Annotated in this window: 51 protein-coding genes (2 of these 51 running past the window's edge); 22 read left to right on the top strand and 29 right to left on the bottom strand. The window is 56.7% G+C overall.

Going from position 1 to position 57,533, the window contains the following annotated elements:
* A protein-coding gene (ybiX, locus tag ABLV66_RS17450; RefSeq protein WP_047049122.1) for a PKHD-type hydroxylase YbiX crosses the window boundary here: on the bottom strand, positions 1–610 show its 5' portion. 68 nt of this gene lie to the left of the window's left edge; 610 of the gene's 678 nt are visible here — the first part of the coding sequence; its start codon is at positions 608–610; the stop codon falls past the left edge of the window.
* Positions 611–654: 44 nt separating this feature from the next.
* Entirely contained in the window at positions 655–2,943 is a 2,289-nt protein-coding gene (locus tag ABLV66_RS17445) for a catecholate siderophore receptor Fiu (RefSeq protein ID WP_348876938.1), read from the bottom strand.
* A gap of 67 nt (positions 2,944–3,010) precedes the next feature.
* Between ABLV66_RS17445 and ABLV66_RS17440 the strand changes: the two genes are divergently transcribed.
* Positions 3,011–3,184 carry a hypothetical protein gene (locus ABLV66_RS17440; protein ID WP_155958909.1) on the top strand — a complete coding sequence of 58 codons (174 nt, stop codon included), beginning with the start codon at positions 3,011–3,013 and terminating at the stop codon, positions 3,182–3,184.
* Positions 3,185–3,296: 112 nt separating this feature from the next.
* Here ABLV66_RS17440 and ABLV66_RS17435 read toward each other — a convergent pair whose 3' ends face one another.
* Both ABLV66_RS17435 and ABLV66_RS17430 read right to left on the bottom strand, forming a co-directional pair.
* Positions 3,297–3,560: a YdgH/BhsA/McbA family protein gene (locus tag ABLV66_RS17435; protein ID WP_072251435.1), complete on the bottom strand. Its 264-nt coding sequence runs from the start codon at positions 3,558–3,560 to the stop codon at positions 3,297–3,299.
* A gap of 158 nt (positions 3,561–3,718) precedes the next feature.
* Complete coding sequence (locus ABLV66_RS17430) at positions 3,719–4,333, bottom strand: flavin reductase family protein (RefSeq protein WP_047049116.1); 615 nt, start codon at positions 4,331–4,333, stop codon at positions 3,719–3,721.
* A gap of 97 nt (positions 4,334–4,430) precedes the next feature.
* Between ABLV66_RS17430 and rlmF the strand changes: the two genes are divergently transcribed.
* The gene (gene rlmF, locus ABLV66_RS17425; protein WP_015704819.1) at positions 4,431–5,345 is read left to right on the top strand and encodes a 23S rRNA (adenine(1618)-N(6))-methyltransferase RlmF; all 915 of its coding nucleotides are present in this window, start codon (positions 4,431–4,433) and stop codon (positions 5,343–5,345) included.
* Here the strand turns inward: rlmF and ybiO are convergent.
* The 6 genes from ybiO to rhtA all read right to left on the bottom strand — a co-directional run bounded on the left by ybiO (position 5,342) and on the right by rhtA (position 11,922).
* Positions 5,342–7,540, bottom strand: a complete 2,199-nt coding sequence (gene ybiO / locus ABLV66_RS17420; RefSeq protein ID WP_348876926.1) for a mechanosensitive channel protein — start codon at positions 7,538–7,540, stop codon at positions 5,342–5,344. The genes rlmF and ybiO overlap by 4 nt on opposite strands.
* A 111-nt stretch (positions 7,541–7,651) precedes the next feature.
* Positions 7,652–8,374, bottom strand: a complete 723-nt coding sequence (gene glnQ / locus ABLV66_RS17415; RefSeq protein WP_045395036.1) for a glutamine ABC transporter ATP-binding protein GlnQ — start codon at positions 8,372–8,374, stop codon at positions 7,652–7,654.
* Positions 8,371–9,030, bottom strand: coding sequence for a glutamine ABC transporter permease GlnP (glnP, locus tag ABLV66_RS17410; protein WP_045364618.1), 660 nt, complete (start codon positions 9,028–9,030; stop codon positions 8,371–8,373). The genes glnQ and glnP overlap by 4 nt, the downstream gene beginning before the upstream one ends.
* Before the next feature lie 125 nt (positions 9,031–9,155).
* A complete protein-coding gene (glnH, locus tag ABLV66_RS17405) occupies positions 9,156–9,902 on the bottom strand; it encodes a glutamine ABC transporter substrate-binding protein GlnH (protein ID WP_015367580.1) in 747 nt (248 codons plus the stop codon).
* A gap of 390 nt (positions 9,903–10,292) precedes the next feature.
* Complete coding sequence (dps, locus tag ABLV66_RS17400) at positions 10,293–10,796, bottom strand: DNA starvation/stationary phase protection protein Dps (protein ID WP_015367579.1); 504 nt, start codon at positions 10,794–10,796, stop codon at positions 10,293–10,295.
* Between the two features lie 238 nt (positions 10,797–11,034).
* Positions 11,035–11,922, bottom strand: coding sequence for a threonine/homoserine exporter RhtA (gene rhtA, locus ABLV66_RS17395; protein ID WP_045364611.1), 888 nt, complete (start codon positions 11,920–11,922; stop codon positions 11,035–11,037).
* 352 nt (positions 11,923–12,274) lie between these two features.
* Between rhtA and ompX the strand changes: the two genes are divergently transcribed.
* Complete coding sequence (gene ompX, locus ABLV66_RS17390) at positions 12,275–12,790, top strand: outer membrane protein OmpX (protein WP_015367577.1); 516 nt, start codon at positions 12,275–12,277, stop codon at positions 12,788–12,790.
* 69 nt (positions 12,791–12,859) lie between these two features.
* Here the strand turns inward: ompX and ABLV66_RS17385 are convergent, their stop codons facing one another.
* Entirely contained in the window at positions 12,860–14,437 is a 1,578-nt protein-coding gene (locus ABLV66_RS17385) for a phosphoethanolamine transferase (RefSeq protein ID WP_047050343.1), read from the bottom strand.
* A gap of 268 nt (positions 14,438–14,705) precedes the next feature.
* The gene (gene mntS, locus ABLV66_RS17380) at positions 14,706–14,831 is read right to left on the bottom strand and encodes a manganase accumulation protein MntS (protein WP_045395034.1); all 126 of its coding nucleotides are present in this window, start codon (positions 14,829–14,831) and stop codon (positions 14,706–14,708) included.
* Between the two features lie 186 nt (positions 14,832–15,017).
* Here mntS and mntR point away from each other — a divergent pair, with 186 nt between their 5' ends.
* The 5 genes from mntR to ABLV66_RS17355 all read left to right on the top strand — a co-directional run bounded on the left by mntR (position 15,018) and on the right by ABLV66_RS17355 (position 20,052).
* On the top strand, positions 15,018–15,485 hold the full coding sequence (gene mntR, locus ABLV66_RS17375; RefSeq protein WP_015367574.1) for a manganese-binding transcriptional regulator MntR: 468 nt from the start codon (positions 15,018–15,020) through the stop codon (positions 15,483–15,485).
* Positions 15,482–16,594: an anion transporter gene (locus tag ABLV66_RS17370; protein WP_020079302.1), complete on the top strand. Its 1,113-nt coding sequence runs from the start codon at positions 15,482–15,484 to the stop codon at positions 16,592–16,594. The genes mntR and ABLV66_RS17370 overlap by 4 nt, the downstream gene beginning before the upstream one ends.
* Before the next feature lie 107 nt (positions 16,595–16,701).
* On the top strand, positions 16,702–17,742 hold the full coding sequence (locus ABLV66_RS17365; RefSeq protein WP_063414774.1) for an aldo/keto reductase: 1,041 nt from the start codon (positions 16,702–16,704) through the stop codon (positions 17,740–17,742).
* Between the two features lie 156 nt (positions 17,743–17,898).
* The gene (locus ABLV66_RS17360) at positions 17,899–19,275 is read left to right on the top strand and encodes a glycoside hydrolase family 1 protein (protein ID WP_047049103.1); all 1,377 of its coding nucleotides are present in this window, start codon (positions 17,899–17,901) and stop codon (positions 19,273–19,275) included.
* Positions 19,276–19,335: 60 nt separating this feature from the next.
* Entirely contained in the window at positions 19,336–20,052 is a 717-nt protein-coding gene (locus tag ABLV66_RS17355; RefSeq protein WP_045395027.1) for a GntR family transcriptional regulator, read from the top strand.
* A gap of 83 nt (positions 20,053–20,135) precedes the next feature.
* Here the strand turns inward: ABLV66_RS17355 and ldtB are convergent, their stop codons facing one another.
* Together ldtB and ABLV66_RS17345 are read right to left on the bottom strand one after the other, a co-directional pair.
* Complete coding sequence (gene ldtB, locus ABLV66_RS17350) at positions 20,136–21,050, bottom strand: L,D-transpeptidase LdtB (protein ID WP_015367569.1); 915 nt, start codon at positions 21,048–21,050, stop codon at positions 20,136–20,138.
* Between the two features lie 198 nt (positions 21,051–21,248).
* Complete coding sequence (locus ABLV66_RS17345; protein ID WP_047049100.1) at positions 21,249–22,031, bottom strand: tyrosine-protein phosphatase; 783 nt, start codon at positions 22,029–22,031, stop codon at positions 21,249–21,251.
* A 179-nt stretch (positions 22,032–22,210) separates the two neighbouring features.
* Here ABLV66_RS17345 and ABLV66_RS17340 point away from each other — a divergent pair, with 179 nt between their 5' ends.
* Positions 22,211–23,803 (top strand): ABC-F family ATPase, encoded by a 1,593-nt coding sequence (locus tag ABLV66_RS17340; protein WP_015367567.1) that lies wholly within the window; start codon positions 22,211–22,213, stop codon positions 23,801–23,803.
* A gap of 846 nt (positions 23,804–24,649) precedes the next feature.
* On the opposite strand, the gene ABLV66_RS17335 is transcribed toward ABLV66_RS17340, so the two are convergent.
* Together ABLV66_RS17335 and ABLV66_RS17330 are read right to left on the bottom strand one after the other, a co-directional pair.
* Entirely contained in the window at positions 24,650–27,013 is a 2,364-nt protein-coding gene (locus ABLV66_RS17335; protein WP_047049098.1) for a glycoside hydrolase family 31 protein, read from the bottom strand.
* A 15-nt stretch (positions 27,014–27,028) separates the two neighbouring features.
* Positions 27,029–28,330, bottom strand: coding sequence for an MFS transporter (locus ABLV66_RS17330; protein ID WP_045374148.1), 1,302 nt, complete (start codon positions 28,328–28,330; stop codon positions 27,029–27,031).
* Positions 28,331–28,626: 296 nt separating this feature from the next.
* On the opposite strand from ABLV66_RS17330, the gene ABLV66_RS17325 reads away from it, so the two are divergent.
* Complete coding sequence (locus tag ABLV66_RS17325; protein WP_020079297.1) at positions 28,627–29,700, top strand: LacI family DNA-binding transcriptional regulator; 1,074 nt, start codon at positions 28,627–28,629, stop codon at positions 29,698–29,700.
* On the opposite strand, the gene ABLV66_RS17320 is transcribed toward ABLV66_RS17325, so the two are convergent.
* The 6 genes from ABLV66_RS17320 to moeA all read right to left on the bottom strand — a co-directional run bounded on the left by ABLV66_RS17320 (position 29,697) and on the right by moeA (position 37,568).
* Complete coding sequence (locus ABLV66_RS17320; protein WP_063415085.1) at positions 29,697–30,962, bottom strand: DUF1479 domain-containing protein; 1,266 nt, start codon at positions 30,960–30,962, stop codon at positions 29,697–29,699. The two genes, ABLV66_RS17325 and ABLV66_RS17320, sit on opposite strands and share 4 nt — an antisense overlap.
* Positions 30,963–31,101: 139 nt before the next feature.
* Positions 31,102–31,917, bottom strand: a complete 816-nt coding sequence (locus tag ABLV66_RS17315) for a Cof-type HAD-IIB family hydrolase (protein WP_063415082.1) — start codon at positions 31,915–31,917, stop codon at positions 31,102–31,104.
* A 170-nt stretch (positions 31,918–32,087) separates the two neighbouring features.
* Positions 32,088–34,520 (bottom strand): formate C-acetyltransferase/glycerol dehydratase family glycyl radical enzyme, encoded by a 2,433-nt coding sequence (locus ABLV66_RS17310; protein WP_047049089.1) that lies wholly within the window; start codon positions 34,518–34,520, stop codon positions 32,088–32,090.
* Between the two features lie 3 nt (positions 34,521–34,523).
* Complete coding sequence (locus ABLV66_RS17305) at positions 34,524–35,423, bottom strand: glycyl-radical enzyme activating protein (RefSeq protein WP_348876925.1); 900 nt, start codon at positions 35,421–35,423, stop codon at positions 34,524–34,526.
* A 154-nt stretch (positions 35,424–35,577) separates the two neighbouring features.
* On the bottom strand, positions 35,578–36,333 hold the full coding sequence (moeB, locus tag ABLV66_RS17300; protein ID WP_047049086.1) for a molybdopterin-synthase adenylyltransferase MoeB: 756 nt from the start codon (positions 36,331–36,333) through the stop codon (positions 35,578–35,580).
* Positions 36,333–37,568, bottom strand: a complete 1,236-nt coding sequence (gene moeA / locus ABLV66_RS17295; protein ID WP_348876924.1) for a molybdopterin molybdotransferase MoeA — start codon at positions 37,566–37,568, stop codon at positions 36,333–36,335. Before moeA ends, moeB begins: the two co-directional genes overlap by 1 nt.
* A 179-nt stretch (positions 37,569–37,747) precedes the next feature.
* Between moeA and iaaA the strand changes: the two genes are divergently transcribed.
* Genes iaaA through gsiD form a run of 5 tightly spaced genes read left to right on the top strand, consistent with a single transcriptional unit; the run spans position 37,748 to position 44,012 of the window.
* A complete protein-coding gene (iaaA, locus tag ABLV66_RS17290; protein WP_047049081.1) occupies positions 37,748–38,689 on the top strand; it encodes a beta-aspartyl-peptidase in 942 nt (313 codons plus the stop codon).
* 14 nt (positions 38,690–38,703) lie between these two features.
* Positions 38,704–40,557 (top strand): glutathione ABC transporter ATP-binding protein GsiA, encoded by a 1,854-nt coding sequence (gsiA, locus tag ABLV66_RS17285; protein ID WP_348876923.1) that lies wholly within the window; start codon positions 38,704–38,706, stop codon positions 40,555–40,557.
* A gap of 33 nt (positions 40,558–40,590) precedes the next feature.
* A complete protein-coding gene (gene gsiB / locus ABLV66_RS17280; protein ID WP_047078242.1) occupies positions 40,591–42,132 on the top strand; it encodes a glutathione ABC transporter substrate-binding protein GsiB in 1,542 nt (513 codons plus the stop codon).
* 46 nt (positions 42,133–42,178) lie between these two features.
* Positions 42,179–43,099 carry a glutathione ABC transporter permease GsiC gene (gene gsiC / locus ABLV66_RS17275; RefSeq protein WP_020079290.1) on the top strand — a complete coding sequence of 307 codons (921 nt, stop codon included), beginning with the start codon at positions 42,179–42,181 and terminating at the stop codon, positions 43,097–43,099.
* Position 43,100: 1 nt separating this feature from the next.
* A complete protein-coding gene (gene gsiD, locus ABLV66_RS17270) occupies positions 43,101–44,012 on the top strand; it encodes a glutathione ABC transporter permease GsiD (RefSeq protein ID WP_348876937.1) in 912 nt (303 codons plus the stop codon).
* A 425-nt stretch (positions 44,013–44,437) separates the two neighbouring features.
* Here the strand turns inward: gsiD and rimO are convergent, their stop codons facing one another.
* A complete protein-coding gene (gene rimO / locus ABLV66_RS17265) occupies positions 44,438–45,763 on the bottom strand; it encodes a 30S ribosomal protein S12 methylthiotransferase RimO (protein WP_047049075.1) in 1,326 nt (441 codons plus the stop codon).
* Positions 45,764–46,000: 237 nt separating this feature from the next.
* On the opposite strand from rimO, the gene kdoO reads away from it, so the two are divergent.
* The 3 genes from kdoO to ABLV66_RS17250 all read left to right on the top strand — a co-directional run bounded on the left by kdoO (position 46,001) and on the right by ABLV66_RS17250 (position 48,619).
* Complete coding sequence (gene kdoO, locus ABLV66_RS17260; protein WP_348876922.1) at positions 46,001–46,891, top strand: Kdo hydroxylase KdoO; 891 nt, start codon at positions 46,001–46,003, stop codon at positions 46,889–46,891.
* 136 nt (positions 46,892–47,027) lie between these two features.
* On the top strand, positions 47,028–47,411 hold the full coding sequence (bssR, locus tag ABLV66_RS17255) for a biofilm formation regulator BssR (RefSeq protein WP_315709742.1): 384 nt from the start codon (positions 47,028–47,030) through the stop codon (positions 47,409–47,411).
* Positions 47,412–47,515: 104 nt separating this feature from the next.
* The gene (locus ABLV66_RS17250) at positions 47,516–48,619 is read left to right on the top strand and encodes a PQQ-dependent sugar dehydrogenase (protein ID WP_047078244.1); all 1,104 of its coding nucleotides are present in this window, start codon (positions 47,516–47,518) and stop codon (positions 48,617–48,619) included.
* A gap of 4 nt (positions 48,620–48,623) precedes the next feature.
* Here the strand turns inward: ABLV66_RS17250 and ABLV66_RS17245 are convergent, their stop codons facing one another.
* Positions 48,624–49,250 carry a glutathione S-transferase family protein gene (locus ABLV66_RS17245; RefSeq protein WP_045396367.1) on the bottom strand — a complete coding sequence of 209 codons (627 nt, stop codon included), beginning with the start codon at positions 49,248–49,250 and terminating at the stop codon, positions 48,624–48,626.
* 256 nt (positions 49,251–49,506) lie between these two features.
* Here ABLV66_RS17245 and dacC point away from each other — a divergent pair, with 256 nt between their 5' ends.
* Positions 49,507–50,709, top strand: coding sequence for a serine-type D-Ala-D-Ala carboxypeptidase (dacC, locus tag ABLV66_RS17240; protein ID WP_045396363.1), 1,203 nt, complete (start codon positions 49,507–49,509; stop codon positions 50,707–50,709).
* 28 nt (positions 50,710–50,737) lie between these two features.
* Here dacC and deoR read toward each other — a convergent pair whose 3' ends face one another.
* Complete coding sequence (gene deoR / locus ABLV66_RS17235) at positions 50,738–51,496, bottom strand: DNA-binding transcriptional repressor DeoR (RefSeq protein ID WP_289577071.1); 759 nt, start codon at positions 51,494–51,496, stop codon at positions 50,738–50,740.
* Between the two features lie 86 nt (positions 51,497–51,582).
* Positions 51,583–52,176, bottom strand: coding sequence for an undecaprenyl-diphosphate phosphatase (gene ybjG, locus ABLV66_RS17230; protein ID WP_045396360.1), 594 nt, complete (start codon positions 52,174–52,176; stop codon positions 51,583–51,585).
* A 303-nt stretch (positions 52,177–52,479) separates the two neighbouring features.
* On the opposite strand from ybjG, the gene kdeA reads away from it, so the two are divergent.
* Positions 52,480–53,712 (top strand): multidrug efflux MFS transporter KdeA, encoded by a 1,233-nt coding sequence (kdeA, locus tag ABLV66_RS17225; protein WP_015367543.1) that lies wholly within the window; start codon positions 52,480–52,482, stop codon positions 53,710–53,712.
* Between the two features lie 41 nt (positions 53,713–53,753).
* Here the strand turns inward: kdeA and ABLV66_RS17220 are convergent, their stop codons facing one another.
* Both ABLV66_RS17220 and ABLV66_RS17215 read right to left on the bottom strand, forming a co-directional pair.
* Positions 53,754–54,566, bottom strand: a complete 813-nt coding sequence (locus tag ABLV66_RS17220) for a Cof-type HAD-IIB family hydrolase (RefSeq protein ID WP_315709747.1) — start codon at positions 54,564–54,566, stop codon at positions 53,754–53,756.
* Positions 54,566–55,768, bottom strand: coding sequence for an MFS transporter (locus tag ABLV66_RS17215; RefSeq protein ID WP_045396346.1), 1,203 nt, complete (start codon positions 55,766–55,768; stop codon positions 54,566–54,568). The genes ABLV66_RS17220 and ABLV66_RS17215 overlap by 1 nt, the downstream gene beginning before the upstream one ends.
* Before the next feature lie 114 nt (positions 55,769–55,882).
* Here ABLV66_RS17215 and ABLV66_RS17210 point away from each other — a divergent pair, with 114 nt between their 5' ends.
* Positions 55,883–56,437 (top strand): TetR/AcrR family transcriptional regulator, encoded by a 555-nt coding sequence (locus tag ABLV66_RS17210; RefSeq protein WP_045396344.1) that lies wholly within the window; start codon positions 55,883–55,885, stop codon positions 56,435–56,437.
* On the opposite strand, the gene ABLV66_RS17205 is transcribed toward ABLV66_RS17210, so the two are convergent.
* Entirely contained in the window at positions 56,430–57,227 is a 798-nt protein-coding gene (locus ABLV66_RS17205) for an SDR family NAD(P)-dependent oxidoreductase (RefSeq protein WP_289577066.1), read from the bottom strand. The genes ABLV66_RS17210 and ABLV66_RS17205 overlap by 8 nt on opposite strands.
* Before the next feature lie 211 nt (positions 57,228–57,438).
* On the opposite strand from ABLV66_RS17205, the gene ABLV66_RS17200 reads away from it, so the two are divergent.
* Positions 57,439–57,533, top strand: the 5' portion of a protein-coding gene (locus ABLV66_RS17200) for a hypothetical protein (protein ID WP_063415072.1). The gene runs 127 nt beyond the window's last position; only the first 95 of its 222 coding nucleotides appear in the window; the start codon lies at positions 57,439–57,441; its stop codon lies beyond the right edge, outside the window.

Below are 57,533 nucleotides of genomic sequence, written 5' to 3'. Positions count from 1 at the left end.
CGCCGTGGCGGCTCTTTAACTTCTGAATATTACCATCGAGCTCGAACAGCATTGCGCGACGCTTATCGTCGCGGATCATCGACTGGATCCATAGAAAAGAGGCGATGCGTTCGCCGGAGGTGACTGGAGTTACGCAGTGCAGGCTGCTTGAAGGATAGAGCACCAGATCGCCGGCCGGCAATTTTACCTTGTGCTGGCCATAGGTATCATTGACCACCAGTTCGCCGCCGTCGTAGCTTTGCGGATCGTTAAGGAACAGGGTGGCGGAGAGGTCGGTGCGCATCCAGCCGCCCTGACCGTGGCTGCGTACCGCGCCATCGACGTGAAAACCGTAGGTTTCTTGCTGCTGGTAGCGGTTAAACAGCGGGGTGGAGAGCGTTTTGGGTAACGCCGCGGCGAAGAACAGCGAACTGCGGTTCAGCGCCGCCTGGACCTTAGCCTGTAGCTCGCCGTATAACGCGCTGCGCGTATCGACCTGCTGATTGTTTTTTACCTGCGCCCCCTGGGCGCCGGTGGTCACGCGGCCGTCAACCCACTCGGCCTGCTGTAGCTGAGCGGCGAATTCGGCGACTTCCTGAGGCGTCAGGACGGCGGGGATATGGTACATCATGGCTCAAGCTCCTGAGAAAACGGGGCGTTTCCGCCCCGCATCGATTAGAAATGCACGTTAGCAGTTAACAGGAAAGTGCGTGGCTCGCCCGGGTGATAACGATAGCCGCTCTTGTTAATAGACGCGACGTAATTGGTATCAAACAGGTTATACACGTTCAGTTGCAGGTCGAGATTGCGATTAACCCGATAGCCCATTTTCGCATCCGCTACCCAATAGCCTTCGGTGTAGGACGGCGTGCCAACCGCGCCATCTTTGCCACGGTGCATGCTGCCAATGTAGCGGGCGCCGGCGCCGACGGAGAGGGCATCGGTGGCCTGGTACTGGCTCCAGACGGTAAAGGCGTGTTCCGGCGTATACGGCATTGAGCTGGTGCCATCCTGAGCGGCATCGGCGCCTTCACGGATCGTCGCATGCTGCTGGGTGTAACCGCCAATAACCTGCCAGTCCGGGGTAATATTACCGGCCAGTGAAATCTCATAGCCTTCGACCCGCTTCTTACCATACTGCGAGTAAGTACCGTCGTCGTTTTGTTCGACCTCGTTTTCTATATCGGTGCGGAACAGCGCCGCGGTCAGCAGCAGGCGCTTATCCATCAGTTCCCACTTGGTGCCCAGTTCGCTGGTCTTCGCTTTTTGCGGCTGGAAGTCGGTGCGGTTGGCGCTATTGCCGCTGCCGCTTTGGGCGAGGGTGAAGTTGCTACCGCCCGGCGGTTGTTGCGAGATTGCGTAGTTAACGTACACATTGCCGTTATCAGTCAGATGATACAGCGCGCCGGCTTTCCAGTTGGCCAGGTTGCCGCTGGTAGAGGTGTCCACGGTGGTGACCGGCGTATCTTTAGCGACGCCGGTCGGGCAGGCGATGGCTCCACGACCGCTGCCGCCGCACAGGCTGGCGCTATCGTATTTGGTTTGATAGGTATCGAGGCGGATACCGCCGTTCAGCTCAAAATCGCGGGTGATCTGCAGAGTATCGAAAGCGTACAGGCCGAAGGTATCGGTCTGACCGTTGGCGTTAGCGCCGCTGCGGTTCAGGCCGCCGATCGAAATATCGCTATTCGGATGATAGATATTCACCGCCGGCGGGGTGATCGGATAGACGCCGTAGTTAGTCTGCGTTTCGCGGGTAAATTCTACCCCGGCGCTGACGTCATGGCCGACGGATCCGGTGAAAAATTTGCTCGTCAGATTGGTCTGGTTGGTTAGGATCTTGTTGCTGGTGTCTTTGGTGTTTGCCAGACGTGACCAGGTCCAGGTATTGACGTTATTGGGATCCGGTTGAGTAATGTTTGACGCGCCGCCCATGACCGCGGTCATCAGGTAATCCTGTTTCACCCGCGACCAGCGCGTGATGTTGCGGATCGTCGTGTTGTCATTGATATCGTGTTCGAAACGCATGGTCACGGTATCGGTGGTCGAGTCGTCGTAATCAGAGTCCGTACCGTAGAAGTTGCTGGTTGCGACTTTACCAGAGTGGTTCAGCGCATCGGTGGCGGCGTTTGGCGCCGAGTAGCCCGGCAAGCCGATGGTTGGAATACCGCCGTCCGGCGTATTGTGCTGGGTGACGTGCAGATAGTTCAGGTACAGGCGATTCTCAGTGCCGAGACCAAAGGCGACGGATGGCGCGATGCCGTAACGTTCATTTTTAACTTTATCGCGGCCGGCATCGTGGGTTTTCTCTCCCATCAGGTTCAGGCGCACGGCGCTGGTATCGCCAATGGCTTCATTGATATCGAGGGTGCCGCGGCGCATCCACGCGCTGCCGACGCTGGCGGAAGCATCGATCCCGGAATCCAGACGCGGCTGTTTGCTGATCATGTTGATCGATCCGGTTGGCGCGCTGCGGCCGTAGTCGGAACCCGATGGCCCTTTAATCACTTCAACCTGCTCGGTATTAAAGGTATCGCGAGTGACGCTGCCGATATCGCGAATGCCGTCGACATAGATACTGTTGGAGGTATCGGCGCCGCGCATATAGATGGTGTCGCCGGTGGTGGAGTTACCGTTTTCGCCGGCGAAGAAGGCGCCCACGCCCGGCACGTTTTTCAACGCATCGGTCAGGTTAGTGACGCCCTGGTCCTTCATGACCTGCTCTGATACCACCGTGACGGTGCGGGTGGTGTCGGCGATGGGGCGGGAGAATTTTGGGTCAGCGGAATGCGTTGGCGCATACAGCGATGGCGTTTGCGCTTCAACGACCAGGGTTTCGCCGCCTTTCTGTTCATTGCTGTCTGCCGCCAGTACCTGACCCGTCGGGGAGAGGCTCAGGCATAAACCGGTGAAAATCGTCAGTGAACGGAAACTGCTAAAAGGGAGATTGTTATTTTTTTCCATATCCATGAGCAACTTATAGTTTTAATTTGGCCCTGTTTCCCAACATCGTTGTATTGGCGGAAATGAGATGCGCCAATTAACGTCTGCCAGGGTGGGGCGCTTTGCCGATGCGACCGTAAACGGAGTCTGTCTCGTTTCGACCACTGCAGGTGTTCTTAACAATAGCAATGCGTTTGATAATGATTTTGATAACCATTATCAAACAACGGCGGATTTTTATCACTCATTTATAAAAAAATAAATACATTTGTTTACATGGGCTGCATTATTTATACATAAAGGGCAGAAAGCATGATATTCCACGGGTCGAAGTGGGTGTTTTTCGCCCCGTCAGGCTTAGTGCATCAAGCGCGCTATTTATAAATTATCGCGCTTCCCGCCAATTTATTACCGCCGCCGGCGGCGTTAATTCTCCAGGCGAGCGCGCCCTGCTGGTGGGCTTTTTGCGCCAACTGGGCCTGCAAATCGTCAAGGGTGCTGGCGCCGGAGGCGGATACGGTGCCGGACGGGCGAAGCGGACCGGTCTGGGTAAGCGCAGATTCAGGCGTGTCGGCCAGGGCATAGGAGGAGGGGGCGGCAAGCGCGATAAAGAGCAGCGAGAGCAGAGATGTTTTCATGGGTATATCCTCATTAACAGCATGGGACATACCTCAAGTATAGGCCGTTTCGCGAAGAGAATCAGGGTATAACCGGCGGGCAAACAATGGCTTTTTGTCTCACCGCACCTGTTGATGCGAACCCGGTGCGGTGAGGTACGGCGCGTCGGGATTCGCGGTCAGCGAGCGTCCGGACGGGTTAGATCGAAGCGCTGGCTTTCATCAATGCTGTAGTAGGCCGTCGGCCCGCCGGCGCGTAAAATCGGCTGCGCTTTCGCGGTTTGATAGATCCCGTCTTCCAGCAGCGACTCATCAATATGTACGGCGACCACTTCTCCCAGTACCAGCCAGCTATCAATGGCTTCGCCGCTGGCGCGCGTCAACTGAATACACTGCGACAGGCGGCATTCGAAGTGAACCGGGCTTTCCGCCACGCGCGGGGCGCGGACGATCCGGCTCGGCGCGGCGGTTAATCCGGCGCGCAGGAATTCGTCTTCATGACGCGGAATAGAGGCGGAGGTTTCATTCATCGCTTCGGCGAGTGGCCGGGTAGCCAGATTCCAGACAAACTCTTTTGTTTCAATAATGTTCTGCACGCTGTCTTTCCAGCCGCCGCTGGCGAAACCGATGATCGGCGGCCGATAGTTAAAGCAGTTGAAGAAACTGTAGGGCGCCAGGTTGCGCTGCCCTGCGCTATCGAGCGAAGCGATCCAGCCGATGGGGCGCGGCCCGACGATGGCATTCAGCGGGTCGTGCGGCAGGCCGTGGCCTTCGGCAGGTTGATAGAAGTACATAGAGCACCAGAAAGCGAAATAAGAAGATATCCAGACTCCCTTATTTACCGCGCCGCCGTCAACGGGTATCTTACGCGGCTGTTGAAAGGAGATTGCCATGAAAGCCGAAAAGCCGGGGTTGCACCCGCGTAACCGCCATCACCAACGCTATGATTTGCCAGCGTTGTGCCAGACTCATCCCGAGCTACAAAGCTATATCACCCTGAATCCGGCCGGTGAACAAACCATTGATTTTGCTAACCCATTGGCGGTGAAGGCGCTGAATAAGGCGCTGCTGGCGCACTTTTACGCGGTAAAACACTGGGATATTCCTGACGGCTTCTTGTGCCCGCCGGTGCCGGGACGCGCGGACTACATCCACCATCTGGCCGACCTGCTGGCGCAGGATAGCGGCGAGATCCCGAAAAACGCCACCATTCTCGATATCGGTACCGGCGCGAACTGCATCTATCCGCTGATTGGCGCGCATGAATACGGCTGGCGCTTCACCGGTAGTGAAGTGAATCCGCAGGCCTTTGCCAGCGCCCAGGCGATTATTAACGGCAACCCAGGACTGACGCGGCAAATTCGTCTGCGTCGTCAGAAAGAGGGTCAGGCAATCTTTACCGGGATCATTCATAAGAATGAAACCTATGATGCGACCCTCTGCAACCCGCCATTCCACGACTCCGCCGCCAGCGCGCGTGCCGGCGGCGAGCGTAAACGCCGTAATCTGGGGCTGGGGGAAGATAGCGTACTGAACTTTGGCGGCCAGCAGCAGGAACTATGGTGTGAAGGCGGCGAAGTGGCCTTTATTTCGCAAATGATCCGCGAAAGCCAGCAGTTCGGCCGCCAGGTTAAATGGTTTACCTCGCTGGTCTCCCGCGGCGATAATTTGCCGCCGCTGTATCGCCTGCTGACCGAAGTCGGCGCGGTGAAAGTGGTGAAAAAAGAGATGGCGCAGGGGCAGAAACAGAGCCGCTTTATCGCCTGGAGTTTTATGGACGACGCAAAGCGCCGCCGTCCATTTTAAGTCTCTGCCGCCGGGTTTGCGTTGCCCGGCAGCGGCAATAACTGCCAGGTTTGTACCGGCGCGCGCACGCCGGCGCGGTCGAAATGCTGCTTCACCTGGGTATCGAGGGCAAAGCGTACCGTCCACTGCTTCAGCGGCAGCGTCGTAAAGCTGACGCGTAAGGTAAACGCGGTATTGCTCAGCCCTACCAGCCCGGCGAACGACGGTTCGCCAATAATCAGCCCGCGGATCTCCTCCTGCGCCATCAGATCGTCTACCGCCGCCTTCAGCGCCTGATTGGCTTTATCCAGGTCCTCCTGCCTGTCGACATCATAGTTGGCGACCACCGAACCGATCCCGCGCACAAAGTTGGCGAAGGTGGTTATCGAAGACCAGGGAATAATATGGTACGCCCCGGTATCCTGGCGCACGCCCACCGAGCGGATCGACATCCGTTCCACCGTGCCGGTTAATGGCCCGATGGTCACCAGATCGCCGGTGTTCATCCCGTTCTCAAACTGGATAAAGATGCCGGTAATAATATCTTTGACCAGCGTTTGGGCGCCGAAAGAGATGGCCAACCCTAACGCCCCGGCGCCCGCCAGCAGCGGCGCGATGTTCACCCCGACTTCCGACAATAAGATCATTATCGTTATGGTGGTAATGACCACCGCCAGCGCGTTGCGAAACAGCGTCAGCAGCGTTCTGGCGCGAGCGCTGGGCAACGGGCGTCCATGAATGTCCGATGACAGGCGGTTCTCAATCAGGCTTGCCAGTAGGGTCCAGCCGACGGCGGAGAAGAACAGGATTAGCGCGATACGAATCAGGACATCTACCGTTTTTTGCCCGGCATCATTGTGTAGCCATTGCTGAAAATCAAACAGTCCCCAGGCGCTCAGCAACAGCATCACCGCCACGCATACCGTCAGGATCCGCGCGGCTTTCAGCGAGGCGGAGATCCAGCCGTTGAGCCGCTTTTGCAGCTCCGGGTAGTGGCGTTGCGTTTCTGGCGACAGGGTGATGGTTTTGGCTATCCAGCGTGACAAAATACCGGATACCAGCGCCGCGGCGCCGACGATAGCCAGGCTACGTAGCGTCGCGCCCATCATAAATTTGAGGCTGTTGCCGGGGTCAAAGAGCGAAAAGAAGAACAGCACGATAAAGTAAGCACAGGCCAGCCAGTGCCAGACCAGCGCAAAAGCGCGAATAAACAGGCTGAAGAAAGGCAGCGAGCGGTCGGCAAGATGGATAAGCCCCTGAGTGATGGCGCGTTTGTTGTGGAAAATCAGATACAGCGCCCACACCGTAATGCACAACATTATGATGACGTTGGCCAGCGCGCCAATCTGCACGTTAACCTGATTGGAGATAATCGGCACCGCTACGATCAGCCCGTAACCAATCAGGCTACTCAAGGCGCTGAGGCGTAAGTTCCAGTACGTTGCGTGTTCGTTGCTGATATTGAAGGGGCGTAAATCGGCGATTCGCGGGCAAAAAATCACTCGCAGGATGGCTTTAAAAAACTCGATCAGCGCGAAGGCGTTAAGAAACAGGCTTTGTTGAAAAGCAATGGTGCGGTTGCCGCCGTTTAAACGATCGCTTAACAGCTGCCCGATAAACAGCGTTAGCGCCAGCAGCAGCAGGTCGATGATGAAAACGCCAGCAATGGTGGCCGGTAACTGCAGCCAGTTATTGCGCTCACGGTTTTTGTGCCTTCCCCAATGGCCCATTTTGCGATAAAGCGGCAGCGCCGCCAGGCGTACTAACCACCAGAAGGCAAATACCAGCCCGGCCAGCAGCAGGAAGTCGCCAGCGGCATTGCGAAACGCATCGGCATGGAAAGGCTTATGCGGTGAGCCGGTGATATTGCGCCATAGCTGAGAAAACCGCGACGACAGGCGCTCGCTATACTGACGACTTACTTCCGTCACGCTTTCCAGAACGGTTTGCTCGTCTTTAACTTCTGGCGGGGTCAGCGTGGGGGCGGCGGCAGGCGGCTGGGTGGCGGCGGCTTTACGCAGCTCATCGATTAACTCCTGCCGCGACTGCGGATTATCCAGCACGTCAGCTAATGCCGCCCAGGCGGCTTTTTTCTGTTCGAGGTCAGGCTCGCTGGCTGTGCTTTTGTCGGTTGTCGCCGCCGGTATGCCGGGCAATGACGCCGCCGACAGCGGAGAAATCCACAGCGCAGCGAGCAACAGTAGGATCCACGGCATGGGCGCCTCCATTGCATCTCAAACTGCTAAGTATAGAAGGGGTCAGACGAGGAGGAGCGTTGGGATGAATCTGGAAAGCGGCTCTCCCCTTGCCGGGGAGAGCCGGGCGCATCAGGCTACGTGCTGTAAAAACTCGCGCAGACGCGGGCTTGGCGGGTTCTTAACCAGAACCTGCGGGTCGCCGTCTTCGGCGATGCGGCCTTTATCGATGAAGATCAGCCGCGACGCCACTTTTTCAGCAAAGCCGATTTCGTGGGTTACGATGACCATCGTCATGCCTTCTTCGGCCAGGTCCTGCATGACTTTCAGCACTTCATGGCGCAGTTCCGGGTCAAGCGCCGACGTCGGCTCATCAAACAGCATCATTTTCGGTTTCACCGCCAGCGCGCGGGCAATGGCGACGCGCTGCTGCTGACCGCCGGAAAGTTCGGATGGATAGTGGTGCGCGCGTTCCGCGAGACCCACCTTCGCCAGCAGCTCTTTCGCCAGCGTTTCCGCCGCCGCCTTCGACGCGCCGCGCACGCGCTGCGGGCCGAACATCACGTTCTCCAGCGCCGTCAGGTGCGGGAACAGATAGAACTGCTGGAATACCATTCCGGCTTCCTGGCGAATTAAGCGCTCGTCAACTTTCGGGTCGTTCACCTTCAGGCCATCGACGATAAGATCGCCGCTGGTGATCTCTTCCAGTTTGTTGATGCAGCGCAGCAGCGTGGATTTACCGGATCCGGACGGCCCGATGATCACGACCACTTCACCTTTGTCGATCTTCAGATCGATATCGTGCAGCACTTTAGTCGGGCCAAAGTGTTTGGAAACGTTTTTAAATTCAATCACAGGATTTTCATCCTTCTTTCAAGACGACGCAGAATGAAGCTCAACACCAGGGTGATGATCAGATAAATGACGGCGACGGCGCTCCAGATTTCCAGCGCGCGGAAGTTGCCGGCAATAATTTCCTGGCCCTGACGGGTCAGTTCGGCGACGCCGATAACGATGAACAGCGACGTATCTTTGATACTGATAATCCATTGGTTACCGAGCGGCGGCAGCATACGACGCAGCGCCAGCGGCAGGATCACGTGGCGGATAGTTTCGCGACGGGAGAGCCCCAGCGCCAGACCCGCTTCGCGGAAACCTTTGTGGATGGACAGCACCGCGCCGCGGGTGATTTCCGCGATATAGGCGCCGGAGTTGATCATGATGGTCACCACCGCGGCGGTGAATGGGTCGATGCGTAAGTCGCTAAACGCCATCGGTAGCGCGAAGTAGATGAACATCACCTGCACCACAATTGGCGTGCCGCGGATGATTTCAATAAATACCAGCGCGACGTGGTTGGCTATCCAACCGCCGAAACAGCGGGCGAAACCGGCCACCAGACCGATGATAAGGCCGCCAACCAGGCCGAGGACCGAAATCCACAGCGTCATTTTGGCGCCTTCCAGCAAAATAGGAATGGCGGGCCAGATGGCACTCCAGTCAAACTGCATAATGTGTTCCTGTTACTGTTACCGTGTCGAAAGCAGAGAAAGCCTCTGCGAATACGGCGCCGGGGAATGAAACCCTGGCGCCGTGGAGCCCGCGGCGGATTGGCCGCGAGAAGTAGGCCTAATTATTATTTTGGTTCAGTACCGAACCATTTTTTGTAAATTTCGTTGTAGGTGCCGTTTTCACGCAGCGTTTTCAGCGCACCGTTCACTTTTTCGCGCAGTTCGTCGCTGCCTTTCGGGAAGGCGATACCGTAGCTTTGCGCTTCCAGCGATTCGCCTACCGCTTTGAACTTGCCCTGACCGGCGGTTTTAATGAAGTACAGGATGTTTGGCGTGTCGTGCAGTACCGCGTCAGCGCGGCCGGTGCCCAGCTCCATATAGGCGTTATCAATGTTCGGGAACTGGCGCAGATCTTTGGTTTTGATGTTGGCTTTCGCATAATCAACGGAGCCGGTGCCGCTCTTCACGGCGACCACTTTGCCGTTCAGATCTTTCACGTCTTTGATGTCATTGTTTTTCGCGTTAACCATCACCAGCAGGCCGCTTTTGTAGTAGCCGTCGGAGAAGTCGATTGCTTTTTTACGCTCGTCGGTGATGGTGATCCCCGCCAGCGCCAGATCGATGTTTTTGGTCTGCAGCGCGGGAATGATGCCGCTGAAGTCCATTGGTTTCAGGGTGTAGTCCAGTTTCAGCTCTTTGGCGACCGCGGCCCACAGGTCAATATCGAAGCCGACGTATTTATCACCTTGCTTAAATTCAAACGGAACAAACGCCGTATCGGTGGCGACTACCAGTTTTTTATCTGCGGCGTGAGACGAAACCGCAAAAGCCAGGGTCAGTGCAGCCAGTGACACTTTTAATACAGACTTCATAGTATTTCCTTTTTTATCCACGGGACGAGCCCCTGCGAGAACGTGTAGCCTAATGAAAAAATCGTGCCAGTTTTACAAGCCATTGTTTTTCAACAGGAGCTTTCATATCGTTTGCACAATTTCGGTTATCCGATAAAGCAAATGCACCGTAACAGGGCGTCATTTTGGTGCAATATAAACGTAGCGAATAACCAGAGCATTTTTAACGCAAACCCTGATGGGAAAACAATCTTGCTGTAACGATTGTGTGAGGTGATTATTACAATTGTTTTACTTTAGTACGTATTGTGTACAAGCGCCTGCACCAAAAGAGGGCGAGCTAAGCGATTACGGGGGGAAGCGTGGGAGAAATGAAAAATGCCGCCAGCGGGCGCTGACGGCTGCGGACATTTATTCGATATTCGCTTCGATGAACCACAGGAATTTATCCAGGTCACGGGAAGCCGCGGTAAAGATATCGGCGGTGTCTTCATCCTTCGCTTCGCTGATCGCTTTACGCACATCATTGGCCACGATGGCATAACGGTCGGCCAGTTCTTTCAGATGTTCCTGAACGGTGTGAATATCCAGCGGGTAGCTTTTCAGCGGGCTTTTGCTGTTGATGACCTGAGTGGTGCCCAGAGCGACGCCGCCCAGTTGAACGGCACGTTCAGCCATCGTATCAAGGTGATCGGTGAGCGCAGTGCGGAAACCATCCAGCATTTCATGAACGGCAATAAAGTTGGCACCGCGCATATTCCAGTGGGCCTGCTTGGTAATCAGCGACAGGTCGATGAACTGGATCACCTGGCGATTCAGCAGCTCAACGGTAGCTTTCTTCTCGTTGTCTGCGACATCGTTACGGGTATAGAGCAGGTTAGACGCTTTAGTTTTAACCAGTTTTGCGGTACTCATAGTTTCATATCCTCTTGATATTGATACTCGTCATACTTCAAATTTGAATTATGTAGAGCGTTTGTCCCAAATGACTTCGGGACTAATTATAGCAAGGGATATTGGATATGAGGCATCGGCTGTCCATATCAGTCCGATAGCGCAGAGTTGTTGGCTATTTAAAAAGATTTATAAAATCAGATAATTAAAAGTAAATAGCTGGCTCGCTATGAACGCGAGCCAGTGCGGTAACAAAATCTTAATTTATATCGACTTTCTCGATTTTGCTTTGCCGCTGCATGGTCAGCGTCGAACCCATTGAGGCGATGATAATCGCCCCTAACGCCAGAGTTTGCGTCAGGGTCAGCGTCTCGCCGAGGAACACCATTCCCGACAGCGCCGCCAGCGCCGGCTCCATGCTCATCAGCGTGCCGAAAGTGCGGGTGGGCATCCGCGTCAGGGCGATCATTTCCAGCGAGTAGGGCAGGGCGGTGGAGAGAATGGCGATGCCAAGCCCCAGCGGCAGCAGCGACCATTGCAGCAGCGTATCGCTGGCCTGGACGATACCGATGGGCACAAAAATCACCGCCGCGATGAGCGAGCCCATGGCCACCGTCGCCGGGCCGTGTTCTTCGCCCGCGCGCTGGCCGGTAAGAATATAGACCGCCCAGAATGCGCCGGCGCCGAGCGCGAACAGCGCGCCGACTAAATCCACTTCCCCTACGTTTTGCCCAAGCGGCAGCAGGAACCACAGCCCGAGCACCGCCAGCGCCACCCAGACGAAATCAAGCGGGCGGCGTGAACCGAAGAGCGCCACCGCCAGCGGCCCGGTGAACTCCAGCGCGACCGCGACGCCGAGCGGGATCCGCTGCAGCGATAAATAGAAGAGATAGTTCATCGCCCCTAGCGCCACGCCGTAAAAGAACAGCGGCAGCCGCTGCTGCGGGGCAAAACGTAGTCGCCACGGCTTAAAAATAACGACTAAAATTAAAGTGCCGAGCGTCAGGCGCAAAGCGGTGACGCCCGGTGCGCCAATCAACGGGAAGAGCGATTTCGCCAGCGATGCACCGCTCTGAATCGAGACCATGGCGATCAAAATAACCAGTATCGGCAACCACGCCGGAACTTTACGGGACGAGCCGGGCATCCTTTCTCCTGTCAGGGTTTGTCAAAAGAGGTAAAGGTTCCAGTGTACTGGAATAACCGCTTAACGGTTTAGCGATTGTTGAAAAAAGAGGGTGGAAAAACAGTACAATGGCGTAAAATACGTAGGGGAATACCTTCACGGCTAAGAATAATCTGGATGCGCAGCGTTTGCTGCTGGTAATCGTTAAGCACTTTTTGCGCGAAAAGTGTTTGATTTCCAGATTGTTACGAAATCGTGGAAACTTTTGCTTACATGAAAAAGTATGTTAGACAATGTAAAGTCAAAAGAGTTTCCCAAAAGTTTTTGATATATTTAAGACTTAGGACTTATTAGAAACACATTTGAGGTGGTTATGAATAAAATTGCACGTCTTTCAGCACTGGCCGTTGTTCTGGCTGCATCCGTAGGTACTACTGCTTTCGCTGCAACTTCTACCGTTACCGGTGGTTACGCTCAGAGCGACATGCAGGGTAAAGCCAACAAAGCAGGCGGTTTCAACCTTAAGTACCGTTACGAGCAAGATAACAACCCGCTGGGCGTTATCGGTTCCTTCACCTACACCGAAAAAGACAACACCAGCAACGGTACTTACAACAAAGGTCAGTACTACGGCATCACCGCTGGTCCGGCTTACCGTCTGAACGACTGGGCGAGCATCTACGGCGTAATCGGTGTTGGCTACGGTAAATTCCAGAACAACAACTTCCCGAACCAGAAATCCGACATGAGCGACTACGGTTTCTCTTACGGCGCTGGTATGCAGTTCAACCCGATCGAAAACGTTGCCCTGGACTTCTCCTACGAGCAGTCTCGTATTCGTAACGTTGACGTCGGCACCTGGATTGCCGGTGTAGGTTACCGCTTCTAATCACTTCGGTGATATAAAAAATCCGCCTCAAGGGGCGGATTTTTTTTGCCTGTGATTCGGCGATGCCGTTTAGTTGACGGTAAACTCGTCGCTGCCCAGATGGTTGTAGTCCACCTTCTGTAACTGGAAATTGGTGATATACACCGGTCCGGCTTTCTGTTCTGAGATAAAGCGATAGCGCGGGGTAATTTCCTGCGCGCTGATCCCGGTCCACTGCGCGAAGAAGCTGAGAAAATCATTCGCCGAGCGGCGGGCTTTAATCATCTTATGCGCTTTATCGTCGCTGGAGAGCACCATAAACGGCACCTGGAAGTTCTGTTGATATTTGTCATCATGGGCGAGATATTGCACCGCTTTACCGCGCTCTTTAAACGCCAGACCGTGATCGGAAAAATAGGTGAGCGAGAAAGTGCTGCCGGAATTCTGCAGCTGACCGTAGAGCTTCGCCAACAGCGCGTCGGTTTGCGTCACGCTGTAGAGATAGCATGAGGTCTCCTTTGACTGCACAAAGGTGGTGTATTTGCCTTTGGTACGATCGCAGGCCTGCGGGTGCGAGCCCATGATATGTAATACGATCAGCTGCGGCTGGCTGCGCTCGACTGATAAGACTTGCTCGGTCAGTTTCAGCAGTTGCTCATCCTGAGTATTTTTATTGGCTTCAAAATCACCGTTTTTCAGGAACTGCACCTCATCGGCACGTTTGGCGATGCTGGCGATAGCGGTGTCGTATTCACCAATTTGTCCCTGATTGGAGAACCACCAGGTCTGGAAGCCCGCGCGGTTGGCGAGGGTGACGAAGTTGTCCTGATACTGGGGTTTACCGTCAACCACCCGGTTGAGGGTCAGGCCAAGCGATTTCTGCGTGGAGCCGCTGGCGGCCACGTAGTTTTTAAACAGATAGCCGTTGACCGAGCTGGCGAACGGCGTGTTGTCCCAGTGGCCACCGAACGCGCCAAGCGCATCGCGGCGCGCGCTCTCGCCAATCACCACGACATAGAGATGGTACTTCGGCTTCACCGCCAGCACGTGCCAGCTATCTTTCATGTTAGCCAATTGCGCCATCCGCGCCTGTTCATCCAGCACTTCGTTGTTATTAACGATCACGTCTTTTACGAAGCGCACGGCGGGATAACCGCTATCAATGACTTTAAAGACGCCGCCCCAGGCCAGATTCTGCACAGGCTGCAGGAAAAAGATGCCGATGCTAAACAGCAGTCCCAGATATTCCACTTTGCCAAGGCGCGCGGGCGGCTGCGGTTTGCGCCGTACGGCAATGACGCCGAGAGCGAAGATGAATACCGCCAGCAAATAGTTGTACCACGGGAAAATAGTGAGAATTTCCGTCGACTCTTCAACATTCGTGGCGTGCAGCGCCAGCAGCGTATTGAAGTTTGGCGCGCCGTAAGCCTGGCCGAAGGGATAGTACATCGCGGCCAGCAGGGAATAGAGGCCAACTACCCCTTTTTGAACGCGCGGGAAGGTGCGCCAAAGCAGATGGAGTACGCAGGTAAACGCAACGGTATAGAGCAAGCTAAATTCATACCCAAGCGCCAGATTAATCAACAGCGACTGTAAAAAGTAGAATCCTGTCCACGGGTTCAGGGCCAGTCTGCGGGCGGCCAGCGTTTCTTTCAGAGTGACATTCATAATTCGTAATCAACAAGACGCCATGTTCGTCCCCTGGCATCAAGGGGGTAAAACCTGCTGGACAGTGCGTGAAGAGGGTCTCTGCGAGCCGCAGTAGTGGCAGGGCTGACAAACGATAGGGCCTGCGAATGGTAAGGTCAACTGTTCATAACAGATTGTTTTGCGAGAAAGCTTACAAAACTTGAAAAAAGCGCTGAAAGACGAGGTAACCAGATAGGTTGGCGGGGAAAGATGACAAAAAAATGAAGCGGCGTACCGCGACGCCGCGTTAATGTTTAGGTTTGTCCTGCTGCGGTTTGCCGTTGATCATGTCGCACAGCATGCCGATCAGCATTAAGCGTACTTTGAAGGGTGAATGGCTAAACACGTTTAAGCACCTCTTGAATTCGTTCATGGTTATTCCTCCTGCCTTTTCGCGCCGTCAAATCCGTGATGGCTGTTTGCATTACATACAGATATAGCACAGGCTATATTTTATAGCTATGGCTAAAACGTTAATTTTTTGTGCTATGAGCGCAATCCATTACAATGTGGATCCTTTTATATGATGCTTGATGCGTCACACCAACGAGGAAGCACAATGAACCGTCGCGCAGGTAAGCCCATAACTAAAAAAGTGACGCAGCTGGTTAATGTCGAAGAACACGTAGAGGGGTTCCGTCAGGTGCGCGAAGCGCATCGCCGCGAGCTGATTGATGACTATGTGGAGCTGATTTCCGATCTGATTAACGAAGTGGGCGAGGCGCGCCAGGTGGATATGGCTGCGCGTCTTGGCGTTTCGCAGCCGACGGTGGCGAAAATGCTTAAACGTCTGGCGAGCGTCGGCTTGATCGAACAGATCCCCTGGCGCGGGATCTTCTTAACCCCGGAGGGGGAGAAGCTGGCCCATGAAAGCCGCGAGCGTCATCAGATTGTGGAAAACTTTCTGCTGGCGATTGGCGTGAGTCCGGAGATTGCCCGCCGCGATGCGGAAGGAATGGAACACCACGTTAGCGAAGAAACGCTGGCGCAATTCAAGCTGTTTACCCAGAGATTACACGCAGAATGAATCTCCCTTTTGTGCAGTCGCTTGCCCGTGACCGTTTCCTGCATCTTTTGTTACTTATCGCCGTTATCCTTAGCCTGTTCGTTCCTTTCGCGCCTCAGCGCTGGGGACAGGCTATCGACTGGCACACTATTATTACTCTCAGCGGGCTAATGCTGCTGACCAAAGGGATTGAACTGAGCGGCTATTTTGATGTGCTGGGGCGCAAAATGGCGCGCCGTTTCGTCACCGAACGCCAGCTGGCCATCTTTATGGTGCTGGCTGCCGCGCTGCTTTCCACTTTTTTGACCAACGACGTCGCGCTGTTCATTGTCGTTCCCCTCACGTTAACGCTAAAAAAATGGTGCGCCATTCCGGTGAATCGGCTGATTATTTTTGAAGCGCTGGCGGTTAACGCCGGCTCTTTATTAACGCCCATCGGCAATCCGCAGAATATTTTACTGTGGGGCCGCTCCGGGCTATCGTTTCTTGCCTTTATCGGCCAGATGCTGCCGCTGGCGGCGGCGATGATGATCACGCTATTGGTGCTGTGTTGGTTCTGTTTCCCTGCCGCTCGGCTCAATTATCAAAGTAGCGACAAAGCGCCGGAGTGGCGGCCGCAGCTGGTGTGGAGCTGCCTCGCTTTCTACCTTATCTTTCTGGCTGCGCTGGAGATGAAGCAGGAACTCTGGGGACTGGCGCTCATTGCCGTCGGGTTCCTGTTGCTGGCGCGAGCGGTGATTATCAACGTCGACTGGTCGCTGCTGCTGGTGTTTATGGCGATGTTTATCGACGTTCACCTGCTGACGCAGCTGCCGGTGCTGCAGCAGTGGCTGAACGGCGTCGGCCAGCTCTCGCATGGCGGGCTATGGCTGACGGCAATCGGACTGTCGCAGTTTATCAGCAACGTGCCATCGACTATTTTGCTGCTTAATTACGTGCCGCCAACGATGCTGTTAGCCTGGGCGGTGAACGTCGGCGGTTTTGGCCTGCTGCCCGGATCGCTGGCGAACCTGATTGCGCTGCGGATGGCCGGCGACCGCCGGATCTGGTGGCGTTTTCATCTTTATTCCATTCCGCTGCTGATCTGGGCGGCGCTCACCGGTTACGCCATGCTCGCGCTGTGGCGCTGATTTTCAGAGGATTGGGCAAGAAACGGGCAGGAACACCCCATTCGTGATGACGACGCTCGGGCTATAACTATCTGGCTGACGTTAATCATCCGAATGAGGACACTGCTATGCGTTATCAAAAACTGGGAAATACCGGCCTGTTTGTCTCTGAGCTGTGCCTTGGCACCATGACCTTCGGCGGCGAAGAGGGGATGTGGGGAAAAATCGGCCAGTTGCGCCAGGCGGAAGCCGAACAGCTGGTGGGGAGCGCGCTGGATGCGGGCATCAACTTCATCGATACCGCCAACGTCTATTCAGAAGGACGCTCGGAGGAGATCACCGGCCAGGCGTTAAAGAACCTGAAGATACCGCGTGAAAACGTGGTGGTGGCGACTAAAGTGTTCGGCGAAACCGGCACCGCCGGGGTGAACTCGCGCGGCAGCTCCCGCTATCACATCATGGGCAGCGTGAAAGAGAGCCTGCGCCGCCTGCAGCTCGATCATATCGATCTCTACCAATTGCACGGCTTCGATCCGGCGACGCCTATCGAAGAGACGCTGTCGGCGCTGGATACCCTGGTGCAGCAGGGGCACGTGCGCTACATCGGCGTTTCTAACTGGGCGGCCTGGCAAATCGCCAAAGCGCTGGGCATCGCGGAACGCCTTGGGCTCTCGCGCTTTGCTTCTCTGCAGGCTTACTACACGATTGCCGGGCGTGACCTGGAGCGCGAACTGGTGCCGATGATGCAAAGCGAAGGTCTCGGCCTGATGGTCTGGAGCCCGCTGGCGGGCGGTCTGCTGAGCGGTAAATATCGCCGCGATGGGCGGGCGGAAGCGGGCGGTCGTCGCCTGGAGTTTGACTTCCCGCCGGTGAATAAAGATCGCGCCTTTGACTGCATTGACGTCATGCAGGTGATAGCCGAAGCGAAAGGGGTCTCGGTGGCGCAGATTGCGCTGGCGTGGCTGCTGCATCAGCCGGCGGTTACCAGCGTTATTATTGGCGCCAAACGGGCCGAACAGTTGCAGGATAATATTGCGGCCACCGCTATTCGCCTGAGTGAAGATGAGTTACGCCAGCTTGACGCGGTCAGCGCGCTGCCGCGCGAGTATCCGGGTTGGATGCTGGAGCGCCAGGGGGAATATCGCCGTAAGCAGCTTGACGCGCAGTAACGCCGTTTTTTCCGTGCTTATAAAGATCGCCGCTTGCGGCGATCTTTTTTGTTTGTATGGCTCACAGAAAACGATCCTGCTTTTGCTTCGGCGGTGGTTTTTTTGTATATGACTAGTCATAACTTTTAAATGACTAGTCATATACAGAGGCGAACCATGAAAGACAAACTACCGGCCGATTTTTTATGGGGCAATTCGGTCTCCAGCATGCAGACCGAAGGGGCGTGGAATGAGGGGGGGAAGGGGATGTCGGTGTACGATATCCGTGAACCGTCGGAGTTCGCCTCGGACTGGAAGGTGGCGACCGACTCTTACCATCGCTTCCGCGAAGATTTCGATTTAATGCAGGATCTGGGCATGAACTGCTATCGTTTCCAGATAGCCTGGAGCCGCGTCTGCCCGCAGGGTGATGGCGAGTTCAATGAAGAGGGGATTGCGTTCTACCATCAGTTTATTGATGAGCTCATTGCCCGCGGTATTGAACCGATGATCTGCCTCTATCACTTCGATATGCCCTTGTCGCTTGCAGAGCGCTACAACGGTTTTACCGACCGCCGGGTAATGGACGCCTTTATCCGCTACGGTCAGAAGATGATCGACTGCTACGGCGATAAGGTGAAGTACTGGCTGACCTTCAACGAACAGAATCTTTACCATTCGCCGGAGGCTTTTCTGATCACCGGCTATCTGCGTGGCGATAAAACGTTGCGCGAGCTTTACCAGATCCAGCACCACGTGATGATGGCCCACGTCCATCTCACCGACTATCTCCATCAGGCCAAACCGCAGTGTCTGATGGGCGGAATGCTGGCCCATGCGCTGGTCTATCCGGCGACCTGTAAGCCGCGCGATATTCTGTGCGCCCAGCAACTGGACGAGTTTTTAAACCAGAACCTGCTGCGCGCCTACGCGGGTGAGGGCTATAGTCCGGAGGTGATGCATTTTGTCGCTCGCGAAGGCTTTGACGATATCTATCGCCCTGAAGATATTGCGCTGATGGCGACGGTGAAGGTCGACTATCTGGCATTCAGCTACTACGCCAGCCGCGCGCTCAATAGCGACGCGATTCCGCCGGGTACGGCGGTGAACAACTACATGTTATTCGGCAACCAGGACAATCCGTACCTGAAAGCGACGGAATGGAACTGGCAGATCGATCCGCTGGGATTCCGCATGATCATTACCCGCTATTACAATGACTGGCGGCTGCCGGTCTTCCCGATTGAAAACGGTATCGGGGTAATCGAATCCTGGGACGGCGAAAACCCGGTCGCCGATGATTATCGTATTGCCTATCACCGTGATCATATTAACGCCATGAAAGCGGCAATGTTTGAAGACGGGGCGCAGGTAATAGGCTATCTCGGCTGGGGATTAATCGATATTCTTAGCTCGCAGGGCGACATGCGTAAACGCTACGGCGTGGTGTACGTCAATCGTGAAAACCACGATCTTAAGGATCTCAAGCGGGTACCTAAGAAAAGCTACGCGTGGCTGAAGCGGGTTATCCACAGTAATGGCGAAGAGATGTAACGGCGAGCGGGCGGTGTATGCCGCCCGCCAGCCATTCACAAAATGTTAAAGGATCGGAGAATGACGGCGAAGTATCTTAATATCGCGCGGGAAATAAAAAAGCGGATCATTAGCCAGCAGTATCCTGCCAGCGCGCCGTTACCCGACCAGTTTGCGCTGGCGGCAGAGTTCAATACCAGCCGGATGACCATCCAGCAGGCAATGCGTCAGCTGATTGTCGAGGGTCTTATCTACACCCGCAAAGGTCAGGGTACCTTTGTACGGAAAAATTTCCTCCAGCTATCGCAGTGGGAACTGCCCGGCAGCGACTATTTTGGCGCCACTAAAACCTGGGAGCATCTTGGCGAGGTGCAAAGCGAAGTGCTGCGCTTTGAGCTGCGTTTTCCCAGCGAGAAGGAGCAAAGTTCGCTGCTGATCGACGCCGATGCGCCGGTGTATGACTTCGTCCGCCTGCGGTTGCTTAACGGCGAGCCGGTCTCGCTGGATCTTACGGTAATGCCGGTGGCGCTGGTGCCGGGGCTCAATAAAAGCCATCTGCAGAGTTCGGTGTTTCGTTACGTGCAGGAGACGCTGGGGCTGAAGCTGATGGGGTCTTATCGGGTGGTGCGGGCGAAGAAGCCGGATGATCTGGATAAATTACATCTTAACTGCGAGCCGACCGATCCGGTGCTGGAGGTTGAGCAGGTGATTTATCTGGAAGATGGTACGCCGCTGGAGTACGCGCACTGCCACTACCGCTACGATCATGGCGGGGTCATTCTGGTCAATAACGGCTAGCGGGAAGATTTGCCCTGCTGGCGCTGCGAGCAGATAAAAAAACGGCGGGCACCTGGCCCGCCGTTTTCATGTGCTAGCTGAAATTAGTTCAGGCGCACCGGCATCCCTGAACGGTTCTGGATCGCCTGATCCATTACGCTCTGGTCAACGTCAGGCTGGCTGGTCACCGACTGCACGGCCTGAGTCAGGCTGATAGGCACGATTTCGCCGCCTTTGAACTGAGCTTCGGTGGTCGACAGCGGGTTGTGTACTTCGACGTAGCGGCTGCCATCCGGTTCGGTCGTGGCTTTCACTGGCTCATCGATAAACTGCACGCGGGTGCCGACCGGCACGTTCTCAAACAGGAATTTGATGTCTTCGTTACGCAGACGCACGCAGCCGTGGCTCACGCGCAGGCCGATACCAAAGTTGGCGTTGGTACCGTGGATAGCGTACAGACGACCGATATACAGCGCGTACAGGCCCATCGGGTTATCCGGGCCTGCTGGCACGACTGCCGGCAGCGGGTTGCCTTCCGCGGCGTATTCGGCGTGCATTTTCGCCGTCGGGGTCCAGGTCGGGCCCGCTTTCTTACGTTCAACTTTGGTCGTCCAGTTGATCGGCGTATCTTTGCCCAACTGGCCGATACCGATCGGCAGTACGATCACGGTATTGGTGCCTTTCGGGTAGTAGTACAGACGCATCTCGGCGCTGTTGATGACGATACCTTCATGCACGGTGTCCGGCAGAATCAGCTGTTGCGGAATATTCAGCACGGTGCCGCCTTTCGGCAGGTAGGTATCCACGCCCGGGTTCGCTTCCAGCATGTTGGACAGACCCATCTGGTATTTGGCAGCGAAATATTCCAACGGCTGTTTATTATCGTCTGGAATAGTAATGACCTGGTTCTGGCCAATCAGACGGCTGCCGTCGGTCGGCAGAGGATAGGTAACAGCTGAAGCTGTGTTGCAAAAGCCCACGATGGCGAAGGCTGCCGCTAAGAGTGTCGATAATTTCATATTCTTCATGTCGTGCGCGGTGTCAACGCCACACGGGCCTTGTTAGATATTCAGATAGTAGATAGGAGCGCATTATATGTGCTTTCCGATAAACAGGTAAATCAGATGTGTACGAAATCACAATTTTTTCCTGTTGCTACTAGTGTAGTGCGCAACGCGCCGCTTTCACGGCGAATTGTCTGGTTATCGAAACGTGGATTAATCTTCCAGCAGCCGCGACTGTAACGCTTCGCGCGCCTGCGGCGTCAGGCGATATTCCTGCTCCAGCCAGCGGTCGACATGACCGTAACGTTGTTCAATGCTGGACAACGCGGTCGCCAGATACGACTCCTGGACGGTCATGATGGCGGCGAGATTTTTACGTCCGTTATCATTAAGGCCTTCGCCGAAGGTGTCGAGCAGGAATCCTTCGACCTGCGCCAGCATCCCCTGGGTCAGCAGATACTCTTCCATGACCGTATTGCTATCGCAGCCGAGCGCGAACAGCGTCAGGGCGCAGCCGACGCCGGTACGGTCTTTACCAACCGCGCAGTGCTGCAGTAGCGCGCCGTCGAAAGGTTCCATCAACCACTGAGTCAACTGGCGATAGGCGGCGTTATCAAACGGCAACTGACGGTAGAGCTGTAGCATAAACTGCTCGCCGTCCATGGTGTTGAGGGTCGCGGCGTTAAACTCGGTGACTTTCGCATTGACGCTGCTGGAAAGCGGATTGGCCGGAGCGTTGAGGTAGAAGGCTTCGCTATTTAGCCGGTCAGGGCTGCGATTGACCTCTGTCGGATCGCGATAATCCAGCACCCGGCTCAGCGGAATAGCGCTGAGATGATTGAGATCCTCCGGCGTCATGTTGTGCAGCGAACCCGAGCGCAGCAGTTTGCCAGAACGTACGCGCCGGCCATCGGCCGCGCGTTGACCGCCGAGATCGCGAAAGTTGATGCCGCCTTGAAGCGAGATAAATGCAGGATGGCTGGTGCGGGTGGTCATAAATTCCCTCTGAATTGCGGATAATTATTATGTCTTAGCAATCGGTCATTTTGCGGTAAAACCCTGACCATAGCATAGTTATTGGCGGGCTTTTTACCGCAGTCCGTGAAAAGTGAACCATTTGCTGGCATAATGTCTGGTTCATCACATCCCTAATTCTCTATTTTCAGGATATCCTCGTGCTAGTATCCAGCAACGTCACCATGCAGTTTGGCAGTAAGCCGCTGTTTGAAAACATCTCCGTCAAATTTGGCGGCGGCAACCGCTACGGCCTGATTGGCGCCAACGGCAGCGGCAAATCCACGTTTATGAAGATCCTCGGCGGCGATCTTGAGCCGACGCTGGGCAACGTGTCTCTCGACCCGAACGAGCGCATCGGTAAGCTGCGCCAGGATCAGTTTGCCTTCGAAGAGTTCACCGTGCTGGATACGGTTATCATGGGCCACGGCGAGCTGTGGGAAGTGAAGCAAGAGCGCGATCGCATCTACGCGCTGCCGGAAATGAGCGAGGAAGACGGCTATAAAGTGGCCGACCTGGAAGTAAAATACGGCGAGATGGACGGTTACTCCGCCGAAGCGCGCGCCGGCGAACTGCTGCTCGGCGTCGGTATTCCCGTGGAGCAACATTACGGCCCGATGAGCGAAGTCGCGCCGGGCTGGAAACTGCGTGTCCTGCTGGCGCAGGCGCTGTTCTCCAATCCGGATATCCTGCTGCTCGATGAACCGACGAACAACCTCGACATCGATACTATTCGCTGGCTGGAGCAGGTGCTGAACGAACGTGACAGCACCATGATCATCATTTCGCACGACCGTCACTTCCTGAACATGGTCTGCACCCATATGGCGGATCTCGATTACGGCGAACTGCGCGTGTATCCGGGCAACTATGACGAATATATGACCGCGGCGACCCAGGCGCGTGAGCGTCTGCTGGCCGATAACGCCAAGAAGAAAGCGCAAATTGCCGACCTGCAGGCCTTTGTTAGCCGCTTTAGCGCCAACGCTTCAAAATCGCGTCAGGCGACCTCTCGCGCTCGTCAGATTGATAAAATTAAACTGGATGAAGTGAAAGCCTCCAGCCGTCAGAACCCGTTCATTCGCTTCGAACAGGATAAGAAACTGTTCCGTAACGCGCTGGAAGTGGAAGCGCTGGCGAAAGGTTTTGATAACGGCCCGCTGTTCAAAGGGGTTAATCTGCTGCTGGAAGTCGGCGAAAAGCTGGCGGTACTGGGGACCAACGGCGTCGGTAAATCAACGATGCTGAAAACGCTGGTTGGCGAACTGGAAGCGGACAACGGTACCGTTAAGTGGTCCGAAAACGCCCGTATCGGCTACTACGCGCAGGATCATGCCGAAGATTTCGAGAATGACCTGACGGTCTTTGACTGGATGAGTCAGTGGAAACAGGAAGGCGATGACGAGCAGGCGGTACGCAGTATCCTTGGTCGTCTGTTGTTTAGCCAGGACGATATTAAAAAGCCGGCGAAAGTACTTTCCGGTGGCGAGAAAGGTCGCATGCTGTTCGGTAAGCTGATGATGCAGAAACCGAATATCCTGGTGATGGATGAACCGACTAACCACCTGGATATGGAATCGATCGAATCGCTGAACATGGCGCTGGAAATGTATCAGGGCACCCTGATTTTCGTTTCTCACGACCGTGAGTTCGTGAGTTCTCTGGCGACTCGCGTACTGGAGATTACTCCGGAACGCGTAATCGATTTCAGCGGCAACTACGAAGATTACCTGCGCAGTAAAGGTATCGAGTAATCCCTCTCCGTTACCCGGGTAGCGGCTGCGCCTTACCCGGGTAATCCGAGGTACCGTTTTTTTGTCGGGTGGCGGCTAACGCCTTACCCGACCTACGGTCCTTGCGACCTGCCTTTAATGTCTTCACCGCGCTGGCTGAAACTGCCGGTGTTGGTGGCCTCAAAATCGCTGAGACGTTCCCGGAAGGCCGGGGCAGCCCGCATGGATGCGGGCTGAGGGCCGTGTTTTGCACGGACGCTGCCTCGGCCCGACCCGAAGCCTGGCGGGATAAGTCGAAGGAACCACGAAGTGGCGATTTTGGCGGCCAGAGCCCGGGAGTACAGAGGGCGGCGGCGACTGGCCGCCCTCTGTGCGCTCCCTGCGCCATGCGAGCCATAACGCAGAAGACATTTCGGGAGCGCAATAGGCTCTGAATTAATACAAAACAACTGTTTTTCCCGGACCAAAACCGTTGCAAACCGATAGCAGTATCTACCCGCGGTGCCGTTTTTTGGACAATAACCGCGGGTAAAGAACCGATTTTGCGCCGGATGGCGGCTGCGCCTTATCCGGCCTACGGTCCGTGCCATTGTAAGCTTAAGGTCTCTATCTTGTACCCATGGCTTCTGAAACTGTCCGTTACCGGGGCTACCAAACCGCACAGTGTTGTTTGCGCCGGATGGCGGCTGCGCCTTATCCGGCCTACGGTCCGTGCCATTGTGTGCTTAAGATCTCTATCTTGTATCCATGCTACTGAAACTGTCCGTTACCGGGGCGACCAAACCGCACAGTGTTGTAGCCCCGGTAAGCGGTAGCGCCACCGGGGATTTTGAGACCACCAATACCGGCGGTTTCAGCGGGCCTTGGTCAGAGCATCCACTCCGTTCCTTCGACGCCATTCACCAGCAGTTGCCGTTTTTCTCCCGCCGGTAATGACAGCTTCAAGGCTTTCCACGCCGGGCGATAGTTGCCGCGAGCATTGATATTCAGGTTTATGCTGTTGGCGCTGCAGGTCATTTCCCACTCCAGCCATAGCGCATCACCTTCTTTATAGCCCCAGCTTTCACCGTCGTCTTCAAACAACAGACCGCGGGTTGAGCCGGTACCTTTCAGCGGGAACAACTGCAGTTCGCGACGATCGTCTTTTTGCGCATCGACGTGGCTGATACGTTCACTGAGCGGCAGACCGGCGCCGGCACGGACCAGCAGCGGCAGTTTTTCCAGCGGCGCGTCCAGCGTTACCCACTGACCGCCGGCAAACCACTGGTGGCTGTAAAAATCGTACCAGCCGTCCTGATTATCGGGCAGCCACAGCTGGCGCTGACGGGCGCCGGGCTCGACCACGCTTGCTACCAGTAGATCGCGCCCCAACATGAAGTCATCACACTCGGCGAAGGTCTGGGTATCGTGCTGGTGATCGAGGAAGGTCGGGCGCAGCATGGGTTCGTCATCGGCATGCGCCTGCCATAACAGGGTGTACAAATAGGGCAGTAGACGGTAGCGCAGCTCGATGGCTGAGCGGATCGCCGGGGTGATTTCCGGATACATCCAGGGTTCATTGACCGTCTGGTCGTCATTCCACGAGTGAATGGTAAAGCGCGGATGCATCACGCCGTTTTGCACCCAGCGAACGAACAGTTCTGGCTCGGGTTTATCGCCGGAGAAACCGCCGACGTCATGGCCGACGTTAAACAACCCGGAGAGACTCATCCCTAATCCCATTCGGGTGTTATAGCGCAGCGTATCCCAGTTGGTGCGGTTGTCGCCGCTCCAGGTCTGTACGTAGCGCTGCATCCCGGCGCAGCCGGAGCGGGAGATCAGATACGGGCGCTTTTGCGGCGCAAAGCGCTGCTGCGCTTCCAGCGAGGCGCGCATCATCAATAGCGGCATCACCGGACGAATATGCTTAATGGCGATTTCGCGGCCAAAGCCGTAGCAGCGGGCTTCGCCGTCCCATACCTCATATTCGTTGTTATCGTTCCAGGTCGAATCGATACCCATCTCCAGTAGCTGGGTGGTTACGCCTTCCTGCCACCAGGCCACGGTGTGCGGGTTGGTGAAGTCGAGATGCGAACCTTCATCGTCCCAGAAGCTGGAGCGCTCCGGCGCATCGGTTTGCGAATCGCGAATAAACAGGCCGCGTTCCGCCACTTCGCCATAGCGCGGGTGATCCTGCAGCAGGCACGGTTTGATATTGGCAGCCAGTTTCAGCCCGGCATCGTGGAACGACTGGCTCATCACTTTTGGCTGCGGCACCTTGTCGTAGTTCCAGTTAAAGACGTAGCGCTTGCCGTTGATTGAGGTATAGCCGGAAGAGAGCTGGAACGAATCACAGGGGATCGCATGCTGCTCGCACAGGCGGATAAAATTCATCAGCTGATTTTGCGCATCCGGCGCGTCAGTATAGTGCATCGTCGAGCCGCTGTAGCCGAGGCTCCATTTTGGCCCAAAGAGGGTTTTACCGGTCAGACGGACGAACGCCTTGGTCACATCCAGCACTTGCTTACCGGTAAACAGGTAATAATCGATGTCGCCGGCTTCCGCCTGCCAGCGGCGATAGGCGGTGTGGTAGTTGTCGATTTCGTTACCCAGATCCAGCCAGCAGCTGCTCAGGTTGTCATAGAACAGGCCGTAGCTGATATCGCTGCGCTGCGTGATGGTAAACGGAATATGTTTATACAGCGGGTCTGTGCTGACGGCGTTGTAGCCCATGGCATCGAGGTTACGCATTTCGTAGCGCTTACCGTTACGCTGCAGGTCGCCGGCCTTTTCACCCAGACCATAGAAACGCTCATCTTTACGACGGCTGAGATAATGGGCGACGCCATCCCCGTGGGCATTTGCCAGATAGGCGCTGGTTGGGCGGTCATTGGCGAGCGTCTGCCACTCGCCGGCGTCGTCGCGATAGCTCCACTCCAGCCAAAGCGGCTGGTGGACGGTGACGCGCAGCTGGCTGGTGGCGATGGTCAGCGCGTCATCTTCTTTGGTCATCTGCCAGGCCGGGAGGCTAAAACCGCTGAGGTCATCCCGCGCGCGGCCTTCCCACGGCACATCCTGCTGCGGGGCGATACTCCAGGTGCGATCCAGCGCCAGTTGGCCCTGGCGCTTCAGCAGGACGCGGAATAAATTCTCTTCCAGCACGTACAGACACAAAGTGTGCTGACCATCAACGGTCAATTCAACGTGATGCTCCAGCTGTTGGTGCAAACTCCAGTGTTTCAACGTCTTCATATTTTACATCCACTCTCAGGCGCGCTTGGCGCGACGTTCAGCAATAAATGCCACCAGGAAAACGGCGCCAATCAGGTCAAAGAACCCCATGGCGATAAACAGCGGGTTGAAGCCGATTTTGTCGGCGGTCACCCCGATTAATAATGAGAACAGGAAGCTGGCGATCCATGCCGCGGAACCGCGCATACCGTTGACCGTCGCCATTTGTCCCTTGTCGAAAGACTCCACCACCAGCGCGCTGAGCATGCAGGAGATGATCTGGTGGCCGAAACCGCCAATGGAGATCAGGATGATGGTGATATAGGGATCGCGGGTAATAGCGACCAGCGCCAGCGAGATCATCAGAAACGCGCCGGTAACGGAACTGGCGATGACCGAGTTGACTCGCGTACAGCCGAACCAACGGACGTACAGGCGGGTGAGGTAGCCGCTGACCACGCTGCCAAGATCGGCGGCGAGGAACGGCAGCCAGGCGAACATCGCTATCTGCTTAAGATCCATACCGTGCTCTTTCGCCAGGTACAGCGGCACCCAGAAGCTCAGCACCGCCCAGGCGGGCTCGGCCATAAAAGCGGGGATGGCGATACCGTAGAAACGTTTGTTCTTCGAGACGGTTTTTAGCGCGGTAAAAAAGGGCAGCTTCACCGGCGGCGCTTCGTTGTCCTGCTTGATGTACTCCAGCTCGCTTTGGCTGAGATTCGGGTGTTTTTCCGGGCTCTGGTAGAACGCCCACCACAGCACGACCCACAGCAGCGCCAGCACGCCGGTAAACATAAACGCGCCCTGCCAGCCGAAGGAAGCGTGGGCGAAGTAGATGATAGGCGGCGCCAGCATTGCGCCGATAGAGAAGCCGACGCCAGCCCAGCCGGCGGCGATCGGCCGTTCGGATTTCGGGAACCACTCGCCGATGGTTTTAGCGTTAGCCGGGGTGGCGGCCGCCTCCGCGCCGCCCATAAAGAAGCGTAAAATAGCCAGATGCAGCCAGCTGCCTGCTCCGGCGTGCGCGATACAGGCTACTGCCCACAATGTGGCGCAAACCATAAAGCCCAGCTTGAGCCCGATGACGTCGATAAGCCAGCCGCACAGCGGTTGAAAGATGGTATAAGCCAGCTGAAATGCGCCGACGATCCACGAATATTGCTCGGTGGTAATACCGAGAGTGGCTTTCAGTTCCGGGGCAATAATCCCCAGCGAGTTGCGTGTGATGTAGTTGACGGTGACGCCAAGTAAAAACAGCACCAGCACCCACCAGCGCAGGTTTTTCACCACCCGACGCGTTTTGCTGACTGCCATATCATTGTTGAGGCCTTGACTCATAGAACTCTCCACAAGACGTTGTAGGGGGAAGTGACGCTTCAGCCGCTGAGTCGTCACGTAATAGTTCTAACCATTTGAATTATTTGTTTTTATTTCAATATCTATTGGTATAACTAGTATGGAAGATATTGGACCAATTCAAAATAAGGGAGAAAGGCGGCGGGCAGTAGCGCTATTTATGCAAAATTTTTCATGAGATGACGGAGTTCTCATAATTTGCCGGAGTATTTGCTTGTTGGTCAGGGTTTGGCGACTATGAAAATTCTTTCATTTTTGAATTGGAGCTGGATCACAGAATGGATAAAAAGCTGCGAGTCGCCGAAATTGCCGCCCGCACCGGGCTGTCAGCCAGTACGGTTTCGCGCGTCTTAGCCGGAAAAGCGAATACCAGCGAAAAGGCCCGTCAGGCGGTATTGGCCTGCGCCCGCGAGCTGGGGGTGATGCAGGGATTGGCCGCCGGGCGGCTACTGTTGAATAATCTGCTGATTTTTGCGCCGCAGCGGGCCTTCGACGAACGCTCAGATATCTTCTACTACCGCGTCATCCAGAGTATCAATAACGCGCTGGCGCCGCATGAAGTGCGTCTGCGCTATTGCGCGCTGGAAGAAAACGACAGCGACGCCAATCTGTTTCTGGCCCGCATGAACGAGACCGATACCCAGGCGGCGGTGTTGCTGGGGATCGACGATCGGCATATCCACGCGCTGGCGGCGGATCTTGGCAAACCTTGTGTATTAATCAACTGCCGGGATGAGGGAATGCGTCTCCCCTCCATTGCGCCTGACCATCGGCTGATTGGCCAGTGCGCCGCTCGTTATCTGTTTGATATGGGCCATCAGGCGGTAATGAACGTGATGTGCCTGCGCCGCTATACCATGGAGCTACGGCTGGTGGGTATTAAAGAGGCATGGCGCGCGCGCAACCTGCGGTTTACCGGTAGCCGCGACCTGATTAGCGTCGCCAACTTTAGCGCCCGAGAAACGGAAGAGCAGGTCGGGGCCTGGCTCGATGCTTTACAGGGGCGCCCGATGCCGACGGCGTTTCTGGTGGGCGGCGATTTTATGGCCGCCGGTACCGTCAGCGCGCTGCAAAAACGAGGCCTGCGGGTGCCGCAGGATGTCTCGGTGATGAGTATCGACGGTTTTAATCTGGCGGCGATTCAGGACGTGCCGCTAACGGCGATTCATGTGCCGCGGGATGAGCTCGGCAGCGAGGCGGTGCATCTTTTGCAGCAGCGTCTGCTGCGCCCGGAAGCGCCGCACGGCTCGCTGCTGCTGCACGGCGCCCTGGTGGTACGCGATTCGGTGCGGCGGATCCGGCCAGGCAAGAGCCATACCGCCGTAGAACAGCAAGGTCTGTATGATGATTAGATCTTCATGCCCAATGCGCGTTTGCCGTGATCGTTAAGATCGGCCACGGTGAAGCGCGCCTGCCAGTCGCATTCGTAATCTTCACGCGGGAAATCCCCCGGCGAGGCGCCTTTTTCCAGGGCGATTTTTACCTTCTGCGCATAGGCAAGATTCTTCTCGCACATCGGCGCGGCTGGGATGTACATGACGTTGCCCCAGCCCTGTTGATTTTCCACCGGCGCGACCGAGTGAATGACATCGCAGTGCCACCAGACGGAATCACCGGCATTTAGAGCGGGAATCGAGCTTAGCGCTTTGATGAGCAAAGGATGCCATTGCTCAGAGATAGGCAACACCTTGCCCGGCGCGACGCCGCACAGTTCATCTTCCGGCACATCATCCAGCAGCGGACGCAGCAGTACGTAAGCCATCGCCTCCGGGATCGGCACCACGTGCAGTAGCCCTTGACCGGGGATCATGTCCGACAGCGCCGTCCAGCCCTGGAAGGTGCGGAACACCGAACATTTGGTGGTGTTATCGACGGTGTACTCTTCCACTTCGGTACGGTGAGCCGCGTCCCACGGATCGTAGGCGTCGATATTGCCACTAAAGACGTTGGCGAAAACCTGCTGATAGGCGGGAAGCAACCAGCGCTCGAGCGCCCCGGAATCGGTATGCGCGCCCAGCCCCTTTGACGTGGTTCCCGGCGGGCGGCGGCGGATGCGGTCAGGGTAAATCACGCTGACATCTGGATCGAACCAGCGTTTGCCGTCCTGTTCGAAGCGCCACAGGCGATTAAGGAAGGATTGTACCGCCGCCATTTCATCGCTCTGGCGCGCCTGCATTTGCGAGGGTGACCAGTAGATCGGATAGATCTCCGGGCGCGAAGCCTCCAGCGAGCCGAAGAAGCTGTCGCCAGGCCCTTTGTAAACGTCGTCGAAATGGTTCAGATCCAGGTATTCCAGCATCGCGTTATCCCAGGCCAGCGCCTGTTCGCGCGGGTAGTGGCCTTTGATAACCGCGCAACCGCGGCGCTTAATCGCCTCACGCTGCGCATCGCTCACTTTACCCTGGTCGATATCGCTAAACGGGATCGTCGGCCAGACCTCCTGGCCTGCGGCTTTCAGGGCGTTAATCTCGTCCAGGCGCTCGCTGATACGCGCCGAGAGTTTATCGAACACTGCCTGGACATCGCCGATTTGCGCCCGTAGAGCCTGTTTCATCTGGCGAATCGCCGCTTTATGGTCGGCAGGTAATGTTTCGTGGGTAGGGAGAGCAGCCATAATCACCTCGCTGTATCTTTCATTCGAAAGTATTAAATCTTACAAACGTTAATTTAAGTTAAATTAGAGTTAATGCAAGTTTAAAATTATGCAGCGGCGCACAAAATGGAAAAGCCGGGGCGGATACCCCGGCACAGGATCAGTCGTTGAAAGGGGAGGTCTTATCGAGAACGGCCTGAATCACCTTCAACGCGCCGTCGTGGTTATTGTCATCGGTGGTGAAACCGGCGATGGTTTTGATGCTGTCGGCAGCGTTGGCCATAGCAAAAGCATATTTCACCAGTTTTAACATTTCGGCGTCATTGCCGCTGTCGCCAATTGCTACGCATTGCTGCGGTGAAAGGTTCCAGCGTTTGAGCAGGCGGCTGATGCCGTTGGCTTTATGCAGGCCGGGGATAATCAAATCGACAAAGCCAAAGCCGCTGGTGACCGGCTTCATGATCCCATCCAGCGAGACGTGCAATTTATCGATAAGCTGTGGGATATCGCTATCAGGCAGGTTGAGGGAGAATTTGAATAGCGTATCGTCGATGCGATGGTAATCGCTTACCCGCTGCAGACGATGGTAGTGCTTCGACATCAGCTCAACAAAGGCGTCCGGGGCTTTATCGCTCACGTATGCGCTTTGCAGGCCGCAGGCGACAAAGTTGAGCTGCGGATCTTTCAGCAGTTCGCCAATCACCACCTGTGATTCGTGACGGGTCAGTTCGCCGTGGAACAACTGTTTGCCATGCTCGTAAACCAGAGCGCCGTTTTCTGCGACGAATGAAATCTGCTCGCGAATTTCCGGGAAAAATGAGATCAGCTGGTAGTACTGGTTGCCGCTGGCGACAACAAATTCAATACCTTGCTGTTTAAGCTGCGCAAACTGCGCAAGGAAACGCGGGCGGTCATACTGCTTGGCGTCATTGAGAAAAGTTCCGTCCATATCGGTGACGATAACTTTAACGGTCATAAGAGGTGCTCCTGGCTTAACTTCGACCAGTAACATTCTAATTACAATGTGATGGGGAGCACAAATTTATTTCGAATGAAAGTTACCTATTCATCAACATGCCCGTCAGCGTAGCTACCGGGCATGGAAGCAGTAACCCGGCTCAGCGCAGCGCCGGCCGGGTATTTTCCTTACAGCGTATGCTCGGTACGGGCGATGATGTCGTCCTGGGTATCCGGCGACAGGGCGGTGAAGAACGCCGAGTATCCGGCGACGCGGACCACTAAATCGCGGTACTGGTCAGGGTGTTTCTTGGCTTCCAGCAGCGTTTCGCGTGACACGATGTTGTACTGGATATGCCAGCCTTTATGCACCTCGAAGAAGGTGCGCAGCAGCACCATCAGCTTTTGCTTATCAGACTCGTTCTCCAGCGTGGAAGGATTCAGCTTCTGGTTGAGCAGCACGCCGCCGAGGATCGCGCCGGTCGGCAATTTACCTACCGAACTGATAACCGCCGTTGGCCCCAGGTGATCGGTACCGGAGGCCGGGCTGGCCCCTTCCGCTAGCGGCGCGTGCGCTTTACGGCCATCCGGCGTTGCCATGGTCTGCGCGCCGAACGGGACGTTAGCGGAGATAGACGACGTACCGGCGTAATAGTTACCGCCAATCGGGCCGCGGCCGTAACGCGGGTTATGGTACTGCTTCAGCTCGTCGATATAGGTCTGATAGGCCCGCGCTAGCAGAATGTCGACGCTGTCGTCATCGTTACCGTACTTCGGCGCGCCGTTGATCAAGCGCTGACGTAACTGCTCGTGGGTCAGGCCGGCAAAATCTTCCGCCAGCGCCTTCGCCAGCTCCTGCTGGCCGATGACGCCCTGATCGAAGACCAGTTTTTTCACCGCCGCCAGGCTGTTGCCGAGGTTGGCAATCCCGACCTGCAGGCCGGAAACCCAGTCATATTTCGCGCCGCCTTGCTTGATGCTTTTCGCCCGTTCGATGCAGTCATCGACTAATGCTGAGCAAAGAATATCGTGGACGTTCTCTTCCAGCATGGTATCGACAACGTACTCAATCTCGATGGATTTACGGGTGTAGTAGCGGATCTGGGTGTCCCAGTCTTCCAGTACCTGGTCGAAGTTAGCGAAGTTACCTTTCGATAGCGCATGTTGCTGGGCAAGGAACACCTGGCCGCTGGTGGCATCGCGGCCGCCTTCCAGCGTCGCCAGCATCACCCGCGCGAAGTTAATAAAGCTCATGCCGGTGCAGCGATAGCCCCATTTGCCGCCGACCGCGGTTTCGATACAGCCGATAGCGGCGTAATCGTAGGCGTCCTGCGGCTCAATGCCGAGCTTGATAAATTCCGGGATGACGATTTCATCGTTATTAAACGCCGGCATGCCGAAACCGCAGCGGATCACCTGAACGCAGGCGTCGAGGAAGTCGTTGCTCATCCCGGCGTGGTAACGCACGCTGAGGTTCGGTTGGGTAGAGCGCAGGCGGCCGCAGGATTCGAGAATCGCGTACGACAGCGGGTTGACGGCGTCCTGCGGTTGACCGTCGACCAGATTTTGCCCGCCGATGGTGACGTTCTGGTACAGCGGGCTACCGGCGGAAGCTTTGGAATGCGATCCGGAGCGAATTTTGTTGACCTCCAGCAGCTTCAGCCAGCAGCAATGCAGCAGCTCAATGGCCTGTTCGCGATCCAACGATTGCTGCAGTTCAACGTCGCGGCGGTAGTATGGATAGAGGTACTGGTCCATGCGGCCAAAAGAGACCGAGTGGCCGTTGGATTCAATCTGCAGGATCAACTGAATGAAGTAGCAGAGCTGCAGCGCCTGCCAGAAGGTTTTCGGCGGCTCGTGGGCGATAATTTCACAGTTTTCGGCGATCGCCAGCAGCTCGTCGCGGCGCAATTCGCGCGGCTCCTGCGCCGCCATGTCGCGCGCCAGCGTAGCGAAGCGTTTGCAGTGTTCGCTCACTGCCGCGAGCACGATATCGATCGCCTTCAGGAACTGTTCGCCGTGCAGATCTTCCAGCACCGTCAGATTAATACGCGAGCGGCGCTCAGCGACCTTCGCGCGCATGCCGTCGAGCCCTTTTTCCAGCAGCAGCGGATAGTTGACCGCCAGGTGGGCGTCGCCGGAAGTCATGTTGCCTTCGGCTTTGATAATGCCGGTAGCGAGCAGCGCTTTTTGTTCATCGGTAAACATGCCGTAGCAGCGGTCCTGAACGGTCTGCCCGCGCCACCATGGGCACACTTCATGTAATACGCGCTTATTCTCTTCGCTGACCGAGAAGCCGGCGCCCGGACGGTCGGCGAGATCGTCGATCTCTTTCTCAATCCAACTGACGGTATATTCCGGGAAAATCGGCGCGGCGCGAACTTCGCTGGCCTGGTTGCCGACGATCAGCTCATCGTGCTTGATCCAGATAGTGCGTTCCGCCAGGTGATGGGCCAGCGCCAGCGCGCGACGTACCGGGATCGGTTTATCGAGATGTTGCTGATAGGCGGCGGTATAGTGTTGGGCGCGCTCGGTACAAACCGGCGGCTTAACGATATGCACCAGCGCCATTTTATGCGCCTGAATGCGGGCGCTCAGAGTATCCAGTTTTAAGGTGGTCATAAGTTATCCTCGTAGGGTCGCCGTTAAACCTTTGCTTTGCGCGTACTGCTGCGCAAAGGCCAGCAGCTCTGGAGCGGCCAGCGGTTTGTCCGGTGCGGTATAGGGCTGACTGAGTAGTTGGTATTTATTCATTCCCAGCGTGTGGTACGGCAGGAAATGGATTTCGCTGACCCGAAGACGGTCGGCGGCAAAATCGGTAATCGCGGTAATGTCGGCTTCGCTGGCGTTAAATCCCTGAATTAATGGGACGCGAATGATGATTTTTTTCCCTGCCTGCGCCAGGCGCTGCAGGTTATCCAGCACCCGGCGGGCGCTGCCGTCGGTCCACTGCTGGAAGACGGCGTCATCGACGTGCTTCAGGTCGGCCAGAAACAGATCGACAAACGGTAAAGAGGGTTCAATGTACTTCCACGGTACGTGCAGGCAGGTTTCCACGGCGGTGTGAATGCCCGCCTGATGGCTGGCTTCGAACAGCGCCTGCGCCAGCGTCGGGTTCATAAAGGGCTCGCCGCCGGAAAGGGTGATGCCGCCGCCGCTGCGATCGTAAAATGGTTTATCACGCAGCACCGTCGCCATAATTTCCGCCACGCTTTTTTCCTCGCCGCAGACCGTCAGCGCGGTAGTGGGGCAGCAGCCGCGTAGCGCGGCGATATGGTCGTCGTTGACGTTTTGCCGATGGATAATCAGGCCGTCCAGAGTACGGGTAATCACCTCCGGCGCCGCCTGCTGACACAGCTCGCAGCCGGCAAGACACAGCCGCGCGTCGTACAGCAGGTCTTCGCTGCGGGCGCGGCTTTCCGGGTTCTGACACCAACGGCAGCCCAGCGAACAGCCTTTAAGGAATACGACGGTACGGATCCCCGGGCCGTCATGGGTGGAGTAGCGCTGGATGTTGAAGATCATGATTTACCCTCTTATTTGCATATGAAGATTAAATAACTTTCGAATGAAAGTTGCATTGACGCAAATCAACAATCAGAGTGGGTAGTAGAGAGGGGAGAAAAAGAACGGCGTGGTTCACAAAATAACCGGCGACCTGCCTCGCCGGCGGCTGGAATTAGCGTGAACCACACACCTCGCATTGGGGGTGGCGCATCAGCTTCATTTCGCGAAACTGGCAGGTCATCGCGTCATACATCACGATTTTTCCCCTGGCGGGGGTGCCGTAACCGGTCAACAGTTTAATCGCCTCCATGGCCTGCAGCGAACCGATAGTGCCGACCAGCGGCGCCATCACCCCGGCTTCGACGCAGGTGAGGGCGTTTTCGCCGAACAGGCGGCTCAGGCAGCGATAGCATGGCTCGCCGTCCTGATAGGTAAAGACGCTGATTTGCCCTTCCATACGAATCGCCGCGCCGGAGACCAGCGGGGTTTTGTGCTGGAAGCAGCCGGCGTTAAGCTGATTGCGAATAGCAACGTTGTCGGTACAGTCCAGTACCAGATGGTGATCGGCAATCTGCGTTGCCAGCGCCGCGTCATCCAGCATTGCATTGATGGCGACCAGTCGAACGTGCGGGTTAATGCGCGCCAGCGCATCGCGGGCGGAATCGACCTTCGGCTGGCCGATGGTCGCGTCGCTGTGCAGCGTCTGGCGTTGTAGATTGGATAACGAAACGGTATCGAAATCGACGAGCGTGAGCTGACCCACCCCGGCCGCCGCCAGATATTGAGCGGCGGCGCAGCCGAGCCCGCCGAGGCCGACGACCAGTACGCGAGCGGCTTTTAGCCGCTCCTGACCGTCGAAATCAAACCCCCGCAGCACGATCTGCCGGTTATAGCGCAGCATCTCCTCGTCGCTCAGCTCAACGGCCATTACAGCCCCCCAAACAGATGATTAAAGGGCTCGACTTCGACCCATTCGCCCGCTTCGACGTTGCCGCGTTCGCGCTCCAGTACGATAAAGCAGTTACCGAGGCTGAATGAGCTGAAAATGTGCGAACCCTGATGCCCGGTGGTGCTCACCACCAGTTCGCCTTCCGGATTACGCTGCAGCACGCCGCGCTGGAAGTCGAGGCGGCCCGGCGATTTTTTCAACCGGCTGGCGGCGCGCACGCGCAGACGCATCGGCTGGGTTTGGCCGCGGTTGCCGGAGAGCTTGGCCAGCAGCGGCTGAACCAGTTGATAGAAGGTTAAGGTGGCGGAAACCGGGTTGCCCGGCAGGCCGCAGAACCAGCTGTTGCTGAGCTTGCCGAAGGCGAACGGTTTACCCGGCTTAATCGCCAGCTTCCAGAAGCCGATCTCGCCCAGTTCTTCGAGGATGGTTTTGGTGTAATCGGCTTCGCCCACGGAGACGCCGCCGGAACTGATCACTACATCTGCCTGCTGGTCGGCGGCGATAAAGGCGTCGCGCAGCTTCGCCGGATCGTCAGGAATAATACCGAGGTTGATCACCTCGTAGCCCAGCTGTTCGAGCATCAAATGTACCGCCAGGCGGTTGGTATCATAGATCTGGCCGTCGCCGAGCGGTTGGCCTGGCAGCTGGAGCTCATCGCCGGTCGAGAAGACCGCGACGCGCACTTTACGCAGCACCTCAACTTCAGCTATGCCCAGCGACGCCAGCACCGGCAGTTCCGCAACGGTAAGACGAGTCCCTGCCGGGAATACTACCGCGCCGTTGGCGATATCTTCGCCGCGACGGCGTATATTTTGCCCGGCTTTCACCGGCGCAATGAAGCGCACGCCCGCATCGCTTTGTTCCGTTTCTTCCTGCATAACCACGGCGTCGCAGCCTTCAGGCACCGGCGCGCCGGTCATGATGCGGATACAGGTGCCCGCCGGCCAGGCATCGTGGAACGGTTGGCCGGCAAAGGCCTTACCGGCAACCGGCAGCGCCGCGCCGTCGGCGACATCGGCCAGGCGCACGGCATAGCCGTCCATCGCCGAATTATCAAAACCGGGTACGTCCAGCGGCGAAACGACATCATGGGCGGTCACGCGCGAAAAGGCCTGCAGCAGCGGCAGGGTCTCCGTGGCCTGCAGCGGCGAAATACGGTCGAGCATCTGAGTCAGGGCTGTGTCGAGCGGCATCAGTCCGGCGGTAAAATCCATGGGTTACTCCTGCTGGCAAAACGTCGAAAACGCCTATTATGGCAGAAAAGCGCCGGCGACTGTATGCCACTGCGGTACGAGGCTTTACATCACCGGATGCTCTTTCTATATTCAAAAAATGTATAAAAGGTTAGTCAGTATAATGATATCTATAGAGTTTATGGCACAGGAAAGATCGAATGGGTAAGGCGGTAATAGCAATCCACGGCGGCGCCGGCGCAATTAGCCGAGCGCAGATGTCGCCGGAGCGCGAACGCGAGTATGTAGCCGCGCTGTCGGCCATCGTCGATAGCGGACAAAAAATGCTGGCAGCAGGCGCCAGCGCACTGGATGCGGTGACCGAAGCGGTACGTCTGCTGGAAGAGTGCCCGCTATTTAACGCTGGAATAGGTTCCGTGTTTACCCACGATCAAACGCACGAACTGGATGCCTGCGTGATGGATGGCTATAGCCTGCAGGCTGGCGCGGTCGCGGGCGTAAAGCATCTGCGTAACCCGGTGCTGGCGGCGCGTATGGTGCTGGAAGAAAGTCCGCACGTGCTGCTTATCGGCGAAGGGGCGGAAAAGTTTGCCGCCTCGCGCGGGATGGCGCTGGTTGAAAACGAGTTATTTTCTACCACCGAGCGGCTTCTGCAGTTGCAGCAGGCGAAAGAGGGCGGCGAGATTATTCTCGACCACCATGCCGCGCCGCTTGACGAACGCCACAAAATGGGGACCGTTGGCGCGGTGGCGCTGGACCTGGCCGGTAATCTGGCGGCGGCGACCTCCACCGGCGGAATGACCAATAAATTGCCCGGTCGCGTCGGCGACAGCCCGCTGCCGGGCGCGGGCTGCTACGCCAATAACGCCAGCGTCGCGGTCTCCTGCACCGGCACCGGCGAAGTCTTCATGCGCACACTCGCCGCTTACGACATTTCAGCGTTGATGGAGTACGGCAACCTCAGCCTGTTTGAGGCCTGCGAGCGGGTGGTGCAGGAAAAACTGCCGGCGCTGGGCGGCAGCGGGGGCCTTATCGCCATCGACCGCGAGGGGAATGTCGTGCTGCCTTTCAATAGCGAAGGTATGTACCGGGCGTGGTGTTATGCGGGCGATACGCCGACGATTGGAATTTATCGCGAATAAAAGGAGAAGCGAGCTTGCCGCAAAGTCATGAAATTGATGAAGACGATGTGCTGGTGGTACGCGATCTTAACGTCGCCTTTAGCCAGCAGCGGCAGCGCGTTTCCGCGGTGCGTAACCTGTCGTTCAGCCTTCGCCGCGGCGAGACGCTGGCTATCGTCGGCGAGTCCGGTTCCGGAAAATCAGTGACCGCCCTGGCGCTGATGCGCCTGCTCGACGAGGCGGTCAGCGAGGTCAGCAGCGAGGCGTTGCTGCTACGTCGACGCAACCGTCAGGTGATTGATATTAATGCACAAACGGCGGGGCAGATGCGTCAGGTTCGCGGCGCGGACGTGGCGATGATTTTTCAGGAGCCGATGACCTCGCTGAACCCGGTATTCACCATCGGCGAACAGATTGCCGAATCTATCCGTCTCCATCAGGGGCTACGGCGTGACGAGGCGCTGCGGGAAGCCAAAAAGATGCTCGAGCGGGTGCGCATTCCGGAAGCGGCAGCGATGCTTTCACGCTATCCGCATCAGCTTTCCGGCGGCATGCGCCAGCGGGTGATGATCGCCATGGCGTTATCGTGTCGCCCGGCGGTACTGATTGCCGATGAACCCACCACCGCGCTGGACGTCACGATTCAGGCGCAGATCCTGCAGCTTATCGCAGCGCTGCAAAAAGAGATGGCGATGGGGGTGATGTTTATCACTCACGATATGGGCGTGGTGGCGGAGATCGCCGATCGCGTGCTAGTGATGTATCGCGGCGAAGCGGTAGAAAGCGGGCGCGTCGACGATATTTTTCGCGCCCCGCAGCACCCTTATACCCGGGCGCTACTGGCGGCGGTGCCGAAGCTCGGCTCAATGCGCGGCAGCGATTTACCGCGGCGCTTCCCGCTGCTCAACGACGGTGTGACCCAGCAGCCGGAACAGAATACCGTGGTCGCCGGCAAACCGATTTTACAGGTGCGCGATTTGGTCGCGCGTTTCCCGATCCGCGGCGGTATTCTCAACCGCGTCACCCGCGAAGTACACGCGGTGGAAAAAGTGAGTTTCGATCTGTGGCCGGGCGAAACGCTGTCGCTGGTCGGCGAATCAGGCTGCGGTAAATCGACTACCGGGCGGGCGCTGCTGCGGCTGGTGGATGCGCAGGGCGGCAGCATCACCTTTAACGGCCAGCGTATTGATGCGCTGTCCGGCGGCAAACTGCAGACGCTGCGCCGCGATATTCAGTTTATTTTTCAGGATCCTTACGCCTCGCTCGATCCGCGGCAGACGGTCGGGTATTCCATTATGGAGCCGCTGCGCGTGCATGGTCTGCTGGAGGGAGACGCGGCTCGCGAACGCGTCGGCTGGCTGTTGCAGCGCGTGGGGCTGGAGGCGGAACACGCGTGGCGTTATCCGCATGAGTTTTCCGGCGGCCAGCGGCAGCGTATCTGTATCGCCCGTGCGCTGGCGCTCAATCCGAAAGTGGTGATCGCCGATGAGTCGGTGTCGGCGCTGGACGTGTCGATTCGCGCGCAGATTATTAATCTGCTGCTCGATTTACAGCGTGAAATGGGCATCGCATTTCTGTTTATCTCCCATGACATGGCGGTGGTGGAGCGCATCAGCCACCGCGTAGCGGTGATGTATCGCGGGCGGATCGTGGAGATTGGCCCGCGTCGCGCCGTGTTTGAGAACCCGCAGCATCCTTACACCCGTAAACTGATGGCGGCGGTGCCGGTCGCCGACCCGGCGCATCGTCAACCGCAGCGCGTATTGCTCTCTGACGAGTTGCCGGGGAATATCTATAAACCGGGAGAAGAAATCGACAGCGCGCCGTTACAGCTGGTAGCGCCGGGACATTATGTCGCCCGCGAGCCCGCCGATGTACTGAGCCGATAACAACCTAACGCACTCTTGCAGGAGCATAACAACATGACTCAACCTGTTACACGCAAATGGCTACTGGCGCTTGGCATCGCCTCGGCGCTGGCGGCGACGCCGGCCTTCGCCGCGAAAGATGTGGTAGTGGCAGTCGGTTCCAACTTCACGACCCTCGATCCCTATGACGCGAACGATACCTTATCGCAGGCGGTGGCGAAGTCGTTTTATCAAGGCCTGTTCGGCCTTGATAAAGAGATGAAGCTGCAAAACGTGCTGGCGGAAAGTTATACCGTTTCGGCGGATGGGCTGGTGTATACCATCAAGCTGCACAGCGGGGTGAAATTCCAGGATGGCACCGATTTTAACGCCGAGGCGGTGAAAGCGAATCTCGACCGCGCCAGCAATCCGGATAACCATCTCAAACGCTATAACCTGTACAAGAATATCGCCAGCACCGAGGCGGTGGACCCGACGACGGTCAAAATCACGCTCAAACAACCGTTCTCGGCGTTTATCAATATCCTTGCCCATCCGGCGACGGCGATGATTTCGCCAGCGGCGCTGAAAAAATATGGCAAGGAGATCGGCTTCCACCCGGTAGGTACCGGGCCGTATAAGCTCGACACCTGGAATCAGACCGATTTCGTCAAGGTCAGCAAGTTTGACGGTTACTGGCAGCCGGGGCTGCCGAAGCTGGATTCCATTACCTGGCGCCCGGTAGTCGATAATAACACCCGTGCGGCGATGCTGCAGACCGGCGAGGCGCAGTTCGCCTTCCCGATCCCTTACGAGCAGGCGCCGCTGCTGGCGAAAAACAGCAAGCTGGAGCTGGTGGCCAGCCCGTCGATTATGCAGCGCTATATCAGCATGAACGTAACGCAGAAGCCGTTCGATAATCCGAAGGTGCGGGAAGCCATTAACTATGCGATTAACCGTCAGGCGCTGGTTAAGGTCGCGTTTGCCGGATACGCCACCCCGGCGACCGGCGTCGTGCCGCCTTCTATTGCCTACGCTCAGACTTACACCGCATGGCCTTACGACCCGGCGAAAGCCCGTCAGTTGCTGAAAGAAGCCGGTTTCCCTAACGGCTTCAGCACCACGCTGTGGTCATCGCATAATCACAGCACCGCGCAGAAGGTGCTGCAGTTTACCCAGCAGCAGCTGGCGCAGGTGGGTATTAAAGCGCAGGTGACGGCGATGGATGCCGGACAGCGTGCGGCGCAGGTTGAAGGCAAGGGGCAGAAAGAGAGCGGGGTGCGGATGTTCTACACCGGCTGGTCAGCGTCGACTGGCGAAGCCGACTGGGCGCTGTCGCCGCTTTTCGCCTCACAAAACTGGCCGCCGACCCTGTTTAACACCGCGTTTTACAGCAACCCGCAGGTCGATAAAGACCTGAGCGAGGCGCTTAAAACGACCGATGCGCAACAGAAGACCAAACTCTATAAAGATGCGCAGGACATTATCTGGAAAGAGGCGCCGTGGGTGCCGCTGGTGGTAGAAAAGTTGGTGTCGGCGCATAGCAAAAACCTGACCGGGTTTTATATTCAGCCGGATACCGGTTTTAGCTTCGAGCAGGCGGATCTGACGCAGTGATAGTGCTTATGCTCACGCGTTCCCTCTGCCGAAATGGGAGGGGACGATGCTGAATTACGTTCTGAAGCGCCTGCTGGGGCTCATTCCGACGCTGTTTATCGTCGCCGTGCTGGTGTTCCTGTTTGTGCATATGCTGCCGGGCGATCCGGCGCGGCTGATCGCCGGGCCGGAAGCCGATGCGCAGGTGGTGGCGATGGTACGCCAACAGCTGGGGCTCGATCAGCCGTTGCACGTGCAGTTCTGGCACTACATCACCAATGTATTGCAGGGTGATTTCGGTATCTCGATGGCTTCGCGCCGCCCGGTGACCAGCGAAATCGCCAGCCGCTTCATGCCGACGCTGTGGCTGACGCTTGCCAGCATGAGCTGGGCGGTGCTGTTCGGCATGGCGGCGGGCATCGCCGCGGCGGTGTGGCGCAATCGCTGGCCGGATCGGCTGGGGATGGCGCTGGCGGTAACCGGTATCTCCTTCCCGGCGTTCGCTCTCGGCATGCTGCTGATGCAGGTCTTTTCCGTTGAGCTGGGCTGGTTGCCGACGGTCGGCGCCGACAGCTGGCGGCACTATATTCTGCCGTCGTTGACCCTGGGCGCCGCGGTGGCATCGGTGATGGCGCGCTTTACCCGCGCGTCGTTCGTTGACGTGCTGCATGAGGATTACATGCGTACCGCGCGGGCTAAAGGGGTGAGCGAAACGCTGGTGGTGTTGAAGCATGGTCTGCGCAACGCGATGATCCCGGTAGTGACCATGATGGGTCTGCAGTTCGGTTTTCTGCTCGGCGGCTCCATTGTGGTGGAGAAGGTCTTCAACTGGCCGGGGCTTGGGCGACTGCTGGTCGATTCCGTGGAGATGCGCGACTACCCGGTGATTCAAGCGGAAGTGCTGCTATTTTCGCTGGAGTTCATTCTTATCAACTTAGTGGTGGACGTGTTGTATGCCGCCATTAACCCGGCTATCAGGTACAAGTAAGGTGCGATTGCTCAACTGGAGAAGGGAAGCGGTTATCAACGCCATGCCGGGCGTTAAGCCCGGACAGATCCGCACGCCGTGGCATGAGTTCTGGCGGCGTTTTCGTCACCAGCCGGTGGCGATGACGGCGGGGATATTTGTGTTGCTGCTGATTGTCGTCGCGATTATCGCGCCGTGGATAGCGCCGTATGACGCGGAAAACTATTTCGATTACGACCGCCTGAACGAAGGGCCATCAATGATGCACTGGTTCGGCGTCGATTCGCTGGGGCGCGATATTTTCAGCCGGGTGCTGGTCGGCGCGCAGATTTCGCTGGCCGCCGGGGTACTGGCGGTGCTGATTGGCGCGCTGATTGGCACCGTGCTCGGCCTGCTGGCCGGGTACTACGAAGGCTGGTGGGACCGCATCACCATGCGCATCTGTGACGTGCTGTTTGCCTTCCCCGGCATTCTGCTGGCGATTGCGGTGGTGGCGGTGATGGGCAGTGGGATGGCCAACGTGATTATCGCGGTGGCGATATTCTCAATTCCGGCGTTCGCCCGCCTGGTGCGCGGCAATACGCTGGTGCTGAAGCAGCAGACGTTTATTGAGTCGGCGCGCAGTATTGGCGCCAGCGACACGACTATTCTGTTCAACCATATTTTGCCCGGTACGGTATCGTCGATCGTGGTCTATTTTACCATGCGCATCGGCGTGTCGATTATCTCCGCCGCCAGCCTGTCGTTCCTTGGCCTTGGCGCGCAGCCGCCGACGCCGGAGTGGGGGGCGATGCTGAATGAAGCGCGCGCGGATATGGTGATGGCGCCGCATGTGGCGTTATTCCCGGCGATCGCCATTTTCCTGACGGTGCTGGCGTTTAATCTATTGGGCGACGGCCTGCGCGATGCGTTGGATCCGAAGATAAAGGGGTAGGGGACGAGCACGGCGGTAGCAAAGTTGGTAGATACTGTTATCGGCTTGCAGCTGTTTCGCTCCAGGACAAAGGGTTGTCCTGTGCTGTTTCCGAGAACATTGCGCTCCCGATATTTCTTCTGCGTTATGGCTCTCATGGCGCAGGGAGCGCACAGAGGGCGGCCAGTCGCCGCCGCCCTCTGTACTCCCGGGCTCTGGCCGCCAAAATCGCCACTTCGTGGTACCTTCGACTTATCCCGGCAGGCTTCGGGTCGGGCCGAGGCAGCGTCCGTGCAAAACACGGCCCTCAGCCCGCATCCATGCGTGCTGCCCCGACCTTCCGGGAACGTCTCAGCGATTTTGAGGCCACCAACGGCGGCAGTTTCAGCAGCCATGGGGAAAGAGGTAGCCCGGATAAGGCGCAAGCCGCTATCCGGGAAGCGGGATTAGACCCGGGTACCCCACAGGTCGTATTCGTCGGCGTGCTCGACTTTCACCCGCAGTACGTCGCCCGGTTTAACGTTGGTTTCACCGTTCAGATAGACCGCGCCGTCGATTTCCGGGGCATCGGCCATGCTGCGGCCAATCGCGCCTTCTTCATCGACTTCATCGACCAGCACCATAATTTCGCGGCCCACTTTTTCCTGCAGACGCTCGGCGGAAATCTGCTGTTGCAGCTGCATAAAGCGGTTCCAGCGCTCTTCTTTCACCTCTTCCGGTACCTGATCCGCCAGTTCGTTGGCGGTGGCGCCTTCAACCGGGCTGTACTTGAAGCAGCCCACGCGATCGAGGCGAGCTTCTTTCAGGAAGTCGAGCAGCATCTGGAAATCTTCTTCCGTTTCGCCCGGGAAACCGACGATAAAGGTGGAACGCAGGGTCAGATCCGGGCAGATCTCGCGCCACTGTTTAATACGCGCCAGCTGACGATCTGCGGAACCCGGGCGCTTCATCAGTTTCAGAATGCGCGGGCTGGCGTGCTGCAGCGGAATGTCGAGATACGGCAGGATCTTGCCTTCCGCCATCAGCGGGATCACATCGTCAACGTGCGGGTACGGATAGACGTAGTGCAGACGCACCCAAATGCCGAGTTTCGCCAGCTCTTCACACAGGCTGACCATACTGGTTTTCACCGGCATGCCGTTGTGGAAACCGGTACGGTGCTTGACATCAACGCCATAGGCGGAGGTGTCCTGCGAAATGACCAGCAGCTCTTTCACCCCGGCGTCCGCCAGGCGTTTGGCTTCCGCCAGCACTTCGCCAATCGGACGGCTCACCAGATCGCCGCGCATTGACGGGATAATGCAGAAGGTGCAGCGATGGTTGCAGCCTTCCGAGATTTTCAAGTACGCGTAGTGGCGCGGCGTCAGCTTGACGCCCTGTTCCGGCACCAGGCTGAGGAACGGGTTATGCTTCGGCTTCGGCGTATAGTGGTGAACGTGCTCCAGCACCTGCTCGTAGCTATGCGGACCGGTAATTTCCAGCACCTTCGGATGCACTTCGCGGATTTGATCTTCTTTCGCGCCGAGGCAGCCGGTAACGATCACTTTGCCGTTTTCTTTTAAGGCTTCGCCGATCGCTTCAAGCGACTCCTGCACGGCGCTGTCGATAAAGCCGCAGGTGTTGACGATAACCATATCGGCGTTGTCGTAGCTGGGAACCACGTCATACCCTTCGGTACGCAGTTCGGTGAGGATACGTTCTGAGTCTACCAGGTTTTTCGGGCAGCCCAGGGAGACGAAGCCGATTTTCGGCTGGTGCGTGACATTGCTCATAGCTTAAAAAATGTTCATTTATTGGAATGGTCAGGGCAGGAATTCTACAGATCTTTGCGAAAAAGAGTATAGCCAGGGGGCGATGAATGATGAAAAAGCTTTACGGCAAAAAAACTCGGCCATGGTATTCAAAACCATTATCTCATTTACATTGACCTTACGTTTAATAACATTCTGTTAACCTTGCCGATGGCCGGAGCCAAAACTGATAAAACCCATGCGGCAAGGAGCATAACAATGACCACGAGCAGTCCGCTGGCCCTCACGACATTACCCTTTACCCATCTGGATATTCCGCCGCAGCCATCGTCAATTCAGCATTCGCTGGAAGAGGGCAACGTCCTCTATTTACCGAATCTTGATTTTTCGCTGACTGCCGAAGAGCGCGAATTACTCAATACCGATTTAGTATCGCCGAAGCGTAAGAACATTAGCTACCAGCCGCAAAAGCGTGAAATTAAAGGCGTAGCGGACGCGGCGAAAGCCCCGGCGGTACTGCAGCTGACCGAACGTTACTATCAATCCACGTTGCGCCTGATTGATGCGCTACTGCCCGGATATCGCGAAGCGCTTTATCGCCCGCAAACCAGCCTGCGGCTGCATCCGATAACCGCCTGGCGCGACACGACCTCGTGGCGTAAAGATGATACCCGCCTGCACGTCGACGCTTTCCCGTCGCGCCCGGTTTATGGCGATCGCATTCTGCGCGTATTTTGCAACATCAATCCGCACGGTGAGCCGCGTTTGTGGCGCACCGGCGAACATTTTGAAACGCTCGCTGCGCGCTTCCTGCCGACGCTGAAACCGTGGTCGCCGTTCGCCAGCTGGCTGCAGTCGGCGGTGGGGATCACCAAAAGCAATCGTAGCCATTACGATCATCTGATGCTGGCGTTGCACGACAAAATGAAAAGTACGCCGGAATATCAACAGCACGGCGTACAGCAGGCGGTAGAGTTTGCCGCCGGGAGTACCTGGATCTGCTTTTCCGATCAAACGCCGCACGCGGCGATGGGCGGCCAGTTTATGCTGGAACAGACTTTCCAACTGCCGGTGAGCGCGATGCATAATCCGCAGTATTCACCGCTGAAGGTGCTGGAAAAGTTGATGAACCAGCCGCTGGTGAGATGAACAACGCGGCGTGGCCTCTGAAGTTGTAACATTGTAAATAATGTTAATTGCTGTGGGATTATTGACCTTGCTCATAATTCCGCGCAAAAAATGACCATACTATGATTATGGTAATGGACGACAGAGGAGGACCGTGATGAGCGTTGACAGACGTTACACTAACCTTTTGAATAAGCTGATTAATGCCAATATCGATCTGGCGGCTTATCTCCAGCTTCGTAAAGCGAAAGGCTATATGTCAGTCAGCGAAAATGACCATCTGCGTGATAACTTGTTTGAGCTATGCCATGAACTGCGCGTACACGCGCCGCGTTTGCAGCACGCCATCGCGCCGGAAGAGATGGAAGCCTTCCGCCTTGCCGGCGAGTCCGTCGCTTCGGCGGCGGTTTGCCTGATAAGCGGGCATCATGATTGCCCGGCTTATATTGCCGTTAACGTAGAGAAGCTAGAACGCTGTCTGTCGGGATTGACGATGAATATTCACATACTGAATAAATCCGCGCCAATTGCCCACGCCTGAATCCAGGGGGAGGCGACTCCCCCTGTTAAAGTTTATGTAAAAATCCCTGCCTGACCGCCCACGCTGGCTACCCTTATCAGCAATGCTGACGAAAGGAGTGCGCCATGCGCCGATATCTCAAAATAACTCTCATGACTGTGCTGCTGCCTATGGCGGCGATGGCCGCCCCGCGCGTTGAGGTGCTGCAGGATAACCTCGACCACCCCTGGTCACTGGCATTTCTGCCGGACAATGAAGGCGTGCTGATTACCCTGCGCGGCGGCGAACTTAAACGCTGGCATCTCGATAAAGGATTATCGGCGCCCATTCGCGGCGTGCCGAAGGTGTGGGCCAACGGTCAGGGCGGCCTGCTGGATGTAGTGCTGGCGCCGGACTTTGCTCAGTCGCGCCGGGTATGGCTGAGCTATGCCGAAGCGGGCGAGGACGGCAAAGCGGGTACCGCGGTGGGGTACGGCCACCTCAGCGCCGACCTGCAAAACCTGGAAGATTTTAAAACCGTTTTCCGCCAGCAGCCGAAGCTCTCCACTGGCAATCATTTTGGCGGGCGGATGGTCTTTGATGGCAAAGGGCATCTGTTTATTGGTTTAGGTGAAAACAATCAGCGCCCGACGGCGCAGGATCTCGATAAACTGCAGGGAAAAGTCGTGCGCCTGACTGACCAGGGGACAATACCCAAAGATAATCCTTTCGTCGGCCGTACTGGCATCAGACCGGAGATTTGGGCTTACGGTGTTCGCAACCCGCAGGGAATGGCGATGAATCCGTGGAGCGATACGCTGTGGCTGAACGAGCACGGCCCGCGCGGCGGCGATGAGATCAATATTCCTCAGGCCGGGAAAAACTACGGCTGGCCGCTGGCGACGCACGGCATTAACTATAGCGGCCAACCTATCCCGGAGGCTAAAGGAAAGAGTGCGCCGAATACCGAGGCGCCGTTGCATGTCTGGCCCGTTTCCCCGGCGCTGAGCGGCATGGCGTTTTACAACGCGCCGACTTTCCCGCAGTGGCGACATAAGTTGTTTATCGGCGCGCTGAAGGACGAGTCTTTGATTGTGCTCTCGGTGGACGGCAATACCCTTAGCGAGGAGACGCGGTTGTTAAAAGATCGCGGCAAACGCATTCGTGATGTGCGCGTCGGGCCCGACGGTTACCTGTACCTGTTAACCGACGAGCCCGACGGTGAACTGCTCAAGGTCAGCCCGGAGTGAGCCTTCAGGTAACCGGGATCATGACCACGTCGCGGAAGGCCTGACGCTGCTGGATTTGCTGGTACCAGCGCTGTAGATGGGGCCGCGGCTGCCAGCTGTCGACGATGGACAGCAGGTTATAAACGAACGGCGCCACCGCTACATCGCCAAGGCCGAACTCATCGCCGGAGAGCCAGGCATGCTTCGCCAGTTCATCGTCGAGCATGGCGAACAGTCCTTCGCAGGCGTTAATCCCCGCGTCGATTGCTGCCGGATCGCGCTGGGCCGGCGGCGTTCTGACCAGCCCCATTAATACCGGACGGTGCGCCGGCGACAGCGTGGCATTGGCCCAGTCCATCCATTTTTCCCCCTGCGCGCGCTGCGCAGGCGACTCTACCCACAGCCGGTTTTGCCCGTATTGAGCGGCAAGATAGCGAATAATGGCGTTGGATTCCCACAGCACCAGCCCATTGGTATCGTCTTTGAGTAGCGGCACCAGGCCGTTCGGGTTCATCGCCAGATACTCCGGGTCGTGATTGAGACCATACTCCAGCCCCGCCAGAATCTGCTGATAAGGAAGATCCAGTTCCGCCAGCACCCAGCGTACTTTCTTCACGTTGGTCGAGTTATTTCTGCCCCATAACGTAATCATATCCGCTCCTGCATGTTATTTAATCGCCGTTGCAACATGGTGAGCAATCATGTTGGAATAAAGTTAATATTAAGGCAATCACGATCAAAAAAATTGCCTTGTTTTCAGCAGGCAGCGGCGTTATTGCGTAAACTTTAAAAACTTTACCAACTCGCTGTTTCTTTAAGGTCATTTGTACGCTTTACTCACCGCCTTGTGCTGTGCGGCAAGAGTGTTGCGGCATATTTTGTTTGGAAAGGATACTTGGGTGGCTCTTATGACGCATGATGCTTTTTCCCTTCGCGGCCTCGCGGCAGGCTGCGCGCTTTTACTTCTCGTGGCCCCTGCGGTGCAGGCGGCGGATCAACTTCCGGATGCGCCATCGATTGATGCGCGAGCCTGGATCCTGATGGACTATGCCAGCGGCAAAGTATTAAGTGAAGGCAACGCCGACGAGAAACTCGACCCGGCCAGCCTGACTAAAATCATGACCAGCTACGTGGTAGGCCAGGCGCTGAAAGCAGGCAAAATCAAACTGACCGATACGGTCACCGTCGGTCGCGATGCGTGGGCCACGGGCAACCCGGCGCTGCGCGGCTCCTCGGTGATGTTCCTGAAGCCAGGCATGCAGGTATCGGTTGAAGACCTCAATAAGGGCGTGATAATCCAGTCTGGTAACGATGCCAGCATCGCCATTGCGGATTATGTCGCCGGCAGCCAGGATTCGTTTGTCAACCTGATGAACGGCTACGCGCAGAAAATCGGCCTGACTAACACCACCTTTAAAACCGTCCACGGCCTGGATGCGCCGGGGCAGTTCAGCACCGCTCGCGACATGGCGCTGCTGACCAAAGCGATGATTCATGATGTGCCGGAAGAGTACGCGGTACACAAAGAAAAAGAGTTCACCTTCAATAAAATCCGCCAGCCCAACCGCAACCGTCTGCTGTGGAGCACCAACCTCAATGCCGATGGCGTGAAAACCGGCACCACCGCCGGCGCGGGTTACAACCTGGTCTCTTCCGCAACGCAGGGGGATATGCGCCTTATCGCGGTGGTGCTGGGCACTAAAACCGACCGTATCCGCTTTAACGAGTCCGAAAAACTGCTGACCTGGGGCTTCCGTTTCTATGAAACCGTCACCCCAATCAAACCGGATGCCACCTTTATTTCCCAGCGCGTATGGTTCGGCGACAGTAATGAAGTCAAACTGGGCGCCGGCGAAGCCGGTTCGGTGACCATTCCTCGCGGACAGTTGAAAAACCTGAAAGCGAGCTACAGCCTGACGGAACCGCAGCTCACCGCGCCGCTGGCGAAAGGGCAGGTGGTGGGCACCATCGACTTTAAGCTCAATGACAAAACCATTGAACAGCGTCCGCTGATCGTTATGGAAGAAGTGAAAGAGGGCGGCTTCTTCAGCCGCATGGTCGACTTCGTGCTGATGAAACTGCACGGCTGGTTCGGCAGCTGGTTCTCTTAACAGACAGACCGCGCCCGACGGGGCGCGGTTAGTACAGTAGTGATATTTGCTTATCTTTCGCCAGCACCAGCAGATCGTCATCCGGACGAACGTCGCTGGCGATGACGTCAAAACGCGATAACTCCCCCATCCGCGCCGGCCGCACTTTGCCAAACTTACTGTGATCGACCACCAGCACATGGTAGCGAGCATTATTCATGGCCCAGTGTTTCACCGGCAGCTCTTCCAGGTTATAGCAGGTCGCTCCCTGCTCGCAGTCGATACCGGCGGCAGAATAGTAGGCGATATCCGGGCTGAGGTGGCTCAGGGTATCCTGCAGACTGAGCGGCAAAAAGATGGCATTGCTGGCGTGGAATTCGCCGCCGCAAAGAATAGCGCGGCACAGCGGTTTTTCCTGCAGGGCGAGAAAGGTATTTAACGAGTAGCACACGCCGGTAAACGGCAGCTCGTTATCGATGGCGTCGATTATCCATGGCGTCGTGGTGCCGCAGTCAAAAAAGGCCATCTGATGAGCTTCAAGCAGCCCGGCGGCATGGCGCGCGGCGCGGCGCTTTTCATCCACCAGACGGGTTTTCTGATCGCTCAGCAGGTAGTGCGTGGCGCTACGCGGTTCCAGCACGATGTAACCGCCCAACAGCACCACCGGGCCGCTGTGGCCGTTCAAATCGCGACGAATGGTCATTTCTGATACGCCAAGCAGCGAAGCTGCTTCTTTCAGGTGAAGTTTATCGCTGCGCTTGAGTGCCTGAATGAGCTGGTTAATGCGTTCGTCACGACGAGTTTCCATATACCCTCTGAGCTAAAATCGCCCTGCAAGGGCAGGGCGTCAGCTTGATTTTACCCGGCGGCGAGGGGTTCGTCACCTGTCAGACGTTAGCCGCGTACCCAGCCTTTACGAATCGGCAGCGAGAAGCAGAGACGATACAGGCGCTGCAGCCATTGGTAGAGGCCATGACCGCCGCTCTGCCACAGCAGTTGCGCGCCAAGGCAGCCGCACATGCCGGCCAGCAGCCCGCCCAACATATCCAGCGGCCAGTGTACTCCCAGATAGACGCGTGACCATGCAATCGCCGAAGCGATGACCAGCAGCAGCACGCCGGACCACACGCGGTGCCAGAACAAAAACGCCAGCGCGAAGGTAAAGATGACGGTGCCGTGATCGCTTGGGAATGAATCATCCGCCGCATGATGCAGGAAATTGTAGCCGACGCCGTCAACAAACGGCCGGTCATGCGGAAACAGATGACCGATAACCCACGAAATAGACAGGCTCAGGGCCAGGGCCAGCATGACCTTGAATACCAGTTGACGCTGGTTTGGCCCCCACAGCCACAGCGCCACCACCAGCAGCGGCACAATGATAATTAAGTCTTTGGCAATAAACGTGGCGACCTCAATTGCCCACCACGAGGAGGCCGGGGTGGCGTTAATCAGGGCAAACAGCGCGTAGTTGATATTTTCCAGCATGCTTCCAGTCTCTGGTTACGATAGCAATAAGCCGCTCACCTTATTGAAAGGTAACGATGGGGTAAAGCAGCATTGTCTTAATTATCAGTTTGTTACGAAATATAGCCGTGAGATGCCCTTGCCGGTATTTCGCCATAGCAAGTATATCGGCTGTAATCTCATTGAAACATAAACGAAATATAAATATTCGTTTCATGCCGGACTGCGGGCTGGCGATATTTTTCATTGTCACTCACAATTCACTATCTCCACGGGTCGACTTTCATTAAACTTTGCGCGATTTTTTTTTAATTAAGAGATTGCATGCAGAATTATTCGCTATCAGGTAAACGCCTCGGTCGTCAGGCGTTGCTGTTCCCGCTGTGCCTTGTGTTATATGAATTCTCCACCTATATCGGCAACGATATGATCCAACCGGGTATGCTCGCGGTGGTGCAGGAGTTTCAGGTCGGCAATGAGTGGGTCCCCACCTCTATGACCGCCTATCTGGCGGGGGGGATGTTTTTGCAGTGGCTGCTGGGGCCGCTGTCGGATCGTATTGGCCGCCGTCCGGTGATGCTGACCGGGGTGGTGTGGTTTATCGTCACTTGTCTGGCGACGCTGCTGGCGCAGACCATTGAACAATTTACCCTGCTGCGTTTCCTGCAGGGCATCAGCCTGTGCTTTATCGGCGCGGTGGGCTATGCGGCTATCCAGGAGTCGTTTGAGGAGGCGGTGTGTATCAAAATTACCGCCCTGATGGCTAACGTCGCGCTGATTGCGCCGCTGCTCGGGCCGCTGGTCGGCGCCGCCTGGGTGCATATGCTGCCGTGGGAGATGATGTTCGTGCTGTTCGCCGTGCTGGCGGCCATCTCCTTTGTCGGGCTACAGCGGGCGATGCCGGAAACGGCGACGCGGATGGGGGAAAAACTGTCGGTAAAAGAGCTGGGGCGCGACTATCGTCTGGTGTTGAAAAACCTGCGCTTTGTCGCCGGGGCGCTGGCGACCGGTTTTGTTAGCCTGCCGCTGCTGGCGTGGATTGCGCAATCGCCGGTCATTATTATTAGCGGCGAGCAGGCCACCAGCTATGAGTACGGTATGCTGCAGGTGCCGATTTTTGGCGCGCTGATCGCCGGCAACCTGGTACTGGCGCGTCTGACTTCACGCCGTTCGGTACGCTCGCTGATTATTATGGGCGGCTGGCCGATAATGTTTGGCCTGCTTCTGTCGGCGGCGGCCACGGTCGTCTCGTCCCATGCTTATCTGTGGATGACCGCCGGTCTGAGCTTCTACGCTTTCGGGATTGGTCTGGCTAACGCCGGGCTGGTGCGCTTAACGCTGTTCGCCAGCGAGATGAGTAAAGGAACGGTTTCGGCGGCGATGGGCATGCTGCAGATGCTGATCTTTACCGTGGGCATTGAGCTTAGTAAGCATGCTTATGAGCTTGGCGGTAACGGCCTGTTCAGCCTGTTTAACCTGCTGGGCGGGGTGCTATGGCTGGGGCTGATTATTTACTTCCTGAAAGATAAAAGCGTCGGCAGTTCGCAGCAGGCGTGATACGTAGCAAACCCGGATGCCCAAAGGCATCCGGGGATTCATCAGGCGAACGGCGCTTCGCGATTCAATACCTTATCGATAATCTGCAATACGCCTTCTTCGTTATTATGCGGCGCATGATGGCTGGCGACGGCTTTGACCTCCGCTTTGGCATTCGCCATGGCGAAGCCAAAGCCGGCATGCTGCAGCATTTCAATATCATTGCCGCTATCGCCGAAGGCCACCACTTCATGATTATCAATACCCCAGCGCTCCTGCAAAATGCGCAGGCCGTTGGCTTTATGCACGCCAGGGATGATTAAATCGATACTGCCGTAACCGGTGGCGACGGCGGTAACCATATCGCCCAGCGCCGCGTGTAGCTTCGGCTGAATTTGCGGAATCAGATGATCCGGCACGTTCAGGCCGAATTTGAGGATCGCGTCATCGAGATGGTTAAAATCATCCACCAGTTCGAGACGGTGATAGTACTTCGCCGCCACCGCTTTTAGCTCGTCGTTATAGCTATTGAGCGTATAGGCGCTGCGTTTGCCGCAGGCGATAATTTCGATATGCGGCAGCGTTTGCAGGTGGTCGACGACGGCGTTGAAATGCGTCGTCGGCAGCTGGCAGTTAAAGATATCCTCTTTACCGCTTACTACCCAACCGCCGTTTTCGGCGATGAAGGCGATTTCATCGACCAGCTCCGGGAAGAACGATATCAGCTGGTAATACTGGTTGCCGCTGGCGACCACGAAGCGAATACCCTGTTCGCGCATGCGCTGATACTGCGCCAGAAAACGTGGGCGATTATAGGTTTTGGCATCGCTTAAAAAGGTGCCGTCCATGTCTACCGCAATCAGTTTGATGCTCATTAGCTATTCTCCATCACAGGTTCGGGCTGCGGTTTAGCTACCGCGCGGGCTACCAGCGCCGCCACCATGACTAGTCCCAGTACTACCATCATGGCGCTACGCAGGCCAAAGTGTTCGCCAAGGAAGCCCAGCAGCGGCGGCCCGACGAGAAAAGCCAGATAGCCGGTAATCGCCACGACGCTCACGCGTTTAGGCGCATCCGGGCCGGTATCGCTGGCGGCGGAAATGGTGAGCGGAAAACCAAGCGACGCGCCGAGCCCCCACAGCAGTACCGATACCCCGGCGACCCAGGTGCTGTCGACAAAAATAATCAGCCCGATGCCCAGCGCGCCCATTACCGCGCTGGCGCGTACCACGGCGACGCGGCTGTAGCGGTCGATAAACCAGCCGCCGGTGAAGCGGCCGAGGGTCATGCCGAGGGTGAAACCGGCGTAAATCAGCGAACCGGAAGTGGGGCTAAAGCCATGGCCGTCGACCATCAGCAGCGGCAGCCAGTCGTTGGCGGAACCTTCGGCAAAGGCCATCGCCAGCACGATTACGCCGATCAGCAATAGCTGCGCGTCGCGCCAGACCGGTAGGCCTTTGGCCTCGCTATGGGCGGATTCGGCGGCGTTTTTGCCGGTACCGTCGGGGATGGCGCGAATGGCGATAAGGATAGGGGCAATCGCCACCAGCGCGGCGATCAGAATATGCGGCGCGGCGGGCAGGCCAAAACCGGTCACCGCCATACCGATGCCGGCGCCCACCAGGGTGCCGAAGCTATAAAAACCGTGCATCATCGGCAGCACGGTTTTATTCATTTCCCGTTCAACGGCGGCGCCTTCGACGTTAATCGCCACTTCCGCCGAGCCGAAGCTGGCGCCGAAGATAGCCAGCCCGAAGGCGAACAGCGGCGCGGAGGCGAGCCACAGCGCGAGGCTTAGCACCAGCATGCCCGCCACGGCGCATAGCATGGTGGTGCGGATGACTTTACGGGTGCCGAAGCGCTTAACCAGCCATGCAGAACAGAGAATGCCGCTCATTGAACCGATCGACAGGCCAAACAGCACCATTCCCATCTCAGCAGTGGAAAGCGTCAGTAAATCGCGAATCGCGGGCGTACGGGTGGCCCAGGAGGCCATCAATAAGCCGGGGATAAAAAAGAACATAAATAGCGCCCACAGCCGAAGCTGGAGGGCTTTGCGAGAAGTTTGCGCCGTCATCCATAAACGCCCGAGAAAGAAGAGTTGCAGACAACAGTAGCAAGGTTGTGTACATTTGTACACATTCCGCTATCGCTTGACCTGCATAGCGCACAGAGGGGAAAAAACACACCGATGACCCGCAGACCGAACGATCCGCAGCGGCGCGAGCGCATCCTGCAGGCGACGCTGGATACCATCGCCGCGCACGGTATTCACGCGGTGACGCACCGTAAAATCGCCAGCTGCGCCGGGGTACCGCTGGGTTCGCTGACCTATTATTTTAGCGGTATTGAGGCGCTGATTGAGGAAGCGTTTCGTAACTTCACCGTCGAAATGTCGGCGCAGTATCAGCAATTCTTCAACGGCGTCGGCAGCCGCGAGCAGGCCTGCGACGCTATCGCCGAGCTGATCTTCAGCGCCCAGGTGACCACCGCGCGCAATATGGAGTTAATGTACCAGCTATACGCGTTTTGCAGCAGCCGACCGGCGCTGAAAGCGGTCATGCAGAGCTGGATGCTGCGCAGCCAGCAGACGCTGGAGCAGTGGTTCGAACCGGCGACGGCGCGCGGGCTGGATGCGTTTATCGAGGGGATGACGCTACACTTCGTGACCGATAGCGCGCCGCTGTCGAAAGCGGCCATTCGCCTGATGGTCGGGCGGCTGGCGGGGGAGAATAGCGCTAGCTAAGCGTCGCCCCCGCGGTGACGTTAACCACCGTGGCGGTCATCGCCGCCGCCGACGGTGAGGCGAGAAAGGTGATGACCCCGGCTATCTGCGCGAGCGTCGGCAACCGCTGTAGCATCGTGCCGTGCGCCGCACCGCCAAGCCACTGTTCAACGCTCAAGCCCAGCGCCTGCGCTTTAGGCGCAAACACCTCGGCAGTATAAGAACCCGCCAGCACCGCATCCGCTATCGCGTGTGACCGCACGCCGAGCACGCGGATATTTTTCGCCCCCAGTTCGCTGGCCAGCGCTTTGATAAAGGCTTCCATTGCGGCGCAGCCGACGATATGGCCAAGGTGTCCAGGAACGGCCATCGTCGCAGAAGGAGGAATAGTGGTAATTATGACGCCCTCGCGTTCGCCACCCATCCACGGCGCTACAGCCTTAGCAATAGTAAATTGGGCATCAAGAAAGGGGACAAAACCCTGGCGATACTCGGCAAGGGATAATTGTGCCAGCGTTTTCCCCTGATCGTGGAGAAAGCCGGTGGCATTAACTACGATATCAATCCCGCCGGTTCTCCCGGCCAGGTTGGCCACCTGCCCGGCGGTTTGCCCGCCATCCAGCACATCCAGTTGCAGAGTCTCGACGATACCTCCAGCGGCGCGAACCTCAGCCGCTGCCTTTTCCAGCTTATCCGCCTGCCGGGCGGCCAGAAAGATCTGTGCGCCTTCTTTCGCCATGGCAAGCGCCGTCGCGCGGCCAATCGCGCCGCTGCCGCCGAAAATCACCACGGTCTTATCTTTAAGCAACATGAAGAGCGCCTTATGTGGGAGTGGATCAGCAAAGTATGGGTGAAAAAATAGACTTCGCAAGGGTAAAAAGCTGACATTTAACGATTGATTTTTTTATTAGTGGTTTATTTAACATGTTGATTTAATGGTGAAAAAAATTAAATTATTACTGGATGATGAGCATGCTTTCGATTAGCCTTGGGTTACCTGATGCAGGGATAAGAGAGAGCCAATGAAACCGAAAAGATTCTCTTCAAGCTATGTTTGTAAAAAGATCTGCATTCATGCAATCAATATGTTTGAAGCTGTCGGAACGGGCAGCTTCTC

It is taken from the genome of Klebsiella sp. CN_Kp073, from assembly GCF_040065495.2.
In the GTDB taxonomy this organism is placed as follows: Bacteria; Pseudomonadota; Gammaproteobacteria; order Enterobacterales; family Enterobacteriaceae; genus Klebsiella; species Klebsiella aerogenes.
This window is presented reverse-complemented; position numbering and strand designations above follow the sequence as displayed.

Coding starts and splice junctions, on each gene's coding strand:
- ABLV66_RS17445 (WP_348876938.1), bottom strand. CDS start 2,943: ATGGAAAAAAATAACAATCTCCCTTTTAGCAGTTTCCGTTCACTGACG.
- ABLV66_RS17440 (WP_155958909.1), top strand. CDS start 3,011: ATGCGCCAATTAACGTCTGCCAGGGTGGGGCGCTTTGCCGATGCGACC.
- ABLV66_RS17435 (WP_072251435.1), bottom strand. CDS start 3,560: ATGAAAACATCTCTGCTCTCGCTGCTCTTTATCGCGCTTGCCGCCCCC.
- ABLV66_RS17430 (WP_047049116.1), bottom strand. CDS start 4,333: ATGTACTTCTATCAACCTGCCGAAGGCCACGGCCTGCCGCACGACCCG.
- rlmF (WP_015704819.1), top strand. CDS start 4,431: ATGAAAGCCGAAAAGCCGGGGTTGCACCCGCGTAACCGCCATCACCAA.
- ybiO (WP_348876926.1), bottom strand. CDS start 7,540: ATGCCGTGGATCCTACTGTTGCTCGCTGCGCTGTGGATTTCTCCGCTG.
- glnP (WP_045364618.1), bottom strand. CDS start 9,030: ATGCAGTTTGACTGGAGTGCCATCTGGCCCGCCATTCCTATTTTGCTG.
- glnH (WP_015367580.1), bottom strand. CDS start 9,902: ATGAAGTCTGTATTAAAAGTGTCACTGGCTGCACTGACCCTGGCTTTT.
- dps (WP_015367579.1), bottom strand. CDS start 10,796: ATGAGTACCGCAAAACTGGTTAAAACTAAAGCGTCTAACCTGCTCTAT.
- rhtA (WP_045364611.1), bottom strand. CDS start 11,922: ATGCCCGGCTCGTCCCGTAAAGTTCCGGCGTGGTTGCCGATACTGGTT.
- ompX (WP_015367577.1), top strand. CDS start 12,275: ATGAATAAAATTGCACGTCTTTCAGCACTGGCCGTTGTTCTGGCTGCA.
- ABLV66_RS17385 (WP_047050343.1), bottom strand. CDS start 14,437: ATGAATGTCACTCTGAAAGAAACGCTGGCCGCCCGCAGACTGGCCCTG.
- mntS (WP_045395034.1), bottom strand. CDS start 14,831: ATGAACGAATTCAAGAGGTGCTTAAACGTGTTTAGCCATTCACCCTTC.
- mntR (WP_015367574.1), top strand. CDS start 15,018: ATGAACCGTCGCGCAGGTAAGCCCATAACTAAAAAAGTGACGCAGCTG.
- ABLV66_RS17370 (WP_020079302.1), top strand. CDS start 15,482: ATGAATCTCCCTTTTGTGCAGTCGCTTGCCCGTGACCGTTTCCTGCAT.
- ABLV66_RS17365 (WP_063414774.1), top strand. CDS start 16,702: ATGCGTTATCAAAAACTGGGAAATACCGGCCTGTTTGTCTCTGAGCTG.
- ABLV66_RS17360 (WP_047049103.1), top strand. CDS start 17,899: ATGAAAGACAAACTACCGGCCGATTTTTTATGGGGCAATTCGGTCTCC.
- ABLV66_RS17355 (WP_045395027.1), top strand. CDS start 19,336: ATGACGGCGAAGTATCTTAATATCGCGCGGGAAATAAAAAAGCGGATC.
- ldtB (WP_015367569.1), bottom strand. CDS start 21,050: ATGAAATTATCGACACTCTTAGCGGCAGCCTTCGCCATCGTGGGCTTT.
- ABLV66_RS17345 (WP_047049100.1), bottom strand. CDS start 22,031: ATGACCACCCGCACCAGCCATCCTGCATTTATCTCGCTTCAAGGCGGC.
- ABLV66_RS17335 (WP_047049098.1), bottom strand. CDS start 27,013: ATGAAGACGTTGAAACACTGGAGTTTGCACCAACAGCTGGAGCATCAC.
- ABLV66_RS17330 (WP_045374148.1), bottom strand. CDS start 28,330: ATGAGTCAAGGCCTCAACAATGATATGGCAGTCAGCAAAACGCGTCGG.
- ABLV66_RS17325 (WP_020079297.1), top strand. CDS start 28,627: ATGGATAAAAAGCTGCGAGTCGCCGAAATTGCCGCCCGCACCGGGCTG.
- ABLV66_RS17320 (WP_063415085.1), bottom strand. CDS start 30,962: ATGGCTGCTCTCCCTACCCACGAAACATTACCTGCCGACCATAAAGCG.
- ABLV66_RS17315 (WP_063415082.1), bottom strand. CDS start 31,917: ATGACCGTTAAAGTTATCGTCACCGATATGGACGGAACTTTTCTCAAT.
- ABLV66_RS17310 (WP_047049089.1), bottom strand. CDS start 34,520: ATGACCACCTTAAAACTGGATACTCTGAGCGCCCGCATTCAGGCGCAT.
- ABLV66_RS17305 (WP_348876925.1), bottom strand. CDS start 35,423: ATGATCTTCAACATCCAGCGCTACTCCACCCATGACGGCCCGGGGATC.
- moeB (WP_047049086.1), bottom strand. CDS start 36,333: ATGGCCGTTGAGCTGAGCGACGAGGAGATGCTGCGCTATAACCGGCAG.
- moeA (WP_348876924.1), bottom strand. CDS start 37,568: ATGGATTTTACCGCCGGACTGATGCCGCTCGACACAGCCCTGACTCAG.
- iaaA (WP_047049081.1), top strand. CDS start 37,748: ATGGGTAAGGCGGTAATAGCAATCCACGGCGGCGCCGGCGCAATTAGC.
- gsiB (WP_047078242.1), top strand. CDS start 40,591: ATGACTCAACCTGTTACACGCAAATGGCTACTGGCGCTTGGCATCGCC.
- gsiC (WP_020079290.1), top strand. CDS start 42,179: ATGCTGAATTACGTTCTGAAGCGCCTGCTGGGGCTCATTCCGACGCTG.
- rimO (WP_047049075.1), bottom strand. CDS start 45,763: ATGAGCAATGTCACGCACCAGCCGAAAATCGGCTTCGTCTCCCTGGGC.
- kdoO (WP_348876922.1), top strand. CDS start 46,001: ATGACCACGAGCAGTCCGCTGGCCCTCACGACATTACCCTTTACCCAT.
- bssR (WP_315709742.1), top strand. CDS start 47,028: ATGAGCGTTGACAGACGTTACACTAACCTTTTGAATAAGCTGATTAAT.
- ABLV66_RS17250 (WP_047078244.1), top strand. CDS start 47,516: ATGCGCCGATATCTCAAAATAACTCTCATGACTGTGCTGCTGCCTATG.
- ABLV66_RS17245 (WP_045396367.1), bottom strand. CDS start 49,250: ATGATTACGTTATGGGGCAGAAATAACTCGACCAACGTGAAGAAAGTA.
- dacC (WP_045396363.1), top strand. CDS start 49,507: ATGACGCATGATGCTTTTTCCCTTCGCGGCCTCGCGGCAGGCTGCGCG.
- deoR (WP_289577071.1), bottom strand. CDS start 51,496: ATGGAAACTCGTCGTGACGAACGCATTAACCAGCTCATTCAGGCACTC.
- ybjG (WP_045396360.1), bottom strand. CDS start 52,176: ATGCTGGAAAATATCAACTACGCGCTGTTTGCCCTGATTAACGCCACC.
- kdeA (WP_015367543.1), top strand. CDS start 52,480: ATGCAGAATTATTCGCTATCAGGTAAACGCCTCGGTCGTCAGGCGTTG.
- ABLV66_RS17220 (WP_315709747.1), bottom strand. CDS start 54,566: ATGAGCATCAAACTGATTGCGGTAGACATGGACGGCACCTTTTTAAGC.
- ABLV66_RS17215 (WP_045396346.1), bottom strand. CDS start 55,768: ATGACGGCGCAAACTTCTCGCAAAGCCCTCCAGCTTCGGCTGTGGGCG.
- ABLV66_RS17210 (WP_045396344.1), top strand. CDS start 55,883: ATGACCCGCAGACCGAACGATCCGCAGCGGCGCGAGCGCATCCTGCAG.
- ABLV66_RS17205 (WP_289577066.1), bottom strand. CDS start 57,227: ATGTTGCTTAAAGATAAGACCGTGGTGATTTTCGGCGGCAGCGGCGCG.